Annotated in this window: 51 protein-coding genes and 1 pseudogene (1 of these 52 only partly in view); 44 read left to right on the top strand and 8 right to left on the bottom strand. The window is 39.0% G+C overall.

All coding sequences use genetic code 11. The annotated features are described in order from the left end of the window. From ACQKFG_RS22980 to ACQKFG_RS22970, 3 genes are all read right to left on the bottom strand, one after another. Positions 1 to 449, bottom strand: the 5' portion of a protein-coding gene (locus ACQKFG_RS22980; RefSeq protein WP_427563210.1) for a DMT family transporter. It extends 427 nt beyond the left edge of the window; only the first 449 of its 876 coding nucleotides appear in the window; the start codon lies at positions 447 to 449; its stop codon lies beyond the left edge, outside the window. Between the two features lie 260 nt (positions 450 to 709). Continuing rightward, on the bottom strand, positions 710 to 1,918 hold the full coding sequence (locus tag ACQKFG_RS22975; RefSeq protein WP_192204386.1) for a PLP-dependent aminotransferase family protein: 1,209 nt from the start codon (positions 1,916 to 1,918) through the stop codon (positions 710 to 712). Between the two features lie 159 nt (positions 1,919 to 2,077). After that, positions 2,078 to 3,460: a PLP-dependent aminotransferase family protein gene (locus tag ACQKFG_RS22970; protein ID WP_427563208.1), complete on the bottom strand. Its 1,383-nt coding sequence runs from the start codon at positions 3,458 to 3,460 to the stop codon at positions 2,078 to 2,080. A gap of 456 nt (positions 3,461 to 3,916) precedes the next feature. Here ACQKFG_RS22970 and ACQKFG_RS22965 point away from each other — a divergent pair, with 456 nt between their 5' ends. The 5 genes from ACQKFG_RS22965 to ACQKFG_RS22945 all read left to right on the top strand — a co-directional run bounded on the left by ACQKFG_RS22965 (position 3,917) and on the right by ACQKFG_RS22945 (position 10,590). Further along, on the top strand, positions 3,917 to 5,236 hold the full coding sequence (locus tag ACQKFG_RS22965) for a transcriptional regulator (RefSeq protein ID WP_342615540.1): 1,320 nt from the start codon (positions 3,917 to 3,919) through the stop codon (positions 5,234 to 5,236). 37 nt (positions 5,237 to 5,273) lie between these two features. Next, a complete protein-coding gene (locus ACQKFG_RS22960; protein ID WP_427563205.1) occupies positions 5,274 to 6,752 on the top strand; it encodes a M81 family metallopeptidase in 1,479 nt (492 codons plus the stop codon). A 24-nt stretch (positions 6,753 to 6,776) separates the two neighbouring features. Beyond that, positions 6,777 to 8,399, top strand: a complete 1,623-nt coding sequence (locus tag ACQKFG_RS22955) for an N-acyl-D-amino-acid deacylase family protein (RefSeq protein WP_427563203.1) — start codon at positions 6,777 to 6,779, stop codon at positions 8,397 to 8,399. A gap of 65 nt (positions 8,400 to 8,464) precedes the next feature. Further along, a complete protein-coding gene (locus tag ACQKFG_RS22950; protein WP_349729339.1) occupies positions 8,465 to 9,685 on the top strand; it encodes an MFS transporter in 1,221 nt (406 codons plus the stop codon). 332 nt (positions 9,686 to 10,017) lie between these two features. Beyond that, positions 10,018 to 10,590, top strand: coding sequence for a hypothetical protein (locus tag ACQKFG_RS22945; RefSeq protein WP_349729341.1), 573 nt, complete (start codon positions 10,018 to 10,020; stop codon positions 10,588 to 10,590). Between the two features lie 155 nt (positions 10,591 to 10,745). Here the strand turns inward: ACQKFG_RS22945 and ACQKFG_RS22940 are convergent, their stop codons facing one another. Continuing rightward, the gene (locus tag ACQKFG_RS22940) at positions 10,746 to 11,162 is read right to left on the bottom strand and encodes a PaaI family thioesterase (protein WP_192204393.1); all 417 of its coding nucleotides are present in this window, start codon (positions 11,160 to 11,162) and stop codon (positions 10,746 to 10,748) included. A 600-nt stretch (positions 11,163 to 11,762) separates the two neighbouring features. Between ACQKFG_RS22940 and ACQKFG_RS22935 the strand changes: the two genes are divergently transcribed. The 19 genes from ACQKFG_RS22935 (at position 11,763) to ACQKFG_RS22845 (ending at position 34,494) form a co-directional block, all read left to right on the top strand. Continuing rightward, positions 11,763 to 12,617 (top strand): MurR/RpiR family transcriptional regulator, encoded by an 855-nt coding sequence (locus ACQKFG_RS22935; protein WP_427563200.1) that lies wholly within the window; start codon positions 11,763 to 11,765, stop codon positions 12,615 to 12,617. 46 nt (positions 12,618 to 12,663) lie between these two features. After that, the gene (locus ACQKFG_RS22930; RefSeq protein WP_192204395.1) at positions 12,664 to 13,794 is read left to right on the top strand and encodes an amidohydrolase; all 1,131 of its coding nucleotides are present in this window, start codon (positions 12,664 to 12,666) and stop codon (positions 13,792 to 13,794) included. 36 nt (positions 13,795 to 13,830) lie between these two features. Next, on the top strand, positions 13,831 to 15,315 hold the full coding sequence (locus ACQKFG_RS22925) for an amino acid permease (RefSeq protein ID WP_427563197.1): 1,485 nt from the start codon (positions 13,831 to 13,833) through the stop codon (positions 15,313 to 15,315). 149 nt (positions 15,316 to 15,464) lie between these two features. Continuing rightward, positions 15,465 to 16,295, top strand: a complete 831-nt coding sequence (locus ACQKFG_RS22920) for a GNAT family N-acetyltransferase (protein ID WP_427563195.1) — start codon at positions 15,465 to 15,467, stop codon at positions 16,293 to 16,295. 107 nt (positions 16,296 to 16,402) lie between these two features. Beyond that, positions 16,403 to 17,518: an o-succinylbenzoate synthase gene (gene menC, locus ACQKFG_RS22915; protein ID WP_427563193.1), complete on the top strand. Its 1,116-nt coding sequence runs from the start codon at positions 16,403 to 16,405 to the stop codon at positions 17,516 to 17,518. A gap of 561 nt (positions 17,519 to 18,079) precedes the next feature. Continuing rightward, on the top strand, positions 18,080 to 18,349 hold the full coding sequence (locus ACQKFG_RS22910) for a MarR family winged helix-turn-helix transcriptional regulator (RefSeq protein ID WP_427563191.1): 270 nt from the start codon (positions 18,080 to 18,082) through the stop codon (positions 18,347 to 18,349). A 90-nt stretch (positions 18,350 to 18,439) separates the two neighbouring features. Further along, positions 18,440 to 18,838, top strand: coding sequence for a DoxX family protein (locus ACQKFG_RS22905; RefSeq protein WP_427563189.1), 399 nt, complete (start codon positions 18,440 to 18,442; stop codon positions 18,836 to 18,838). 266 nt (positions 18,839 to 19,104) lie between these two features. Next, positions 19,105 to 20,073, top strand: a complete 969-nt coding sequence (locus tag ACQKFG_RS22900; protein ID WP_427563187.1) for a ring-cleaving dioxygenase — start codon at positions 19,105 to 19,107, stop codon at positions 20,071 to 20,073. 18 nt (positions 20,074 to 20,091) lie between these two features. Next, the gene (locus tag ACQKFG_RS22895; RefSeq protein ID WP_427563185.1) at positions 20,092 to 21,069 is read left to right on the top strand and encodes a ring-cleaving dioxygenase; all 978 of its coding nucleotides are present in this window, start codon (positions 20,092 to 20,094) and stop codon (positions 21,067 to 21,069) included. A gap of 481 nt (positions 21,070 to 21,550) precedes the next feature. Continuing rightward, a complete protein-coding gene (gene wrbA / locus ACQKFG_RS22890; RefSeq protein ID WP_342615820.1) occupies positions 21,551 to 22,162 on the top strand; it encodes an NAD(P)H:quinone oxidoreductase in 612 nt (203 codons plus the stop codon). A 673-nt stretch (positions 22,163 to 22,835) separates the two neighbouring features. After that, positions 22,836 to 24,809 carry a transporter substrate-binding domain-containing protein gene (locus ACQKFG_RS22885; protein WP_427563183.1) on the top strand — a complete coding sequence of 658 codons (1,974 nt, stop codon included), beginning with the start codon at positions 22,836 to 22,838 and terminating at the stop codon, positions 24,807 to 24,809. 19 nt (positions 24,810 to 24,828) lie between these two features. Continuing rightward, positions 24,829 to 26,184 carry a sigma-54-dependent transcriptional regulator gene (locus ACQKFG_RS22880; protein ID WP_427563181.1) on the top strand — a complete coding sequence of 452 codons (1,356 nt, stop codon included), beginning with the start codon at positions 24,829 to 24,831 and terminating at the stop codon, positions 26,182 to 26,184. Positions 26,185 to 26,484: 300 nt separating this feature from the next. Continuing rightward, entirely contained in the window at positions 26,485 to 27,429 is a 945-nt protein-coding gene (gene hutG / locus ACQKFG_RS22875; RefSeq protein ID WP_427563180.1) for a formimidoylglutamase, read from the top strand. A gap of 5 nt (positions 27,430 to 27,434) precedes the next feature. Further along, positions 27,435 to 28,628: a sodium/glutamate symporter gene (gene gltS, locus ACQKFG_RS22870; RefSeq protein WP_342615551.1), complete on the top strand. Its 1,194-nt coding sequence runs from the start codon at positions 27,435 to 27,437 to the stop codon at positions 28,626 to 28,628. A gap of 410 nt (positions 28,629 to 29,038) precedes the next feature. Beyond that, positions 29,039 to 29,647: a HutD/Ves family protein gene (locus ACQKFG_RS22865; RefSeq protein ID WP_427563177.1), complete on the top strand. Its 609-nt coding sequence runs from the start codon at positions 29,039 to 29,041 to the stop codon at positions 29,645 to 29,647. A 382-nt stretch (positions 29,648 to 30,029) separates the two neighbouring features. Next, positions 30,030 to 31,217: a hypothetical protein gene (locus tag ACQKFG_RS22860; RefSeq protein WP_427563175.1), complete on the top strand. Its 1,188-nt coding sequence runs from the start codon at positions 30,030 to 30,032 to the stop codon at positions 31,215 to 31,217. 17 nt (positions 31,218 to 31,234) lie between these two features. Continuing rightward, on the top strand, positions 31,235 to 32,461 hold the full coding sequence (locus ACQKFG_RS22855; protein ID WP_427563173.1) for a Zn-dependent hydrolase: 1,227 nt from the start codon (positions 31,235 to 31,237) through the stop codon (positions 32,459 to 32,461). A 2-nt stretch (positions 32,462 to 32,463) separates the two neighbouring features. Continuing rightward, positions 32,464 to 33,639, top strand: a complete 1,176-nt coding sequence (locus ACQKFG_RS22850) for a M20 family metallopeptidase (protein WP_427563171.1) — start codon at positions 32,464 to 32,466, stop codon at positions 33,637 to 33,639. Between the two features lie 456 nt (positions 33,640 to 34,095). Then, the gene (locus tag ACQKFG_RS22845) at positions 34,096 to 34,494 is read left to right on the top strand and encodes a YybH family protein (protein WP_427563170.1); all 399 of its coding nucleotides are present in this window, start codon (positions 34,096 to 34,098) and stop codon (positions 34,492 to 34,494) included. 163 nt (positions 34,495 to 34,657) lie between these two features. On the opposite strand, the gene ACQKFG_RS22840 is transcribed toward ACQKFG_RS22845, so the two are convergent. Continuing rightward, complete coding sequence (locus tag ACQKFG_RS22840; protein ID WP_192204409.1) at positions 34,658 to 36,091, bottom strand: aldehyde dehydrogenase family protein; 1,434 nt, start codon at positions 36,089 to 36,091, stop codon at positions 34,658 to 34,660. Positions 36,092 to 36,118: 27 nt separating this feature from the next. After that, positions 36,119 to 37,753, bottom strand: a complete 1,635-nt coding sequence (locus ACQKFG_RS22835) for an acetolactate synthase large subunit (protein WP_427563167.1) — start codon at positions 37,751 to 37,753, stop codon at positions 36,119 to 36,121. Between the two features lie 352 nt (positions 37,754 to 38,105). On the opposite strand from ACQKFG_RS22835, the gene ACQKFG_RS22830 reads away from it, so the two are divergent. The 15 genes from ACQKFG_RS22830 to ACQKFG_RS22760 all read left to right on the top strand — a co-directional run bounded on the left by ACQKFG_RS22830 (position 38,106) and on the right by ACQKFG_RS22760 (position 50,342). Next, positions 38,106 to 38,591: a peptidoglycan-binding domain-containing protein gene (locus ACQKFG_RS22830; RefSeq protein WP_427563165.1), complete on the top strand. Its 486-nt coding sequence runs from the start codon at positions 38,106 to 38,108 to the stop codon at positions 38,589 to 38,591. 854 nt (positions 38,592 to 39,445) lie between these two features. Further along, positions 39,446 to 39,706: a metal-sensitive transcriptional regulator gene (locus ACQKFG_RS22825; protein WP_098373111.1), complete on the top strand. Its 261-nt coding sequence runs from the start codon at positions 39,446 to 39,448 to the stop codon at positions 39,704 to 39,706. Between the two features lie 39 nt (positions 39,707 to 39,745). Next, positions 39,746 to 40,051 carry a monooxygenase gene (locus ACQKFG_RS22820; RefSeq protein WP_192204412.1) on the top strand — a complete coding sequence of 102 codons (306 nt, stop codon included), beginning with the start codon at positions 39,746 to 39,748 and terminating at the stop codon, positions 40,049 to 40,051. Between the two features lie 119 nt (positions 40,052 to 40,170). Next, entirely contained in the window at positions 40,171 to 40,650 is a 480-nt protein-coding gene (locus ACQKFG_RS22815; RefSeq protein WP_353871877.1) for a DsrE/DsrF/DrsH-like family protein, read from the top strand. A 27-nt stretch (positions 40,651 to 40,677) separates the two neighbouring features. After that, positions 40,678 to 41,046: a rhodanese-like domain-containing protein gene (locus ACQKFG_RS22810; protein WP_427563162.1), complete on the top strand. Its 369-nt coding sequence runs from the start codon at positions 40,678 to 40,680 to the stop codon at positions 41,044 to 41,046. Between the two features lie 18 nt (positions 41,047 to 41,064). Next, entirely contained in the window at positions 41,065 to 41,361 is a 297-nt protein-coding gene (locus ACQKFG_RS22805) for a rhodanese-like domain-containing protein (RefSeq protein WP_427563160.1), read from the top strand. Between the two features lie 51 nt (positions 41,362 to 41,412). After that, on the top strand, positions 41,413 to 41,985 hold the full coding sequence (locus ACQKFG_RS22800; protein ID WP_427563158.1) for a sulfurtransferase TusA family protein: 573 nt from the start codon (positions 41,413 to 41,415) through the stop codon (positions 41,983 to 41,985). A gap of 28 nt (positions 41,986 to 42,013) precedes the next feature. Further along, complete coding sequence (locus ACQKFG_RS22795; RefSeq protein ID WP_387595584.1) at positions 42,014 to 42,409, top strand: DsrE/DsrF/DrsH-like family protein; 396 nt, start codon at positions 42,014 to 42,016, stop codon at positions 42,407 to 42,409. Between the two features lie 48 nt (positions 42,410 to 42,457). Continuing rightward, the gene (locus ACQKFG_RS22790; RefSeq protein WP_369619063.1) at positions 42,458 to 43,585 is read left to right on the top strand and encodes an MBL fold metallo-hydrolase; all 1,128 of its coding nucleotides are present in this window, start codon (positions 42,458 to 42,460) and stop codon (positions 43,583 to 43,585) included. 44 nt (positions 43,586 to 43,629) lie between these two features. Next, complete coding sequence (locus ACQKFG_RS22785; protein WP_192204419.1) at positions 43,630 to 43,857, top strand: sulfurtransferase TusA family protein; 228 nt, start codon at positions 43,630 to 43,632, stop codon at positions 43,855 to 43,857. Between the two features lie 51 nt (positions 43,858 to 43,908). Next, the gene (locus ACQKFG_RS22780; RefSeq protein ID WP_192204420.1) at positions 43,909 to 44,688 is read left to right on the top strand and encodes a sulfite exporter TauE/SafE family protein; all 780 of its coding nucleotides are present in this window, start codon (positions 43,909 to 43,911) and stop codon (positions 44,686 to 44,688) included. 1,106 nt (positions 44,689 to 45,794) lie between these two features. Further along, the gene (locus tag ACQKFG_RS22775; protein WP_192204421.1) at positions 45,795 to 46,694 is read left to right on the top strand and encodes an ABC transporter ATP-binding protein; all 900 of its coding nucleotides are present in this window, start codon (positions 45,795 to 45,797) and stop codon (positions 46,692 to 46,694) included. Beyond that, positions 46,687 to 47,937 (top strand): ABC transporter permease, encoded by a 1,251-nt coding sequence (locus tag ACQKFG_RS22770; protein WP_427563154.1) that lies wholly within the window; start codon positions 46,687 to 46,689, stop codon positions 47,935 to 47,937. The genes ACQKFG_RS22775 and ACQKFG_RS22770 overlap by 8 nt, the downstream gene beginning before the upstream one ends. 153 nt (positions 47,938 to 48,090) lie before the next feature. Next, positions 48,091 to 48,393: a hypothetical protein gene (locus ACQKFG_RS22765; RefSeq protein ID WP_427563152.1), complete on the top strand. Its 303-nt coding sequence runs from the start codon at positions 48,091 to 48,093 to the stop codon at positions 48,391 to 48,393. Positions 48,394 to 49,454: 1,061 nt separating this feature from the next. After that, positions 49,455 to 50,342, top strand: coding sequence for a S8 family peptidase (locus ACQKFG_RS22760; protein ID WP_427563150.1), 888 nt, complete (start codon positions 49,455 to 49,457; stop codon positions 50,340 to 50,342). 557 nt (positions 50,343 to 50,899) lie between these two features. Here the strand turns inward: ACQKFG_RS22760 and ACQKFG_RS22755 are convergent. After that, complete coding sequence (locus ACQKFG_RS22755; protein ID WP_342615557.1) at positions 50,900 to 51,028, bottom strand: hypothetical protein; 129 nt, start codon at positions 51,026 to 51,028, stop codon at positions 50,900 to 50,902. A gap of 7 nt (positions 51,029 to 51,035) precedes the next feature. On the opposite strand from ACQKFG_RS22755, the pseudogene ACQKFG_RS22750 reads away from it, so the two are divergent. The 4 genes and pseudogenes from ACQKFG_RS22750 to ACQKFG_RS22735 form a co-directional block, all read left to right on the top strand. Further along, positions 51,036 to 51,238 (top strand): annotated as a pseudogene (locus ACQKFG_RS22750) (nucleoside transporter C-terminal domain-containing protein); the annotation flags it as partial. A 276-nt stretch (positions 51,239 to 51,514) separates the two neighbouring features. After that, positions 51,515 to 51,856, top strand: coding sequence for a metal-sensitive transcriptional regulator (locus tag ACQKFG_RS22745; protein ID WP_192208237.1), 342 nt, complete (start codon positions 51,515 to 51,517; stop codon positions 51,854 to 51,856). Between the two features lie 16 nt (positions 51,857 to 51,872). Next, the gene (copZ, locus tag ACQKFG_RS22740) at positions 51,873 to 52,079 is read left to right on the top strand and encodes a copper chaperone CopZ (RefSeq protein WP_192204425.1); all 207 of its coding nucleotides are present in this window, start codon (positions 51,873 to 51,875) and stop codon (positions 52,077 to 52,079) included. Between the two features lie 74 nt (positions 52,080 to 52,153). Then, on the top strand, positions 52,154 to 54,568 hold the full coding sequence (locus ACQKFG_RS22735) for a heavy metal translocating P-type ATPase (protein ID WP_427563147.1): 2,415 nt from the start codon (positions 52,154 to 52,156) through the stop codon (positions 54,566 to 54,568). A 189-nt stretch (positions 54,569 to 54,757) separates the two neighbouring features. Here ACQKFG_RS22735 and ACQKFG_RS22730 read toward each other — a convergent pair whose 3' ends face one another. Continuing rightward, positions 54,758 to 55,261 (bottom strand): DinB family protein, encoded by a 504-nt coding sequence (locus ACQKFG_RS22730; protein WP_427563145.1) that lies wholly within the window; start codon positions 55,259 to 55,261, stop codon positions 54,758 to 54,760. Positions 55,262 to 56,008: 747 nt separating this feature from the next. Here ACQKFG_RS22730 and ACQKFG_RS22725 point away from each other — a divergent pair. Continuing rightward, entirely contained in the window at positions 56,009 to 56,929 is a 921-nt protein-coding gene (locus tag ACQKFG_RS22725) for a patatin-like phospholipase family protein (RefSeq protein WP_349729400.1), read from the top strand. The last annotated feature ends 742 nt before the right edge of the window (positions 56,930 to 57,671 follow it).

Here is a 57,671-nt window from a genome sequence, read left to right as displayed (position 1 = left end):
AAGATCCCAAGCAGATTACCTTTTCCAGATGCACTTATGCCATTTCCAACAATCAATAACATACCTAATATCGCAACACCAATACAAACAATCTTTTTGATAGGTAATTGTTCCTTAAGGATAATTGGTGAGAGAATCATGACAAACACAGGTGCAAAGTAATACCCTAATGTTGCGTTAGTGATTGTTGTATAATCGTAAGATTGATAGAGAAAAATCCAATTCCCTCCTAATGCAATACCAGAAAGAAATAGGGTGGAAGCATTAGTTTTCACTGATTTCCACGAAATGGATTTTTTCAACATAAAAAATACGAACATTAAAAATAGACATCCGATTGAACTACTTAGTAAAGCTGTCTCACTCGAAGATAAATCAATGTATCTTTGCACTAAACCGATCGTACCAAAGATTATCATTGATAATATAAACTGAATGTTAGATTTCATCGTCTACTCCTTCGAATCTGCGAAACAGCTTATATTTCACAGATTCTTAATCTGTTTTTAATATAAGCTTATTCAGTACTGTTTTAACAAATGGAGTAAACGGTGGTGGCGGTGATGTTGAAAATGGCTTCCAAGTGTTTAATTTTGTATTTGATAATGGCATCATAATTCCCCCTATTTTTTCTATTAATAGATTTTGAAAGTGACAAGATAAGCATTCCTTCATATAGAGCTGCAATGACAGAAGCTAGGTTGCCTTGTCATTGCTTAAGAAGATGTTGTTCTTGCTTTAATTCATGATGTAAGACCTCACCAATACGTTTTATACCTTCCCTAATTTGTTCTTTCGTTGTATTCGAGTAATTTAACCGTAATGTGTTCTTTTGTGTACCATTTGGAAAAAATGGAATACCAGGAACAATGGCCACATTATTTTTCAAGCACTCCACAAAGATTTTACTTGAATCAACTGAAGCAGGAAGCTCTACCCAAATAAATAATCCGCCTTCCGGCTTGCTGTAGGAGATGTTTTCAGGGAAAAATTGATCGATGCAGGAAATCATCGTTATGCACCTTTCTTTGTATACGGCTTTAATTTTCTCAATATGAGCCTCTATATCATAAAGTTCCATATATTTAGCCGTGATCCGCTGTGCAAAGCTGTCAGAGTGTAAGTCTGCTGTCTGTTTAAATGCCACGTATTTCTCAATAAATACTTCATCCGCACAAATCCAGCCAAGCCGAAGTCCCGGTGTGAAGATTTTCGAAAAGGTGCTCAGATAAATAACCCGGCCTTCTGTATCAAAATATTTTACTGGCGGAAGGGCAGTACCAGAAAACCGGATAGCTCCGTACGGATTATCTTCCAAAATCAAAACATCATACTGGCTGGCGAGCTCGATCATTCTTTTTCTTCTTTCAAGCTTGAGCGTTCGGCCTGTCGGGTTTTGAAAATCGGGAATGGTATAAATGAATTTTGTCTGGGGATTCTCCTGAAGCCGTTTCTCCAGTTCCTCCATCATCATGCCGTCTTCATCCATCTCTACTTCTACAAAGTTGGCATTGTATACTTTAAAGGCATTGACCGCAGCCAGGTATGTAGGGCTTTCGCAAATGATGGTATCCCCTTCGTCAAGAAAGAGCTTTCCTGTCAGATCAATAGCTTGCTGGGACCCTGATGTAATCACGATTTGCTGTAAATGGGCTTGAATACCGATCGCATCCATCCGCTTAATGATCGCGTTTCTAAGCGGGATATAACCTTCTGTTGTACTGTATTGAAGGGAAGCAGGGCCATCTTCTTTAAGAACGGCTTCACATGCCACATTCAGTTCCACCATTGGAAACAGTTCCGGAGCCGGGAGACCTCCTGCAAAAGAAATCACTTCTGGCCGTTCTGTGACCTTTAATATTTCACGCGTTTCAGAAGATTTAACCAAACTAGCTCTCTTTGCAAATTTGTTGTGCATTTCTAAATGCTCCTTTTAATCATATTGTTTAAAAATCATTAGCTGTTTCGTTTTCTTTACTGTATCGAGGCATGATATCCTCCCGCTAAATTTGAATTATCATAACACGTACATAAAAAACCATACAATATTATAATTGTATGGCAAACAATATTCCTTTCACGTTTCAATTATTTTTTTTAGTATATTAAGCGCTTTTTCAAGTTCCTCTTTCGTTTCTGGCGCACAAATCCCCAAACGCACGGCATTTGCCGGTGCGACATTACCTACCGCAAATCGCCCTCCACTATAAACTTGTACACCTTGTGCTGCAGCTATTTGTTCAAATTGGTCCCCTGTATAACGGTTCGGCAGATGTAACCAGCGAAAAATCCCTGTTTCTCCGCCTAAACAATTTTCCTTATCTAAATAATGATTGACCAATTGATTGCGAGCTTTAGTTTCCTCTTTATGAAGTGCAACAATGTTTTCAAGTTGACTCGAAACAATTGCTCGTGCTGTTAATTCCGCAAGTAGTGGCGATACGGAAATATTTAAGTTATAAAGAGCTTTTCGAGTAGGATCCAGGAATTTTAAAGGAACTGCCACATAAGCAAGACGGAGTCCAGGTGCCATCGATTTCGATAAACTCGCTATATAAATCGAATGTTCAGGTGCATATGTCGCTACGGCCGGCAATACTTTGTCTTGGGTTAAATGATACATTCCATCTTCAATGATAAATAAATTATACTTTATGGCAATCTCTGCAATAGCCTTTCGAGTACCGATGCTCATTTTATACGTCATCGGATTCTGGTAATCCGGAATAATATATAAGCCTTTAATGTTTTCGTTTTTGCATGCATAAAGAAGTGCTTCCGGACTCATTTCATCAGTTTCTGACCGAATCGGGACAAGCTGGATGCCCAGCATCGCGGCAGCTGTCTTTAACCCTGGATATGTATGGTGATCGACACCTATCCGGTCTCCATGCTGACAAAGACCTGCCAGTGTTGCGGTGATGGCATTTTGTCCGCCATTAGCCAGTAAGATATGCTCTCTAGTCGTTTCAACACCGGCATGTTTTAATAATTTGACGCCTGCATCTTTTTGCCAAATCGAATCACCTGGCCGGCTGTACCCAAACCATCTCGCACAATCGGATTCTTGTAACATGGATTGCAGTAGGTCATGTAAAGGTCCGTATGATACACGATCTGGTAGCATTGCGCCCATTTCAATTAAATGTTTTGGCTTTTCTTCTGAAAGCAAGTATGCGTTCGAAATCGCATCATATGAAACATACGTTCCACTGCCAATGGTTGCACTAATCAGTCCTTTTAATTCAGCTACTTTAAATGATTTTGAGATTGTACTTAGATTCACATCCAAATAGTCTGCTAACTCTCTTTGCGGTGGAAGTTTTGTGCCTGGAACTAAGCGTCCCTCTTTAATGTCAGATTCTAATTGCTTAGCTAATGCCTGATAAATCGGTCTATCTTCTCGATTTAACGTCGGCCTCCATGTCATTGGATATTCTTCAAACGAATTAATAGGCACAATCCTCATCCTTTTTTCATACAATTATAAAATTGTATGGCAACAAATTCAAATTCATAAATTACTTTAGACATTCTTCACAATCGAGTGCGATTTTTAAAGAATAAAGGACATAACCTATTTGATATAACAAATAGGTTATGTCCTTTAATTTATCTATATTTTTTTAATGTAGGTCTTGATAAACAATGATATGCGGCAAATAGACATTTTTTCTCCAATTCCGCCCATTAACGTATGATCTGGATAATATCAATAATCGACCAGGCACGACGATATAGTATTCTCTATTGCAATAGGAGTGGAGAAAGATCAAATAAATAACTGGCCGCTTAAAAAAATCGTATTTCGGTCCATTAACAGACATTTACTTTTATTATTTAGATAGTTAAAGTTATAAACAATAATAAAAACTTACTATTCAGTATTATTTGAAAAATAAAAGTGGAGGATCAAATGAATACAAAAGTATTAGTAATAGGTCCTATAGATTTAGTAGAACTAGTGCTTACCATCGGCCAATCGTACTCTGACATTACCATGTTACCTGCACCTTATAAACATGAACAGGAAACAATAGATGTGATTAGAAGAAGAGTCGACGAGGCGGATGTTTTATTCTTTTTAGGCACCATTCCTTATCAAATGGTAAAGAATCAAAATATTACAAAGCCAATGGTTTTTATCCCCTCAACAGGAACATCTTTGTATCGAACACTTTTTAAGATCATTACTGAAACTTCTTTCAATCCAATCAAGGAACCGTTAAGGATTAGTATTGACACATTGCCAAATAGAGAAGTAAAAGAGTGTTTTGAGGATTTAGAAATATATCCAGAAAAGATGTTTCTGAAAGCTGATCACAAAGCGGATGAATTGGTTCATTTTCATTATGAATTATGGAAAAATAATCAAACTCAGGTGGCCGTTACATGTGTTAAATCTGTATACGAATCGTTAAAAGGGCTAGGGGTGCTAGTATTCAGGGTCCTCCCTACAATGTCCGCCATTCGATCTAGTTTAAATAATGTTCTCTTGGAGGGGAAGGCCTTACTTCAAAGCGATACACAAATTGCCATTGGAATCCTGCATTTTAATAACTTGCTTTCTTCTTTAAAAAAGCCCATATCAGAATATGGAGAACAGCGAAAAAAAGCAGCACTTCAAAATCTTCTTATCGATTTTTGTGAAGAGGCCCAGGCTATTTTTGACTGGTCAGAACGAGATGAAGTCCGATTTATAACTACTCGGGGCGCCATTGAAAGGACTACCCACAAATATAAAAAAGCTCCGCTATTAGATGAGATAGCCATGAAAATCGATGTAGAGACCACCATCGGAATAGGATTTGGATATACAGCAAACGAAGCGGAAGTGAGTGCCCGTAAAGCACTTATGAAAGCGAGGCTTAATAAACCGAGTTGCTTTGTGGTTGACATGGATGGAACGGTTTTTGGGCCTGTCGGAAAAGATGGGAGATTGAAATATTCCTTGCGGAGTGATGACCCACATCTAATGAATTTAGCAAAAACAGCTGGGCTCAGTATTGCAACCATTAACAAATTACTTTCCTTTTGTGAGTGCTTTGGCAATAGATGCATCACAGCAAATGATCTTGCTAACGGACTCGGTTTGACCATTAGGAGCGCAAGGAGAATCCTGAATACCCTTGAAAATACGAATCTAGCCGTCATCGTGGGTGAGGAACAGCCCATAAACCGAGGAAGACCCCGACAGCTATATGAATTCCAATTTTCCAGGGAGTCAGTCAGATAAGGTTTTATTTATTAATAGTGAAGAAAGGGGAACTTTTATGAGAATAGCAATCGGTCAGTTGGCCCATGAAACGAATACGTTTTCTCGAGTAAGAACGACAGTCGACTTATTTAAAGTATGGGAATGGACCCAAGGAGAGGAACTTCTCGATAGGCATACTGGTGTATTGGATTATTTGGGTGGGATGATCGAACGGGGAGAAGAGCTGGGGATTGAAATTGTGCCAACCTTTGCAGCCATGGCCAATCCTTCAGGAACGATAACACAGGAAACGTTTCAAAAAGCAAAAAATCTATTAATATCAAGTATCATGAATGCTGGAGAATTGGATGGGATTTGTCTATTTCTTCATGGAGCAGGAGTAGCAGAAGGAGTTGACGATATTGAAGGAGAGATCCTATCGGAATTAAGAAGCGTTTTGGGTTCAAAAATACCAATAGTAGCTACTTTGGACCTCCATGGTAATATTACGGAAACCATGGTTGAAAAAGCAGATGTACTGCTCGGCAATATAGATTACCCTCATACGGATTCCTATGAAAGGGGGATAGAAGCGATTGATATAACCGCTCGCATGATTCAAGGGAAAGTTAACCCGGAAATGGCTCTATCTAAATTACCATTACTAATTCCTACTACAACCTCCTACTTTTCTCCAATTAAAGAAATCAATGAATGGTGCGAGGAATGGGAAAAGCATCCCGAGGTCCTTGATTGTACCTTATTCCATGGCTTTCCATATTCAGATATCCCTCACGCAGGAGTTTCGGTAATTACCATTACGAATAATGAACCCTCTTTAGCACAAAAAATATCAAATGATATAGCTGCTAGAATTTTTGAAAAGAAAGATGAATTTTATCCAATATTGCCGTCACCAAAGGAAGCCATTTCATATGCTTTCTCCCGAAATGGAACGCCCATCATCATTAATGAAGCTTCTGATAACCCTGGTGCTGGTACACCAGGTGATGGCACCTTTTTATTGAAGGAAATGATAGAAGCAAACATTCCAAATAGCTGCTTTGGGTTTATTTTTGATCCAGAAGTAGCAAAAGTGGCCCATAAAGAAGGTGTGGGGTCCCTAATTCATGTCGAATTAGGCGGTAAAACAGATCGTTTACATGGTAACCCTCTAAAAATATCAGCTTATGTAAAAAGCCTATCTGACGGCAAGTTTATTCAGTCCTCACCGATGTGGAATGGAAGCAAGGTGAACCTGGGGAGAAGCGCAAGATTATTGGTTGGTAATGTGAATATCATTGTATGCTCTGTTAATTCCCAGACCTTTGATGAACAAATTTTCCTTCTTCATGGAATAGATGTTGAGAAATCAAGTATTGTTGGTTTGAAATCATCTCACCATTTTCGCGCAGCCTTCATGCCTATTGCTAAAGAAATCATAACGGTTGACTCGCCTGGGTTAAGCAGTGCGAAGTTATCAACCTTTGATTACAAGAATATAAGCAGACCGATTTACCCTTTTGATTCTATTTTAAATCATCAATTAGTCTAACTAATATTTAGAGGATGTGGTCAAATGCTAGACGTGATTATAAAAAATGGAAGGGTTTATGATGGAACAGGGAACCCTTGGACGAAAACTGACATTGGAATCGAGGATGGAAGAATTACTTTAATGGGGAATTTAAGCAGCGAACAGGCTGGGCAAACTATAGATGCCAATGGGTTGGCAGTTTCACCAGGATTTATTGATCCTCATGTTCATTCCGATTTACTTTGCACTGTTCCAGAAGTTCATAAAATAAAAGCACTTCAGGGTGTGACCACAGAATTATTTGGCCAGGATGGTATTTCTGTTGCTCCTGTATCAGAAAAAACAAAGCCGTTATGGAAAAAACAATTAAGTGGACTGAATGGCGATATTGGGGAATGGCCATGGAATAGCATTGATGAATATTTTTCATTTCTAGAAAAGTCAAAAATGATAGGAAACGCAGCTTACCTGGTACCTCATGGCGCGGTTCGTTCCTTGGTCATGGGATTTGAAGATAGGGTGGCAACTAAACAAGAATTGGAAAAAATGCGTTTGCTGGTCGAGGAAGGAATGCGTATGGGAGCAGTAGGCTTGTCCTCAGGATTGGTATATCCCCCAAATGTTTTCTCCAATAAGGAAGAATTGATTGAAATATGCAAGGGTACCGCGAAATATGATGGCTGTTTCGTTGTCCATATCCGGAATGAAAGCATTCACTCTTTATCAGCTTTGGATGAAGTCATAGATGTTTCCAGACAATCCGGTGTAAGATTACATATTTCTCATTTTAAGATAATCGGCCAAGGAAACAGGGATAAATTTAAGAAAGCACTGGATAAGATGAGTGCCGCTAGACAGGAAGGTATTGAAATTACCTTTGATCAATATCCATATTCAGCAGCTTCAACCGTTTTTCATGCCATACTTCCACCTTGGATGCATGCAGGCGGAACGGAAGAAACGCTGAAACGATTGAGTATTCCAGAATTCAGAAAAAGAATCTCTGATGAATTTAAAACAAACACAGACTATGAAAATTGGGTTTTGAATTGTGGCTGGAAAAATATCATGATTACCTCCGTTCAAACGGGTTCTAATAAACGCTTAGAAGGTAAGGATATGATTGAAATTTCAGAAATCAGGCAGCAATCCCCTGAAGATGCCGCATTTGATATTCTTATTGAGGAAAAAGGGAATGTAGCAATGGTCATTCATTGGGGCTTTGAGGAGGATGTTTTGCAGAGTATGTGTCATCCGCTGCAAATGGTGGGATCTGATGGGATTTTTGGTGGTAAGCCGCATCCACGATTACACGGGACATTTCCGAGAGTATTAGGCAAATATGTTAGGGAAGAAGGAGCTTTGACGCTTGAACAAGCGATTCGTCGAATGACAGGTGCTCCTGCGCAGCTAATGAGATTAAAGGATAGGGGGTTAATTAAAGAGGGATATCAGGCAGATATTGTTATATTTGATCCCGGAAAAATTAAAGATCGAGCTACATTTGAAGAGCCGCTATTAGAGCCTGAAGGCATACATGTGGTTTATATAAATGGAAAATTAACCGTTTATCATGGGGAATACACAGGAGCACGATATGGGAAGGTAATTAGAAGGTTCCGAAGTTCAAAAATAAATAAAGTGGCAACATATCACGATCGATAGATAATACGCACTAATTTGCATATGGAAAGAAAAAAGAAGGATTAGTAGAAAAAGGGAGGAATAAGATGAAGCGTTACATTGGAGGGTCCCAAAATAAGCACTTTATATTATTTTTGCTGTTTGTTGGTTATCTGGTTGATTATTTGGATCGGATGGTCATGAGTGTGGCTGTTGTATCTATTAAGGAAGAATTTAATTTGGATGCTGCTGCTGTCGGGGCAATCTTGAGTAGCTTCTTCCTATCCTATGCCATCATGCAAATACCAGGAGGATGGCTAACAGATAAACTGGGTTCAAGAAAAGTCTTAATATGGTCCATCATTGTATGGTCTGTTTTTACCGTATTTACCGGTTTTGCCTGGTCCCTTATTTCGTTACTCGTCATACGTTTTCTTTTCGGGCTCGGTCAAGGAGGATATCCTTCCGCTTCCCAAAAAGGGATAGCGGATTATTTTCCCCGGGATGAAAGGCCAAAGGCTTCTGCTTACTTGATGTCATCCAATTACTTTGGTATGGCACTTGCCCCGCTAGTGGCTGCGCCGATGATTTTATTTATGGGCTGGAGAAACATGTTTTATGTAATCGGATTGCTAGGAATATTGTTAACGATAGCTTTCTGGGTATATTTTAAACCAAAAGAAAGCACTGCTCCATTAAAAGACAATAGTGTTCCAATGAAGGAATTGCTGATGAATTCCGGATTGTGGAAAATAACTGTCATGTGGTTTGCTGCCGGAATAGTAAATTGGGGACTTTCCTCCTGGATTCCATCTTATTTGATGGAAGCTAGAGGAATGGACCTATTGTCCATGGGTTTTTATGCAGCGTTACCGGGTATCTCAACGGGAGTTGCCATGTTGTTCAGTGGATGGCTTCTTGACAGGTTTTTTAATAATTTGGAAAAATATTATGCGGCATTTGGCATGCTTATGTCTGGGATGTTCCTATATTTGATGTTTACATCGACCTCCTTAGTAGCTGCAATGGTTTATTTGAATCTTTGTATGGTCTTTAAAAGCTTTGCCTTTACAGTTGCTTTTGCTTTGCCGCATAAAATCATGTCTAAAAAGGTTATCGGTTCCGCAATGGGAGTAATTAATATGGGGGCACAGGCCGCAGGTTTCATATCACCTCTTGTCATGGGCTTTATCATCACCCTTACAGGATCCTACAATGGGGCATTTTGGTTCTTGATCGCTTGTTCCGCCATTTCAATAATTGCTGCGCTATCCATTAAAAAGAATCATCATATGGAGCAACCAAAAGATGTTGACTTATTAGCATAGTAGATGAATAGGCGACGTATACCTGTCAAAAACGAAAACAATATGGAAAGGAAAAAACCCTGGGATTTGGCCTTGAAAACCAATCCCGGGGTTTTTTGCTTTATTTATGAAGATAAGCAGGTTTATCTCTTACCGCCCCTTCATTGAAAAATTTGTAATTTTTTCTAGTATCCTCAGCTACAGTACAAGCCGTTATATAGTAAAGGCATATCGTATAACGAGGGGGAAACCTTGAAAAACTGAGAACAAGCATTTATTCTCCTATTGTTTTTTTCATCCAAGTAAACCCATCTCTCTAGTAATAAATTTTTAAAAAAGGAGACGTTTAGGGAATGTGGCCAATTAAAAATGGTAAGGAAAGGATACATCAGCCGAATAAAAGTACAATATTGTCCAAGCAAGAGATGAAAGCCATTGAGTCCTGGATATCTCAAATAGGGATATTCCAAATTTATAAAACCGCTGGACAAATAGTAGCTACAGCCAGAAAAACGCTAAAGTTCAAGTATAAAATGATCGGGCATGGTTTTAACCGGGTCGTCTATGATTTAAATAATGGCTATATTTTAAAAATTGCATTGTCAGAAGTAGGATTAATAAGCAATGCAAATGAAGCTTATATATATAATAACTGTAATGAGGAAGTCAAAAAGTATTTATGTCCGGTTAAGGAGCATGGGACGGGCTGGATTATCATGAAAAAGGTGGACACGAAAGTGCCGCTTGCAATCAAGGAATATACGAAACTGATCAAGTTGGAATTAAAATTACTGAGGCACGGTATTATACCAATAGATTTGCGTTTAGAGAATGTCGGATATAACGAGAATGATGAAATGGTCGTCATTGATTACGGTCTATTCACCATGGATCTCAAAAGCCCTGTGCTGCGATGGTTTGTTTGATGATGGGGCATCTTAATAATATTCAAAATGGTAATTACAATGAGGTGATTTGGAGAAGCGGTGAATCTTGTGGACGTTCTTGATTTTATCGAATTGTCTAAATGAAAAAAGCATGTTACGAAGGACTTTTTGTGCAACATGCTTTTTTATCTAGTTTAAAGGATCATGACTGATGACACAACGCTTGCCACTTTTTTATCATTTTGAAATAAATCTGCGAGTACATAAGCAGTTTTTTTTCCGATTCGGTCTACTTTTGCTTCAACCTGTACGTCTCCTAGTCTCACTGGTCGATGAAAGGTAGTATGTAAATCAATGGATGCGAAGGATTGTCCGATACTTAATTTAGAGGATATCGCATAAGCCATCATAATATCTGCTGCAGAAGTGACAAATCCACCCATTGCTACACCAATTCCGTTAATAAACTTTTCATCTACTTTCCATACACCTCTCGCAATTCCATCCTGGGCATAATTTGCTTCAATCTGTAATGTTAGGTCACAATTCGGAGGTTGTTTCCCCTCTGTTAAAACTTGTAAAAGTTCATGCCCTTTAAGTGATTTCCCCATTAAATTGCCTCCCCTTGAATAAGTTGAAACTACAGAATATTCTAACATAAATCTTGATGCTAAATGTCAATGAAGTTGTTAAGTTTACAAATAAAGTAAAAAAATGAAGAAGAGAGCGGATATCTGAAATTAACTGGAAATGTTTTTTAGAAAAAAATGGCTTTTCTTCGAATTTGCCTACCTACTAATAGTTTTTTTGCTTAAGCTCTTTTCGTAAAGATTGTTGTTTTTAAAAACTAAACGATTTAAGGTTGATTGGAGCGCAAGTGCGAGACTCCTGCGGGAGCAGCGGGACAGGTGAAACCCCACAGGCGTTTACGCCGAGGCGGCTCACCGCCCGCCCCGCGGAAAGCGAGCATCTGGAGGGAAATCAACCACGCCGCTTTACTTGGTAAATAGCAACAAAGTATGAGAAAACAGCCTTTGCTTATTATCTCAACGGCCTATTATCTGATTGAAATTTAGAGTGATTAATTATCGGAAAAGTCAAAAATATTCTTCTTTTTCTAATTAAATTGTGATAGTGTATAAAGCAAAGAAGGATTACCTTCATTATTTTCATAGAAAGAAGTATTTAATTCGTCGGAAAGGGGTAATATTTTGGAACATCTTCCTTTTAAATTATTAGTAAAGGAAAAATTTGACCAATTATCGGCAGGTCAAAAAAAAGTTGCCGCTTACCTGATTGAAAATTTGGATGAAGCCGCCTTTAAAACGGCATTTCAAATTGGTCGGGAAGCGGAAGTTAGTGAAACGACGGTCATTCGGTTTTCCTATTCATTAGGATTTGAAGGGTTTAGTAAAATGCAGGCCAGAATTCAAAAACAGCTGCTGCACCAAAATCATATAGACATATCCAACAAGGATTCCATTCTCCGCTTTGATGACAAGCAAGACCCATTTACCAAAGTCATAGAAAACGAAGTTCATATTTTAAGACATCTATTAGATCATACGAACGTTCAGGATATATGGAAAGCAGTCGATGTCTTGATCCAGGCTGACCAAATATTAATTGCAGGGCATCGCATTTCCCATGCCGCCGCCTATTGGTTCTCCTATACGCTAAGTTCATTAAGGGAAAATGTAAGTTTATGTTCACCAACAGGTGACTTCTATGAAAAGTTTTGTAACCTCACTGACAAGTCTGTGATAGTCGTTTTTTCCTTTCCGAGGTATGCAAATGAAACATTAAAAGTTGCTGAGTGTGCCAAAGAACAAGGAGTTTGTTTAATTTCAGTTACAGACCGCCTTCTGTCACCTGTTGGCCGCATCGCTGATATTGCATTGACTACTGAAGAAAACGCAGAAACCGGAACCAATTCAATCGCTTCGGTCATTAGCTTATTGGACTTGGTTATTACAGGCATACATCAAAAAGACGAAAAACGGATCCATACCCATCAGCAAAAATTAGAAAGGCTATATTCAAGTTATGAAGTGTTTAATGAATGAGTCTTTTATAAAGTTAAAATTCATGTAAAGGAGGGGGTGCATCATTATGAACCCGATTCAATATATTGATCAGCATCAAGAATCATTGATAAAGTCCTACCATGACCTGCATTCTTTGGCTGAGCCAAGCTGGCAGGAGGAAAGAACGTCTTGCTATATATTAAATTCTCTTAGGAAAGCGGGAATGACCACAAAAACATTTCAGAGCCATCATGGAATCATTGCCGAGATTCCAGGCATCTCAAAAAAGGTTGTGGCATTAAGGGCTGATATGGATGCGCTTGTTCAGGAAGTAGATGGAGTTGTAAAGGCCAATCATTCATGTGGACATGACGCACATAGCACAATGGTTTTATATACAGCATTGGCCATTGCTTCCAGTGGAATCCGGCCTAAACACACTCTCCGATTCATATTTCAGCCTGCGGAAGAAAAAGGAGAAGGCGCTCTTCAAATGATCAATGATGGAGCATTGGAGGATGTTACATATTTATTCGGGGTACATGTAAGACCCAGTACGGAGGTTCCTTATATGAAAGCTTCCCCCGTCATTGTCCATGGCTCTGCCGAAACGATAAGGGGAACCATCAAAGGTTTACAAGCCCATGCATCCCGACCGCAAGATGGAATAAATGTCATCGAGGCAGCAGCTTTGCTTATCCAAAAATTACAGCAGATTAATCTAGTTACCGAAACTCCTTATTCCATCAAAATGACTCAATTTCAAACAAACAACAATGCATCAAACGTTATCCCGGAAACAGCTGTCTTTGCAATTGATGCCAGAGCTCAATCAAATGATGTAATGAATGAACTAAACCGCTTATCAGAGGAAGCTTTTGACCAGACAATGCAACAAACTGAAACATCCATCTCCTGGTCTGCGGAAGAATTCGTCCCAGCTGCGAGTTTGCATGAAAAAGCCATAAAGCTGGCTGAGGCCGCCATTGGAGATATCCTTGGGAGGGAAAATGTCGCTCCAGTCTGCATTTCTCAAGGAGGAGAGGATTTTCATTTTTATACAGCCAAAAATCCTGATATAACAGCAACCATGATAGGGTTAGGCTGCGATTTAACGCCTGGTCTGCACCATCCGGATATGAAGTTTAATTTGCAAGCACTAATTTATGGAACGAAAATTTTAATTAACACAGTAATGTTGGCGGCAGGAGAATAAAATTTTTTACTAAAAAAATTAATGAAGGGGTGTTTTATGGAAAATACCGCACAAACATCACAAACCGGGGACCAAACAGCTACTGATGGAAAACAACTGGAGCGCAAACTCAAACCAAGGCATCTTTCCATGATTGCAATTGGCGGAACCATTGGAACGGGGCTATTTTTAGCAAGCGGTTCCATTATACATACTGCGGGTCCCGGAGGAGCTGTAGCTGCCTATCTAATTGCCGGAATTATGGTTTATTTCCTGATGACAAGCCTAGCCGAAATGGCTGCCCTGATTCCTATTACAGGCTCTTTTAGTACCTATACATCAAGGTTTGTCGATCCAGCTTTAGGATTTGCGATCGGATGGAACTATTGGTATAACAACGCAATCGTAGTCGCGTTGGAATTGGCGGCTTCCTCCCTGATCATGAAATATTGGCTGCCTTCTGTTCCGGGCATCATTTGGAGCGCATTATTTCTTGCCCTCATATTTGGCCTGAATATTTTATCGGTAAAAGGATATGGAGAATCCGAATTCTGGTTTGCCATTATAAAGGTTTTGACGATTATCATTTTTATAGTAGTGGGGTTATTAATGATTGTAGGAATCATGGGAGGGGATGCCGTAGGTTTTGAAAATATCACCAAAGGAGAGGCACCGTTTAAAGGAGGCTTTTTATCCGTTATAAGTGTCTTTATGGTGGTTGGATTTGCCTTCCAAGGCACCGAGCTAGTAGGAATTGCGGCCGGCGAGAGTGAAAATCCGAGAAAAAATATACCCAAGGCCATTAAGCAAATCTTCTGGAGACTGCTCTTGTTCTATGTATTGGCGATCATCGTGATTGGATTTTTAATCAGCTATAATGATCCGCGCTTGTTAAGCTCGGATATAGAAGATATTGCGGTAAGTCCCTTCACTTTAGTTTTTCAAAACGCAGGACTTGCGATCGCTGCATCGGTTATGAATGTGGTCATTCTTACTTCCGTTCTTTCTGCAGGCAATTCCGCCATGTATGGGGCTTCTCGCGTCCTTTGGGTGCTGGCGAAAGAAGGCAAAGCCCCTTCGTTTCTAAAAAAAGTGAATTCAGGTGGCATTCCAGTTAACGCTGTGTACTTTTCTACCATCGTTGGGATGGCAGCTTTCCTGACCTCTTTTTTCGGAGAAGGCACGATTTATACTTGGTTATTGAATGCTGCAGGATTATCCGGCTTTTTATCCTGGTTAGGAATTTCGATTACACATTATCGATTCCGAAAGGCATACATTGCACAAGGAAGAGATTTGAAAGATTTGCCTTATGTATCAAAATGGTACCCATTCGGTCCAATATTAGCGACAATTTTATGTGTTACGGCTATCCTGGGACAAAATTACTCTGCTTTTTTCGGCCTTGAGATCGACTGGTATGGAATTTTAATTTCTTATATCGGGCTTCCTTTATTTTTCCTGGCTTTTCTAGGTTATAAAATCGTAAAGCGAACAAAAATGATTCCAATGCAAGAGGCTGATTTCAGCAAAGTGGAATAATTTCTTTTGTAAAAAAAGTAGAAATATATTTTTACAACATAAATGATAGCTCCAGTGCCTTGTAACGACAAGCCGTCGGCTGTGGAATTTATTTGTTCATCTTATGTTGCGGTGATCAAGGCGCTTGAGCTTTTCCTAGGAGGTTGGACATGACGAAAACACAGGAAATTGCAATTCGCTCTCTTCATCGAATTGAAGAGCTAGAGGACGTAAGAAAGCTAGAATCCGACATTTGGGGAGAAAACGACTCAATCCCCACACACCAAACCATCACAGCTGTAAAAAACGGTGGTTTGGTTCTAGGAGCATATTGCGAGGAGAAGCTTATTGGATTTCAGTATAGCTTTCCGGGATTCAATGGGCAAACAGCCTATCTTTGTTCACATATTCTAGGAATAGATGAGCAATTTCGCAACAAAGGAATAGGGGAGAAGTTAAAGTTAGCCCAACGTGAAGAAGCATTAAAGCTCGGCTTTTCCATTATTACCTGGACTTACGATCCTTTGGAAAGTATTAATGGGTATTTGAATATAGCCAAGCTTGGTGGGGTCTGTTCCACATATATCGCAAACTGCTATGGTGAAATGGAAGATCTTTTAAACAGCGGAATTCCATCTGACCGCTTTCTTGTCGAATGGCATATTGGTAAAAAGGAGACAACGGATTCTAGTGGACGGGGAATTCCGCTGGACTTTGCGATAGAAAAGTCGCTTATTCAATCGGAGACCAATGAAAAGGGATTGCCTGTTCCAACCTTCACTCTTCCGCTGCCTGAACAAAATTGGGATACAGCTTTTGTGGCCATTCCAAAGGACTTCAGGACAATAAGGGTCACAAATAGTCAAGCAGCCACTGAATGGCGGATGAGAACCAGGGACACATTTACCGAATTATTTCAGCAAGGATGGGAGGTAACAGATTTTATAAAGAATTCCATGACGGAAATTCCCGTTCAGTTTTATGTGCTGACAAGGAAATAAGCAGGTGGATTTTAATAGCGTAACTTCAGGCTGCTGTCAGCCTATTTAATAAAAAATTGGTAAGACTGTGTCTTTTAATAGTTTTATCACAAAAGGAGAATTTCCAAGTGAAAATTAAACAAGTTATTCTAAGGCATCTTAAACTGGACTTGCTTGAACCTTTTACAACTAGCTTTGGGACTGAATACAATAGGGATTTCATCCTTGTAGAAGCAAAAAGCGATGATGGCATTTCCGGTTGGGCAGAATCGGTTGCGATGCTCGACCCTCTGTATAATGAAGAGACCCTAAAAACAAACTGGCATATACTCGAGGATTATCTAATTCCAATTATCCTTAAAAATGAAATCAAGCATCCGGATGAACTCTCTGAAAAATATTTCTCCCATATACGCGGTAATTATATGGCAAAAGCCGCTTTAGAGGGTGCTGTTTGGGATCTGTATGCGAAAAAGCAAGGTGCTTCCCTCTCAAGTGTGTTAGGTGGAACAAAAAAGAATATTGAAGTGGGGGTAAGCATCGGAATAAAGGACTCGATCGATTCGACCCTGGATATGATTGAAGCACGTCTCGGTGAAGGCTATAAACGCTTTAAACTAAAAATCAAACCGGGCTGGGATGTTGAATTAATAGACAAGGTCCGAAAAGTATATCCGGAAATCCCGCTCATGGCAGATGCAAATTCAGCTTATACCTTACAAGATATAGACCGGCTATCCGCCTTGGATGACTATAAATTAATGATGATTGAACAGCCGCTTGCCTATAACGATATCATTGACCATGCAGATTTACAGTCAAGGTTAAAAACACCTATTTGCCTGGACGAAAGCATTCACTCCTTAGAGGATGCAAGGAAAGCTATTAAATTGGGCAGCTGTAAAATCATTAATATTAAGATTGGCCGTGTCGGAGGTTTGACTGAATCCAAGAAAATCCATGATTTATGTCTTGAACATGAAATTCCGCTATGGTGTGGGGGTATGCTGGAATCAGGCATTGGAAGAGCGCATAATATTGCCATCACTTCACTGCCAAACTTTACTCTTCCGGGAGATACCGCTGCTTCCTCCCTCTACTGGGCAGAAGATATCATTGACCCTGAAGTTGCAGTGGAAAAAGGAATAATCAAAGTTCCGGAATTGCCAGGAATCGGCTATGAACCAAGCATTGAAAAAATCAATAAGTATACTATACACAGTCAAACATATCATTTAAGTTAGAAAAATGTGCTGACAGGCAAGAATCCAGCACATGCAGAATGGGTGATGACCACCGCAACTTCAGCGACAAATCATCAAGGTCAAAAACATGGTGTTCAAGTTTTGTATGCAGCGGATAATATCTTACACTGCTTTGGCCATTAAACTGGTAGATCATATTGTCTGCCAGTTTAATTGAAGATTGAACGAATAAATGTTGACGTATTCATAAATATCGTCGCACGAAACTCTCTTATAGATAAAGAACAAGGAAGGGTTTGCACCTTCCTTTTATACTTTTTTGTGAAAAAATCATCAAATGGGTCCATTGGAATTGGCCGATTTAGTTGGCAGGGATTGTTGTCGCTTTAAACAGTTTTCTGAAGGAATTACCTTGAGAAGACCGGAACCAGGAAGTTTAATTCAATAAAGTAAAAAGGTTATTGACAAAAAAAAATATAAGTATTATTATTATCTCATATTCAAGATAATTTAATTCGAGATTTTATAGGGGGAAGTAAATGGAGAGGAAATGCAACAATTTGCACTTTCTGATATTAATGCAAACATCTAAAGCAATTCATGATCGAAAAAAGCAAGAAATGGAAAAAAACAATTCAGCAAATTGGAAACTGCATACTGATTTCAAGTGGTTCGATGACCTATGTTATAGATAAGCTAGAACAAAGAGGTGTTTTAAGCAGAAATGCCTGTCCAGATGACCGCCGTATGATACATGTTAGATTAACTGATGATGGAAATGAACAGATGAATGAAAGCATGCCGAAATATAATGAGTTAGTTGATGATATGTTTGATTCATTAAATTCTGGTGAGGCAGAGACATTGTGAACCTTTTGAAAAAAGTAAGGAATGAAGTTTAAAGTGTTTTTTTGTAATGATATCTCGAATTCGAGATAAAATATTAAGGGGGATTTTACTATGATAAATATAGGTTTATTAATAATTCGTTTGGTAATTGGTTTATTGTTCATTGGGCACGGTGCTCAAAAGTTGTTTGGTTGGTTCGGTGGCCATGGATTGAAAGGAACAGGTGGATGGTTTGAATCCATTGGCATGAAGCCAGGAGTAACCATGGCTCTTTTCGCAGGGGTAGCAGAACTTATTGGGGGACTTTTGTTTGCTTTAGGTCTATTAACGCCACTTGCAGGAATTATGATTGCGGGAACAATGATAATGGCTATCGTAAAAGTGCATGCTCCAAATGGATTATGGGCAACAGCTAATGGATATGAATACAACTTAACGTTGCTTGCAGTTGCTATCGGTATAGCTTTGGTCGGTCCGGGTCAATATGCTTTAGATTCATTTTTATTCTAAAATACCTCAAATTAAAGATTATTTAAATTTAAAATAAAATATTCGACATGTGTTAGCCATTTTAAATGGGCAAAATAAGGTAGTTAGGTTAACTGGAACAAACGATCCATTAATATCACCATTGAAATCAGTTGAACGCAACGTTATTGGAAAATTATAGGGTGGATTTTGAGATTCATTGGGAAAATAGGGAACATCAATTGACCATTGAAGGATTGAAACCGCAGCTGAGTGGTATACAAATATTGTGACAGGAGTGAAATGAGATGGAACTCTTAGGACTACATCATGTATCGATATTAACAGGAAAAGCGGAAAAAAATTATGAATTTTATACAAAAATTTTAGGAATGAGATTGGTAAAGAAAACGGTTAACCAAGATAATACAGAATCCTATCACCTATTCTATGCTGACGCGGAAGGAACCCCAGGAACTGAAGTTACGTTCTTTGACATTCCTCATCTTGGGCAAACATACAGGGGAACTTCAGATATTTCTACCGTATCACTAAGGGTTAGGAATTCAGATTCATTGTTATTTTGGAAAGAACGTTTTAAACAATTTGGGGTTGAACATGATGATATTCAAAAAAGAGCAAATCGTGAAACATTGGCTTTCAGAGATTTCGAGGGGACTCGCTTAATACTGGTAGCCGATAACGGTGAAAAAGGTGTGAGAGCGGGTATTCCTTGGAAAAAGGATGACATTCCACTGGAACACGCCATTATTGGTTTAGGACCTGTTACCCTTACAGTCGCAATTGCAGAACCAACGATTGGTGTTTTAACAGGAGTTATGGGTTTTCGATTTACCAGTTCTTATCCTTCACTTGAAGGGGAGTATCCAGATATATTGATTTATGCAACGGGTGAAGGCGGCAGCGGTACGGAAGTTCATATTGAAACAAGACCAGATTTGCCAAGAGTCCGCTTAGGTCGTGGAGGTGTTCACCATGTTGCCTTCCGTGTTCCGAATGAGGAAGAATATGATCAATGGGCAGAGCGTTTGAAAGAATACAGCTTATCGAATTCAGGGAAAGTGGAACGGTATTACTTCAAGGCATTATATTTCAGGGAACCTAATGGTATATTATTTGAATTATCAACGGATACACCAGGATTTGCGACAGATGAACCAATGGAAACAATGGGGGAAAAACTATCACTTCCACCATTTTTGGAGCCAAATCGCAAAGAGATCGAAGAAAAATTGCGACCTTTAATCTTAAATTAAATCTTGGAGGAATATATAATGAACGGTCTAAAAGGAATACACCATGTAACAGCTATTACAAGTAGTGCAGAAAAGAACTATGAATTTTTCACTTTTGTTTTAGGTATGCGTTTAGTTAAAAAAACGGTAAATCAAGATGATATTCAAACCTATCATTTATTCTTTGCTGATGATAAAGGCAGCGCAGGCACAGACATGACTTTCTTTGATTTCCCCGGCATTCCTAAAGGCGTACATGGTACAAACGAGATTTCAAAGACATCTTTCCGTGTACCGAGTGATGAATCATTAAACTATTGGGTAAAACGTTTTGATCGTTTAGAAGTCAAACATACTGGCATCAAAGAGCAATTTGGCAAGAAAACCCTCTCTTTCATTGATTTTGATGATCAGCAATATCAATTGATTTCAGATGAATTCAACAAAGGGGTGGAATCTGGAACACCATGGCAAAAAGGTCCAATTCCACTGGAATATGCAATTACTGGTTTAGGACCGATTTTTGTCCGTATTTCGAACTTTGATTACTTTAAAGAAATGATGGAAAAAGTTCTATTATTTAAAGAGACAGATAAAGAAGGATCAATTCATTTATTTGAAGTGGGGGAAGGCGGGAATGGTGCCTCGGTCATTGTAGAATATAATGCCATTCTTCCTGAAGCCCGGCAAGGTTTTGGTACGGTTCACCATGCGGCATTACGTGTAGAAGATCGCTCTGTATTAGAAGAATGGATTGAACGGATGAATAGTTTTGGGTTCCATACATCCGGTTATGTAAACCGTCACTTTTTTGAGTCATTATACGTAAGAGTTGCACCGCAAATTTTATTTGAGTTTGCTACAGATGGTCCCGGTTTCATGGGAGATGAACCTTATGAAACCCTTGGTGAAAAATTATCTTTACCTCCATTCTTAGAGCCTAAACGTACAGAAATAGAAAAATTAGTTCGCCCAATTGAAACAGTGAGAAGTACAAAGGAATTCATCAAAGAATAAAAGGGAAAATATTAAACGAAACAGATATTTACGAAGAAAAGTGGAAAACTTTCGCTTTGCAACTTGATTGTGATGCAATGTACTTAAATTAAAGCAGGTCAGTTTAAGGGGATATTTGAATGATCTATCTTTTGGTTAAAAAAACATAATTTTCCAGATGTGCATATTCATGAAGATTTCAACAAGGCTAATCAAAAACAGTTGTAACACTTAAATATATCTTAAGAATTGCTAAATAACAAACAAAATCAAATATAGCTTTAAATAAAGTGTATACAAAATTACCGGATAAACTCAGGTTTATGGTAAGAATCCATTTTGAAAAAAAGATTAATCAAAATGGATTTTATCTAGCAAATAATATTTATGCCTTTGCTGAGGGATACTATCAGAAATAAAGAAGATATCTTCATTAAAAAAGAAGGTGTAATTTATGGGATTTTTAAACAAATTATTCGGTAAATCAAAGGAGATGGAAAATATGTCAAACGTTAAATTAGCAGTGGTATTTTACAGTATGGGTGGAACAAATTTTCAATTAGCAAAATGGGCTGAAGAAGGAGCAAAAGAAGCAGGTGCTGAAGTGAAAGTATTAAAAGTACAAGAATTAGCTCCTGAATCTGTTATTGAAGGAAATGAAGTATGGAAAGCAACTGTCGAAGCAACAAAAGACGTTCCAGTCGCAACATCAGCTGACCTAGAATGGGCAGATGCTATTATCTTCAGTGTCCCAACACGTTTTGGGAATATGCCATCACAAATGAAACAATTCCTCGATATCCAAGGTGGGCTTTGGGCAAGCGGTAAGACAGTGAATAAAGTAGTAAGTGCGATGACTTCTGCACAAAACCCACATGGTGGTCAAGAAGCTACATTGTTATCCTTATACACTTCTATGATGCACTGGGGTGCTATCATTGCTACTCCTGGTTATTCGGATCCGGTACTATTTGGTGCAGGCGGAAATCCATATGGAACAAGTGTAACAGTCGGACAAGATGGTAAGATGATTGAGGATGTTAAAGATGCTGTAAAACATCAAGCTAAACGTACAGTTACAGTTGCGGAATGGGTTAAAAAAGGTAATCAATAAATATATTCCAAATATATAAAGAGTCAATTGGTTATTGATTGGCTCTTTAATTTGGATAAAAGATCATGTTAAATATAATAAAATTCAAATAGGATTAGCATCAAGGGTTACACTTTAAAAATATCCTTTTTTAGGGGCTCGTGGTTTTTTCCCGAAGCCATGTTTGCTAAAAGGGTGATATTACTCGTCCCATGAGAGCTTCAAAAAGTAAGAATATTCATTGAAGTTTAAATGCCCTTTACACCCCAATGGATATTTTGGGGATTTCCCTTTAAATCGAAGGGCATAGGGGAAATACTCGCACCGTTCGTAAAAGTACGCTTAAACGAACGGTGCGATTTCTTTGTAAAAAAGTCAGATTCAACGTTTGTTTTAGCTAGAAAATAGTTTGCGAACGGCGAAAACACAATTGCTTTTACGCAAGTTTTGAACGGAATAAAATTCTTGAAATCAAAAATTCCCTTTATTCCCCAAATAAATGAACATTATCTACATACCATTTGCTATTCAAAAAAATATATTGTAATTCGACTTTCTGCCATGTATGGTGTTATGAAATGCACTTTAGCTTTTCTTATATACATTAAAAAGTTATCATGATAGAGTCTTTGTACATTGTAAATATACACATTAATGATACAAAACTGTATATATGGAAAAAAGGGGTGAGGCGATGAGAAAGTTACATATTATCTGTGCCGTTATAACCGTCTTCCTTTTCTTCTTTGGCTGTTTCTTTCCTTTTGCGGTGCATTCGGAAGCCCAGAAAGTGATACGGGTTGCAGGGGATAATAACTTTCCACCATTCGAATACTTGAGCGATTCGGGCGTTTATACCGGTTTTAATGTAGATATAATGAACGCCATTTCCATCGAGACTGGAATTAGGTTCGAATACTATCCTATGCCGTGGAACGAGGCGGTACAAGCTATGCGCTCTGGTAGAGTGGATGCGATTCAAGGCATGAAGTACAATCAGGAACGTGAAGAGATTTATGATTTTTCAGCTCCGTATTTCACAAGTTCACAAGGGATTTTTGTGTTGAAAGATAACATGTATATCCGAAAAATAGAAGATCTCAAAGGCCGGAAGGTAGCTGTACAAAAAGGTGATGTTGCAAGCGGTCTATTAAGTAAAGTAGATCGATTGCAATTGGTGGAAACTAATAATCAGCAAGAAGCCGTTCAGTCGTTGATCGACGGAAAAGTGGATGCTTTCATTGGAAATCGGATTACGGGTCAATATTTTCTACAGAAAAATGAGCAGCAATCACTCATTAAGATTGTCGGTGAATCACTTGACACTACAAATTATGCTGTAGCCGTGATGCCAAAAAATAAAGAGTTGCTGACACTATTCAATCAGGCAATTTCCCAAATCAAGAAAGATGGGACGTATGAAAAGATAGAGAAAAAGTGGTTCGGGGAATATATCCTGCCGAATACTCAACGACTACGCAAAACGATGTTGTATTTGGAAATTGGTCTTTTCATTACCTTCATTGTAATTTCTCTCATCTTATGGTGGAATCTCAGCCTTAAACGAGAAGTAGCTAAGCGAACCGAGCAAATTGAGCACGTAAATAAAGACTTGGAAGAGAAGATGCTGTTACTTGAGGAAAACATCCATTTTCAGCAGCAAGTATTAAACAGTGACTACAGTTCGCTTATTACATTGAATCAGCAAGGTCTTGTGTCAATGATCAATGTCAGGGCAATGGATTATTTGGAGTTGGACGGCAATGTTGTTAGAAAACCTTTTCAGGATCTGCCCATAACCAGTTTCATCCCGGAAAAGGAGATTAAGGCTGCGTTAGAGAGAAAGAGAGTTTTCTTACAAAAGGAAACGCTGTGGTCTCAGAATGCGAGCGAAAAAAGGTATATTACTTACAGCGTGTACCCAATTCAGACTATTGGGGGAGAAAATGTAGGTGCGGTGCTGAATTTTTTCGATATTACGGAACAAAAACAGCTGGAGAGAAAAGTGGCTCAGGATGATCGCTTACGTTCATTGGGACAACTTGTGGCGGGTATCGCACATGAGATAAGAAACCCGTTAACATCGATCCTTACCTATACACAATTACTGCCGAAAAAATTTGCAAGCGCAGATTTCCGTACATTCTTTTCCGAACAGGTCACTAGTGAAATTACAAGACTTAATACATTAATTAACGATTTGCTCGATTATTCCCGCCCTAAAAAATCAGAACCTGTCACGTTTTCGCTGAATGAGACCATGGAAGGGATTGAGCTATTGCTTAAGCCGAAAGTCAAAGAAAAAAACCTGCGTATTGTTCGTGAGTTCGCTAGGGACATACGGGCAACTGCAGATACACAGCAGATCAAACAAGTGCTGGTGAACGTCATTCTCAATGCCATTCAGGCGTCCAATTTAGGGGGAACCCTTATTTTTAGGGCATATTATCGGGATATGTTCACTGTCGTTGAAATCGAGGATGAAGGCATCGGCATTTCGGAAAAAGACATTGATAAGATCTTTGAACCGTTTTACACCAGGAAACCGAACGGGGTCGGGCTTGGTCTTTCTATTTCATATCAGCTTGTCAAAGAAAACGATGGTACTATTGAGACAAGAAGTGAAGTAGGAAAGGGTACAGTAGTTACCATTTGTTTACGGCATTAATACAGAAAGGGTGAAGACGATGTACGATATCATGATTATTGATGATGAGCCAACCATTTGTCAGTCACTAACGTTTGCATTGGAAGACCAGTATCATGTTTATTCGTTTACAGACCCACGTGAAGCGCTTCCACTTCTCGAAAGAGCGGAAATCGCCATCGTTTTGCTGGATTTGAAAATCGGGGAATACAATGGGATGGAAGTGTTAGAAGAAATCAAGCGCCTCTCCACCTCGACAGTCGTCATCATGATGACGGCCTATGGCACCATTCCATCTTCCGTGGAAGCAATGCGTAAGGGGGCGTTTTCATATGCAACAAAGCCTCTTCATATTGCTGAATTGGAAGTGCTGATGCAAAAAGCGGAAGAAGTGTATACGCTTCAGTCCAAAGTGAAATGGCTGAGTGAAGAATTGGATAAGGTGGCAGGAGTGAACGGCCTTATCGGTGAAAGTTTGTCAATGCGTAAAATATTCTCCCTAATCGAAAAAGTGAAGGATATCGATTCTAACATTCTCATAGAAGGGGAAAGTGGAACCGGCAAAGAAGTCGTCGCCAGAACAATCCATAATCAAAGCAAGCGCAGAAACAAAAAGTTTCAGGCTATTAATTGTGCCGCCATCCCGACTCACCTGTTGGAATCAGAATTATTTGGATACGAAAAGGGAGCATTTACAGGGGCGACACAGCGGAAATATGGACTTTTTGTGTTGGCGGAAGGAGGAACAATCTTTCTTGACGAAATTGGTGAGATGGATTTGGCGCTGCAAGGGAAAATTTTGCGCGTTCTACAGGAGAGAAAGGTAATGCCCGTTGGAGGGATGGAAGAAGTCAGCATCGATGTCCGTATCATTGCTGCGACAAACAGAGACTTGGTCAAAGAAGTAAAAGAAAATCGATTTCGTGAAGATTTATATTACAGATTAAATGTGATTCCGATTCACCTTCCTGCTTTACGTGAACGAAAAGAAGACATACCGTTGTTGTTGGAATTTTTCATTGCCAAAATCGGTGATAGAATGGGAAAACCTGTAGAAGGAATTTCCCATGAAGCGCTGCAGCTTTTACAGCAATATGACTTCCCAGGAAATATTCGGGAACTCCAGAACCTGATTGAAAGGGCCATTGCGCTTACGAATGAATCTTATATACAGAAAGCTGATTTACCTTCCGATATCCAAAAAAGCTCGCGCGCATTTTTCGGCAACACTTTAATCCCTGTCTATGTCGGCGAACCGCTTGAAGAAATCGAAAAAAGAGTGATTCTTCATAACCTTGCCGCTTTTAACGGTCATCAAAGGAGGACGGCGCAAACAATTGGCATCGGGGAGAGGACATTGCGAGATAAGTTGAAGAAATATCGGGAAGAAAAGTAGGCGGAAATTGCCGAGCGGCAATTTCCGCCTACTTTTTATTTTGAATATATCTTAATTATCCACTGTTTTTAAGGCGATGAACCTGGCATGAAACTTGCTTAATTAATATTGCAGTACAACCATTAAGCAGAATGGAGGGAATATAGATATTACACCATAATGGTTTACAGTACTGGACTGGGAATTACAGTGCAGCGGAAGCGGGGATGTGCAAAATGCTTCAGGTCTTTTATGATTGTACAACCCGAATGATTGGCGATTGCCATATGAAGTATTTTTATTAATGGGGAGGAAAAATAAATGTATGCGTTACCAAATATGGATTTATGGAAAGGCAGAACAGATAGTCTAGTAGATAAAGATGAATATAGAATTCATCAAATAGTTAAAGATAATCAATTCACTTCAATAAATCATGCATGTGGAATAATAGGGTTTTCTTGTGATGAGGGCGTACGCAGGAATAAAGGAAGACTTGGAAGCAAAGAAGCTCCAAATGAAATACGTAAATCCTTATCTTCTTTGTCTTGGCACGGCCAAGCAGAGGATAGTCTAGTTGATTTCGGAAATATTATTTGTGAAAATCAACAGTTAGAAGCAGCACAAGCTGAATTAGGAAGTCACGTAGAGAAAATAGTAACTAAAAATATGTTTCCTGTTATATTGGGGGGCGGACATGAAACCTTTTATGGTCATTATCTAGGGATCAGGTCGAGTGTAGGACTCAAAGCTAAGATAGGCATCCTTAACATTGATGCTCATTTTGACTTACGCTCATATGAAGAAATAACTTCTTCAGGAACGATGTTTAAACAAATATTAGATCATGATCATCAAGCAAGTTATTTGCCCATTGGTATTCAACGTTATGGAAATACAAAAAAATTATTTGACACTGCAACTTCTCTTGGGTGTTCCTGGATATTGGAAGAAGAATTGGCAGATGGGATTTCCGAGAAAAATGAAAGTGAAATTCTGAATTTTATGAATCAACATGATCATATTATTTTAACGCTTTGTATGGATGTTATTAACGCTTCTGAAGCACCAGGTGTAAGTGCACCTTCCTCATTTGGTCTTTCTGGAAAAATGGTTAGGCAGTTAATTCGTAAAATTACTTCACATCCGAAAACCATTTCATTTGATATCTGTGAAGTAAATCCATCATTGGATAATGATAATCGCACTGTAAAACTAGCTGCAAACCTAATAAATGAAGTATTTTTGTGTGTGGAGAGGAGATAGGAAATATGAGCATCGAGATCAATCAAACGATCACTATTTTTTTAGCGGTACTGCTTTTAGCACTAGGCGGGCTTATCGTTAAGAATGTCAAAATATTTAAACACTTTTGTATCCCTGCACCTGTTGTAGGGGGATTACTGTTTGCAATAGTCGCGACAAGTCTTAAAACCTTTCTAAACGTAACCATTTCATTAGATACGACACTCCAGGGATTATTCATGTTAACGTTTTTTACGACTGTTGGATTGGGTGCCAGTTTTCAATTAGTAAAAGTCGGCGGAAAATTTTTATTAATATATTGGTTGTTATGTGGTTTTCTGGCATTTGCTCAAAATTTAATTGGCATTTCTTTAGCACCGGTTTTTGGGATTGATCCATTGATTGGTATGATGGCAGGAGCGATATCCATGGAAGGGGGCATAGGTGCAGCTACAGCATTTGGTGGTACCATTGAATCGCTGGGAATTCAATCTGCCCAAGCAATTGGAATAGCGGCAGCTACATTAGGTTTAGTATTTGGTGGATTAGTTGGAGGTCCAACTGTAAAATATCTAATTAATAAACACAAATTAACACCAAGTAAAAAGGATATTGAAATTCAGGAAAAGAAAGAAATGGAAGACAAAATAGAATTGAATGCAGCTTCATTTATGAAACAAGTATTAATACTGACATTTTGTATGGCCTTAGGTTCATACTTAGGAGAGTTATTTTCGGCGAAGACAGGTTATGTTTTACCGAATTATGTTGGAGCAATGATAGTGGCTGTAATAGTCCGGAATATTTTGGATAAAATAAATGGAAAAATTATCGAAATGCCTAGTATAAATTTTATTGGAGATATTACTTTAGGTATTTTCTTATCAATGGCATTAATGAGTATAAAACTATGGGAAGTTGCTGACCTTGCATTACCTATCATTTTAATTGTGGTGATACAAGTAATCTTCATTATACTTTTAAGTATATTCATCATGTTTCGCTTTCTTGGCAAAAACTACGATGCGGCAGTTATGGTTGGAGGGTTTATCGGACATGGTATAGGGGCTACACCAAATGCTATGGCCAATATGTCGACGATCACTGCTAAATATGGACCTTCAAGTAAAGCGTATTTAATCGTTCCGATAGTGGGTGCATTTCTTATTGACGTTTTTGCCATGCCAATTATCATTGTAAGTATTAATCTATTAAAATGATAATGCTGGAATGAATTTCAAAATTAATAGTTTTTATGCAAAGCATGATATGGTCAAAGTATAGTTAGATATAGTGTTGATACCGAATGTTTTTAGTTGTATCAAAAACATTCGGTATTGTCTTTTTTTCTAAATTACCCATGTTGTAGTTAATACACATTGGTTTTTCTGTATGGTTATTAATTCACCGAAACCCCATCAATTTCAAGTAGGTATGAACGACCTTGTGTGTATAGCACGATCAAGTAAGAATGAAATTATGCTACGGTGATCAGAGTCCAGTATACCTAAGCCAGTTATGTCTCTCTTTTTACCGTATCCGCCCTAATGGAAATGAACAATTTTTTTGAACTGCACTCTGGTCGAAATTGTTTTCAACTTAAAGTAATAATAAAAAGGGGAGAAAATAGTTGTCATATTCACAAAAGATAATAAGAAAAAGTGAACAAATAACCAGTCTTTGGTCAGGTGGTAAAACAACTCAACTTGCCATTTATCCTGAAGATGGAGATTATTCGAAACGTGATTTCAAATGGCGGATTAGCACCGCAGATGTCGAGGTGGACGAATCCTCATTTACTCACCTTCCAGGCATTCAGAGAATCATCATGATCCTTGATGGTGAAATGCTGCTGGAACATAAGGGAAAGCACCGTGTGCATTTACAGCCATTTGAACAGGATCGGTTTGATGGAGGCTGGACAACCCGAAGTATTGGGAGGGTTACGGACTTTAATTTGATGTTAGCAGATGGATGCGAAGGAGACCTTAGCACGATTCATTTGACTGATGGAATCCATTCTGAAGTGTTGGATAATGGGGAATCTACGACAAGAACCGACGCCTATTATTGTTTCAAAGGAAAAAGTAGAATGAGTATCGATGAAAAAGAGTCTATTGTTTTAGGGCAAGGTGACTTGGTAATCTTGAACATGGATCATTTCTGCAATAATATAAAGTTATCCAATTACGAAGATCACGTATCTTCAACAATTATTAAGGTAAGTATTTTTTATTGATGGAAGTTTTGGTTCAAGTGCAAAAAACATTCAATTATGAAAGTAGAAAGAGTTTACTTTTTTCAGATTATATACAGTAAAAAGTAAACAGGATATTGAATAATCATTAATCAGAGCTGTCCTTAGACGGCTTTTTCTTTTTAAAATAAATGGAGATAATTCAGCGACTTAAGGAGATAAAGACTCTATAAAATGATTAAAATTATTTTGATATATCCAAATTTCAGATAATTTGGTATGTGGAATCTGAATTAAAACACTTACATTTCCTATTATCTGTGCATAATTACCTGAAAATATTGAATTGTCTTTAAATTAAAATGATTTAGTGTTATTATTTTAGAATATTCAAACTAGTAAATTGGAAGGTGAGGGAACTCATATGTCACAGATGTTGGCTTTAGTTATTGTTATTCTGATTTTATTTGTGGGAGACATTGTGGCGGTTCGGACAAAAGCCTGGGTACCTTCCGTTTTCGTTTCCGCAATCCTATTTCTATGTGGTTATTGGACATTCTTCCCGCAAGACATCGTTTCAATAGCAGGTGTTCCACCGGTAGTGGCAACCATGATGATGTACCTATTGATCACGAATATGGGAACATTGCTTTCAATAAGAGAATTGGTGAATCAATGGAAAACGATTGTCATCTCCTTATCTGGTATTCTTGGTATTGTTGCACTTATATTCGGAATTGGCATATTCATATTTGATCTGCAAACTGTCCTTGTGGCGATTCCACCTTTAGTGGGCGGTATGGTATCTTCAATAATCATGTCAGAAGGAGCGGCGGACGCAGGACTAACGAGTTTGTCCGTTTTTGCCATTGTTATTTATGTAATGCAGGGCTTTGCTGGATATCCTTTAACTTCAATTGTGTTGAAGAAAGAAGGGAAGAAGCTATTGGGGCAATATCGCAATGGGCAATTAACGGTAAAAAAGAGTGATACTGCAGCCACTTCAGAAGGTATGACGGAACTTAAGCTGTTTAAAAAACTTCCTGAAAAATATAATACGGAATATTTTAAATTTTTCAGACTTGCGGTTGTTGCTTTTCTCGCTTACCTTGTTTCGACTGGATTAGAGCCGATTATATCAATAAATGCATTTGTTCTCTGCTTACTATTCGGGGTTGTCGGAAAAAGTATAGGTTTCTTGGAAAAGCAGACTCTGCAAAAAGCAAATGGATTTGGATTTGCCATCATGGCCCTTATGCTTTTCGTCTTTGACGGATTAAAAAATGCAACACCAAGTATGATGGTGGATATCCTTTACCCACTTATTGTTTGCATTTTCTTAGCTGTTATTGGCATGTATATATTCTCATTCATTGCAGGGAAATTGTTAAATGTCAGCAAAGAATTGGCCTTTGCTGTATCTTTAACAGCTTTATACGGATTTCCAGCCGATTACATTATCACCAATGAAGTCGTCAATTCATTAACAAAAGATGAAAATGAAAAAGAAGCATTGCTAAGCCATATGCTGCCGCCGATGCTTGTTGGTGGATTTATATCGGTTACAATCGTGTCGGTTATTTTGGCAGGAATATTTGTACAATTCTTGTAAAAAAGGAGGAATTCCAAGTGAGTCTTATCGAACATATAAAAAAGCAAATAAATGATTTGAGCGAATTTACATCAACACCCGGAAAAGGGACAACCCGGCTTACGTATAGCAAGGAAGACTTACTTACACGCAATTATATTAAAAATAAAATGATGGAAACCGGTCTAACAGTAAAGGAAGATGGACTTGGAAATATTTTTGGAAAGCTTGAAGGTACTTTAAAGGATGCACCAAGCGTTTTGATCGGTTCACACTTTGATTCCGTACCAAACGGTGGTGCGTATGACGGACCAGCCGGTGTAATTGTCGCTCTTGAAGTGGCTGCCCTATTTGCAGAAAATCAATTAACACCTAAATATCCATTGGAAATCGTTGCCCTGATTGAAGAAGAGGGCGCTCGTTTTGGCGGGGGACTAATGGGGTCGAGAGGAATAATGGGAACGCTTAGTGAGGAAAGTTTTAAAAATTTAAAGGATAAAGATGGTATCACAACAATTGAAGCGATGTCAAAAATTGGACTGGATTTCTCTCTTCCGAAAAGAAGAAATCCCAATAGCATTAAAGCATTTCTCGAATTGCATATAGAACAAGGTCCAATCCTTGAAGAGAAGAATATCCCCATTGGTATTGTAGAAGCGATTGTTGGTTTAACTCAATTTGAAGTGACCATTGAAGGAAAGGCAGGACATGCAGGCACAACCCCGATGGATCGCCGTACGGATGCATTGGTTGCAGCCGCTCAGATTATTTCTCAATTACCGAGCCTTGCAATTGAGGAAGGTGAAGGAACGGTTATCACGACAGGACGACTACATGTTTTACCAAATGGAGCTAACGTCATCCCAAATAAAGTCGAATTTTCGATAGATATCCGATCTAGCAAGGAAGAACATATTAACAATGTTATCAAGCGGATGAAAGAATTAATCGAATCCTATCATGAACAGGGAATCCATACAACTGCGGAACAGGTGTTATATATGCCGCCAAAGGTATTGAGTGATGAAATAAAAGCTTTATTAAAAGATAAAAGTTCTGATTTGGAAATTCCATACTGTTCCATTAATAGTGGAGCAGGTCATGATGCGATGGTTTTTTCCGATGTGACTGATGTTGGCATGCTCTTTGTTCCAAGTAAATCAGGACTAAGTCATTGTCCAGAAGAATGGTCTGATGCACGTCATATAGCAAATGGAGTGCAAATATTTTACGAAGTGGCTAAATGTTTAACGGAGGTAGAATGAGGATGATTAATCAAACGATAAAAGAAGCGATTCAAAATAATAGTGATGAATTAATAGAAATACGTAGAAAACTTCATAGCGAACCTGAGTTATCATGGGAAGAAGAAAATACAACGGCCTTTATTTGTGAATACCTTGAAGAATTAGGAATACCTTATCGCAAAGCAGAACCAACAGGTGTCATTGCACAAATTAAAGGCGGTAAGGCAGGAAAGACAGTAGCATTAAGAGCGGATATGGACGCCCTTTCTGTTGAAGAATTAACTAAAGACTTGCCGTATGCTTCAAAAGAAGAAGGAAAAATGCATGCATGTGGTCATGATGCACATACATCCATGTTATTAATTGCAGCGAAGGCACTAAACGAAATAAAAGAAGAATTACCTGGGAATGTGCGATTAATCTTTCAACCAGCTGAAGAAGTAGCAACAGGTGCAAAGGAAATGGTTAAACAAGGGGCTGTCAAAGGTGTTGATAATGTTTTTGGCATACATATTTGGTCGCAAATGCCAACAAACAAGGTTGCTTGTTCTCAAGGTCCTTCATTCGCTTCAGCAGATATCTTTACAGTAACGTTTAAAGGAAGAGGGGGACATGGTGCCATGCCACAGGATTGTATCGATGCTACTATTGTGGCCTCTTCATTCGTAATGAATGTACAATCTGTCGTATCAAGAACGGTCGACCCACAAAATCCCGCAGTTTTGACAGTTGGAAAAATGGTCGTGGGCACACGATTTAATGTCATTGCAGAAAATGCCGTTATTGAAGGGACTGTCCGTTGTTTTGATCCTAAAACACGTGACCATATTGAAAGACAGCTCCAGATTTATGCTGAAAATGTTGCCAATATGTACGGTGCGACCGCACAGGTTGAGTATTACCGTGGAACGCAAGCTGTCATTAATGATGAATACAGTGCAAAATTAGTGCAAAAAGTTGCTTCAAATGCGTTTGGCGAAGACGCAGTATATAATGAAAAGCCAACAATGGGTGGAGAAGATTTTAGTTTCTATTTGGATGAAGTACCTGGAAGCTTCGCTTTAGTTGGATCTGGAAACCCTGAAAAGGATACGGAATGGGCCCATCATCACGGGAAATTCAACATCGACGAAGATGCGCTTGCTACCGGTGCAGAACTTTACGCTCAATATGCCTGGGCATATTTGCACGAATAACGGACTGATAAAAGAGGGAATACGGAAATTGTTAAAAGGTAGAAGGCCGCCGATTGGCGGCCTTTTGGCGTTTAGGGTTAAATTTAACTAAAAGGGCTTTGCGCACAGTCAAAAGGGAATGGATTTTACCATTCCCTTTTTATAATGTCGTTCTTATTTAACTTTTGTAAAGGTGAGAAGCTGTGTACTCCACATTGCTGATAAATGCAAATAAACCTTTTGTTGGCATTTACGTTCTGCATTCATTTCACTTTGCATCAAGTTGAAAGTTGCATGAAACAATTTGTAATGATAATGAACCGTAGTAATTCATTATCTAGAACCCTTATGTGCATTCACCTTAATTTAATTAAGCATTCTCTTTTTTATTATTGAGCAGGAATCCCCATCACGGCAGTCGAACATCAATTAGTAACAGAGCGGTCTAATTAAGAGAAGCTGAATAGGAGTGTGAATATGCAGAATCATGAGCTGGAACAAGTCATAAAAAATGCAGACAGTGCAATAAACAATGAGGATTTCGATCATTTAATGGAGTTCTATTCAGAGGAAGCGACTTTAGTTGTCAAACCTGGAACATTCGCAAAAGGGAAAGAGGAAATTCGTCGTGCATTCATTGCTATCGCTGAATACTTTAATCACAGTTTAATCGTCAATCAAGAAAAGATGGCAATAATTGAAACGGGTGATACGGCATTGGTTGTGGCAAAAGCCCAGCTTAGTGCCAATCAAAAGGATGATTCCGAATTCTCTATGGAAAGAACTGCGACATATGTATTTAAAAAGGATTCCACGGGTACATGGCGCTGTATAATCGACAACTCTTATGGTGCTGAAATAATTGAAGAATTGTAGTAATTGGTGAAAGCCGCCTTATATGGTGGCTTTTTATATTTTTTTTAGCAAATAAATATCTTCTAAGGTTGCAACAAAAAAAAAAAAATTTACGACAAAATATGACGGCGATATCTTTAAGATTTCGCCGTCTCTTTTACTATGGTTTATAATTTCCCTATGTTCAGTCGTCGCTTATTTTAAAGCTGATAAACTTCTGCTCCATCATTTCTTGCATCGCATATTTGATGCCTTCCCGGCCAACACCGCTGTCCTTCCAGCCGCCATAAGGCATATTATCAATTCGGTAAGTTGGAATATCATTGATTACGACCCCGCCTGTTTCCAAGCGTTCCGCCGCATAAAAAGCTCGTTCTATACTCGGTGTCATCACTCCTGAGTTCAATCCATAACGCGAATCATTAGCATCATTGATCGCATCATCAAGCGTGTCGAATGGGAAAATGCAGACAATTGGACCAAATACTTCGAAACGAAATACCTTTGAGTCACGATTTACATTGGTTAAGACGGTAGGCAATAGGACATTGCCTTCCACTGTTCCGCCGCACTCAATTTTTGCTCCTTCTTGTACTGCTTCGTCAATCCAACTTTGTAACCGTTCCATTGATTTTTTTGAAATAACCGCTGTAATATTTGTATTTTCCTCCAGGGGGGAACCGATGACAAGCTGTTTTGTTGCACTGACGAATCGATCTAAAAATTGTTGGTATAGTGATTTGTGGACATAAATTCGTTGAATCGAGATGCACACCTGCCCATTATTCGTAAATGAACCCATCACACTTCGTTGAATAATTTTATCGATGTCGACACCTTCATCAATGATGAAAGGCGAATTGGATCCGAGTTCAAGTGTAAGCTTACGGAAGCCTGCCTGCTGTTGGATAAGGTGTCCGACCTCTACACTGCCTGTGAAAGTCACTTTTTTTACATGTGGATGGGTCGTCAACGCTTCGCTTAAAACATCCCCTTTGCCGGGTATGATGTTCAATACTCCATCAGGCAACCCTGCTTCTTTAAAAATATCGGCCAGAACCAGTGCACTCAACGGGGTTTGTTCGGCAGGTTTTAACACAATCGAATTTCCAGCCGCAATAGCTGGACCAACTTTATGGGCGACCAAGTTAAATGGAAAGTTAAATGGTGTAATCGCGGTAACGACGCCAATCGGGGTGCGAACGGTGAATCCAAAACGGTTTACCCCACCCACTGCAGCATCCATCGGGATTTGTTCTCCATAGTTATTCTTTGACGCTTCTGCAGCAAAACGATAGGTCTGAACCGTACGATTCATTTCTTCACGAGCATTTCGAATCGTTTTCGCAGCCTCTAGAGAAATGATTTTTGCAAGTTCTTCACTGCGTTCTTCCATGATCGCGGCAGCTTTAAATAAAATTTCTGCTCGTGCATGAGCCGGGTAGGTTCGGTATTTCTGAAAAGCTGCATTTGCCTCGACAATCGCTTCAACGGCATCCGCTGGTTCAGCCTGTCCGATTTGTGCAATTTCTTCGTTTGAATGGGGATTATATAATGGCTCATATGATTTAGCCTCCCGCCATTTACCACCAATCCACAATTGCCACTTTTTCTTCATCTGAAATCCCTCCAATAATATCTGCCTTTATAATTTACAAATATAATCACCTAGTGTTTTCGAGAGCTTTACATTTTCCGAATAATCGACATCCACATCAATCAAGACAATTTCCTGACTCGAAATCGCTTCTTCCAATGCATGAAGCAATTCATCGGAGTGGGTTACTTTCACTCCTTTGACCCCAAAACTTTTTGCGAAGCCTAAAAAGTCTGGGTCTGTAAATTCAATCGCATTCGTACGATCAAATTTATTCAATTGCTTCCACTCAATTAGGCCGTATTTTGAATCATGGAAAATGACTATCACGAAGGCAAGCCCTAAACGTTTTGCAGTTGCCAATTCAACCCCATTCATCAGAAATCCGCCATCCCCTGTAACCGCAATGACAGGTTTATCAGGTTTAGCCAGTTTGGCTGCAATTGCGCCGGGAATAGCAATTCCCATCGATGCAAAGCCATTAGAAATGATAGTGTGATTTGGCATTTCCGGCTGATACATCCGGGCCATCCATAATTTATGGGCTCCCACATCCGAAATGACAATGGCATTGCCCTTTTCCGCCCTTTTCAAATCGGCGATAATTCGCTGAGGGATGATAGGGCTTCCTGATACATCATCCGAAGAATGAAATTTTTCTATGATTTGAGACCTTAGCTTTTTCACTTCAGGCCAAAGCTCTTTTTCTACTACACCAGTGGACAAGGCTTCAAGTCCCTCCGTAACGTTCCCGACCAATTCGGCTTGAACGGGGTAATAAGCATCAATCTCAGCCGGTCGAGCATCAATATGAATAATCGGATTCATTGCCTCATCGTTCCAATACTTTGGCAAATACTCGACGAAGTCATAGCCTACGGTGATAATAAGATCGGCCAAATCAAACCCGCAAAGAACATAATCCCTTGCTTGCATCCCTACTGTAAAAAGGGTCAATGGATGGTTGGAAGGTAAAACTCCTTTGGCCATGAACGAATTCACAACGGGAATTTGCTTCTCTTCTGCAAATTTCCGTAATGACTCAGCAGCTCCATCGCGGATTACGCCATTACCAGCTAGAATAATAGGCTTTTTTGCGCGATTTATTAATTCGACGGCTTTTTTGATTTCTTCCTCTGCAGGGCGGGATCTAGGCATTGGTGTAACCGGAAGAGGTTCACCCTCAGTATCCATCATCGCCACATCTTCGGGGAGTTCGATATGAACAGCTCCCGGCTTTTCAATGACTGCAGTTTTAAATGCTTTACGGATAATTTCCGGAATCGTATGCGGCACCTTGATTTGTTGATTCCATTTCGTTACTTCCTTAAAAACCCCAATAATGTCCACATATTGATGCGACTCCTTATGAATTCGATCAAGGCCCGCCTGACCTGTAATCGCGATAACAGGGGAATAATCCAGATAAGCGCTTCCTATCCCTGTCAATAAATTGGTTGCACCAGGTCCCAATGTACCTAAGCAGACGCCAGGCTTTCCAGTTAGCCGGCCATAGATGTCTGCCATGAAAGCTGCAGCTTGTTCGTGATGAACCAAGATGAATTTAATATTAGAGCTAATTAGAGAATCGATAAGATCCGTATTTTCCTCTCCAGGTATCCCAAAAATATACTGAACCCCTTCATTCTCCAAACATCTTATAAACAAATCAGATGCCTTCAATTTATTCCCTCCTAAGACCATTTCGATTTCTTCATTTCTTTCCCTATATGTTGGCTTTGTCTATTAGAAATTATGTACTTGCGTATTGTTAAAAACCATTTGGAGCATATAAAGAAATTCAGGTTTTAGTAAATTAACCTCAAAAGTCATAACTGGGAGAAGTAAAATGGAAATCGCAAGTCGTTTATTTTTAAACTTATTTATTATTGTTGCACTTGTTGTAATGGCACTTATCCTTTTTATATTCTATTTATAATATTCAAAACAGGAAATTGGTCGGAAGGGAAATTTAAAATCGGAAGGGAAATGGTAAGGTAGTTCGGATGCACAAAAAAAAGAGGGAGATGGAGCTATGAATAAATTACTTACTGGTTTGGTAGTATTAGCAATGGCCCTTGGGATATCTTTTTCCACTGCTTCAGCGTCAGCTGGAGGATTTCACCATCCCGAAAGCTGGGATAAAAACTCTATTTTGCGGAAGGACTCTCATGGGGTGGAAATCAGGAATATGCAGTATATCCTGAATGTCATGGGTTTTTATACGGATTCAGCAGTGGTTGACGTAGATGGAATTTTTGGACCAAAAACCGAAGCGGGTGTAAAGAAATATCAAAAAGAAAACAACTTGAAAGTGGATGGTGTGGTTGGCCCCCGGACGTGGGATAGCTTCTCACAATATATTAAGAAGTATGGCAATGAAACCTATGGAGCAGGCGGAAACATGGGACTAAGAATTAAATGGAAGTACGACAATTCTTCCTATACATCCGACTCTAAAGCCTATATTTACGGTAATGGGGATACATTAAGCGACCAATATCGCTTGTATGCGAATTAAGATACAGGAAGGACCAATGAATTTTCCCTTCATATGAAAAACGTGCCATATATAGGCACGTTTTTATTTTTGGCTTTCACGAGTTGATTTTTATGTTCTACCTTTGCGGAAACTTTAGCTCAAGCGGGTATTTCAATTGCCTCTACTGTACCTATCGATATTTCCACAATTCCAATCCCATTGCTTCATGAAAAGGTATAGATGTCTCGCTTGTAAATGACAGCATAACGGATCATTGGGACACATTTGGCACAGGGGACGTGCTTTACAAAGCTAGTCTGATGGCTGAACGTTTCGCTTGGATTGATTGTGCAGTGGTCTTTAAGACGGGACTTTGGTTTTATTAATAGAGGTAAATACCTCTTAATTCAGAGGGGGAACGAGTTTGGCAGACCATTGGGGATATAGCGGATGCTGTTTTTGCGGAAGCTAGCTGTTCAGCGAAAGCAGTCGAAAGACGTTCAAGGCGCTTTGCGGTTATGCATAAAGGGGAAATTGTTTCAGCAACTTTCAATCGAATCTTGGCAAAAAATTAAAATAAAAACGCAAAAGCTGCCGGATATGGTGGATTTTATTTTTTAATAATAGTTTGAATGAAACGGCTTGACAATATACCCCTATAGGTATAATATGAACTCACAAGTTAAGAATGCATGATGCTCGAACTTACGAGTAAAATACGCAAATTCACGAGTAAAGCACGCAGGCTCATTAGGGTGAGAATATTGATTAAGAGGTTTTGCATATTCAGTATGTCTAATTGAACTTAGGCCTTTGCTTCATAATCGGAAAAGGAAATAAGATAATCAGTTGAGGTTTGTAATTGCATTTGTAAATAGATGGGTGGGCAGAGTATGGAGTATGATAAAAGTGTCATTAATCGCTTAAAGCGGATTGAAGGACAAATCAAGGGTGTACTTGGAATGATGGAGCAAGGAAAGGATTGCAGGGAAATCGTCACTCAGTTGTCGGCTGCACGTAATGCTATCGATAGGACAATGGGTGTTATTGTAAGTGAAAATCTCGAACAATGCGTTCGGGAAAACGTTGTGAAAGGCGAAGGCACAGATCATCTAGTCAAGGAAGCGGTTAATTTACTGATAAAAAGCAGGTAATAGAATTTGACCTGACCTTTAGAAAAAGGAGTGTTATTCATGACTTATATTTTACAAGTGGATTTTAAAATGGAGGGACCATTTGGCCACGAAATGGTAAAAGAATTTACTGATTTAGCAAAAAGCATTAATGATGAAGAAGGATTGATCTGGAAGATTTGGACCGAAGACAATGAGGCAAAGCAAGCTGGTGGCATTTATCTGTTTGAATCGAAGTCATCCGCAAGTAAGTACTTGACTATGCATACAGCTCGGTTAAAAGGGTTTGGTATCGAGAAGGTTAATGGAAAAATATTCGAAGTGAATGAAGGTTTGACTTCCATCAATCATGGACCAATTAAATAAAGAAAAACCTATTCCATTCATTTTTTTTAGTGAAGTAGGTTGACGAACTATATTTTTTAGCATAATATATACCCCGTAGGGTATAAAGGAATGGAAATATCGATCAGGGGGAAAACATAATGACTGAAAAGAAAAGAACGACGATCGTTTTATTTAGTGGTGATTATGATAAGGCAATGGCTGCTTATATCATTGCAAATGGGGCGGCGGCTTACGATCATGAAGTGACCATCTTCCATACATTCTGGGGATTGAATGCCTTAAGGAAGGATGAGCCGGTTTCATTAAAAAAAGGATTCCTGGAGAAAATGTTTGCAAAAATGATGCCCCGTGGTTCAGATAAAATGGGACTGTCAAACATGAACTTTGCTGGAATGGGTCCGAAAATGATCAAGCACGTGATGAAAAAGCATAACGCCATGTCACTCCCGAATTTAATTGAGTTGGCCCAAGAACAAGATGTGAAACTGATTGCCTGTACGATGACGATGGATTTATTGGGCTTACAGCAAGAGGAATTAATGGATGGAATAGAATATGCAGGTGTAGCGGCATATTTAGCCGAAGCAGAAGATGGAAATGTAAACTTATTTATCTAAATTGGGGTACTGGAGGGATGAGTTCAAATGGGAACTATATTTAATCTCATCATATTGGGTCTCATCGTTTGGTTTTTATATCAGCGATTTGTCCCGGCAAAGGGGATAAAAAATATAAATGCGGCTGAGTTAAAAGCTGAGCTGAATAACAAAGGAAATAAGCAATTCATTGATGTCCGTACTCCTAATGAATTTAGGGGCAATCATATAAAGGTCTTTAAAAATATCCCTTTAAACGACCTAGGCAAAAGGGCACAAGAACTTTCAAAAGATAAAGAGGTTGTTGTGATTTGCCAAAGCGGGATGCGGAGCAGTAATGCATGTAAAGCTTTGAAAAAACTGGGATTTAATGAAGTCACCAACGTAAAAGGCGGCATGAGTTCTTGGCGCGAATAAAAGGGGGATCTTATAAAGATGAAAGAAATTTTACCGAATGAAGTGAGTGCATTGTTGAAGGGAAACTCGCCAGTCCACATCATTGATGTGCGGGAGGTGGAGGAAGTAAAGGCAGGGAAAATACCAAATGCTTTGAATATCCCGTTGGGTCTAGTGGAATTTAGAATGCAGGATCTAGATAAATCAAAAGAGTATATCATGGTCTGCCGGTCAGGGGGCAGAAGTTCAAGGGCCGCACAGATACTTGAGGGTCATGGATATAAAGTGTTGAACATGGTGGGGGGTATGAATGAATGGGAAGGTCCCACAGAATAATTTTAAATTCGAATATACCCCTACCCCTATAAAAAACAAGGAGGAAATAAAATGATTAAAACAAATTCCGTATTAGATGCAAAAGGGTTAGCATGTCCAATGCCGATTGTAAAAACGAAAAAAGCCATGAATGGCCTGGAAGCAGGGGAAGTACTGGAAGTTCAAGCGACTGATAAAGGGTCAACTGCCGATATGAAAGCCTGGGCGGAAAGTACAGGTCATCAATATTTAGGTACAGTTGAAGAAGGAACCACACTTAAACATTATCTTCGGAAAGCAAGCGGAGAAGAAACAGAAGTGAAGAAGCATGAAAAAATCATTTCAAATGAAGAACTTCTTCAAATGATGGAAGAAAATCGAAATATGATTCTTCTGGATGTACGAGAATCAGCAGAGTATGCTTTTCATCATATTCCAGCAGCGAAATCCCTTCCAATGGGTGAATTGGAACACCGTATGGGTGAACTTGATAAAGAGTCAGAGATTTTCGTGATTTGCCGTTCTGGCAGCCGAAGTGATCTTGCTGCACAAAAGCTGACGGCGGCTGGATTTGAACAGGTATTCAATGTTGTACCAGGCATGAGCCAATGGAACGGACCTACACAAAAATCCGTTGATGAATAAAGGTGACCCTAGAATGGAGGAAAATATCATGACTAACAAAGTAGCAATAATCGCAAGTAATGGTGGAGTATTTGACGCGTATAAAGTGTTTAACATCGCAACGGCAGCTGCTGCAACAGATCAAGAAGTGGCCATTTTCTTTACTTTTGAAGGCTTGAATTTAATTCATAAAGAAGCGAATGGACAACTACCATTGCCTGAAGGTAAGGAGCATTTTGCCGAAGGCTTTAAAAAGGCTAATGTTCCTTCAATTCCGGAATTAGTTACAATGGCACAGGAAATGGATGTCAGGTTTATTGGGTGTCAAATGACCATGGACGTTTTAGGCATGGAAAAGGAAGCTTTCGTTGACGGTATCGAAGTAGGTGGGGCGATCACATTTTTAGAGTTCGCTAAAGATGCTGATGTTACATTAACCTTTTAATGAAGGTAAAAATTTTTGTGAACTTTAATACTATGGGGGGTATACAGAATGGCGTTTAAGCAAATGACAGCCGCTGAGGTTTCAAAGAAAGTAATTAATAAAGCGGACTTATTTATTTTGGATGTTCGAAATGAAAGTGACTTTAATGATTGGAAAATTGAAGGGCAGAACTTTAAATTCCTTAATATCCCTTACTTTGATCTACTGGATGGCGTGGAAGAAATCCTCGATCAAATCCCGGCCAATAAAGAAATCCTGGTAGTATGTGCAAAGGAAGGCTCATCTGTCATGGTAGCTGAAATGCTATCTGAAGCTGGATTGGATGTTTCTTATTTGAAGGGCGGAATGAAAGCATGGAGTGAACACTTAGAACCAGTGAAAATTGGGGATTTGAATAATGGCGGAGAAATCTATCAATTTGTACGTCTTGGTAAAGGTTGTTTATCTTACATGGTCGTTTCTAATGGTGAAGCAGCAGTTATTGATTCCACAAGAATGACTGATATCTACCTTGATTTTGCCGATAGTATTGGAGCGAAGATCACTCACGTATTGGATACACACTTACATGCAGATCATATTTCAGGTGGAAGACAAATAGCAGAAAGTTCAAATGCAACTTACTGGCTGCCACCAAAAGATGCAACAGAAGTGACCTTTGAATATCAGCCATTAGAAGGCGGAAATGTGGTTACGATTGGTCATACAGCTATCAATATTCATGCTCTATACTCACCGGGCCACACGATTGGTTCCACCTCATTTGTAGTCGATGAAAAATACTTGCTTTCAGGAGATATTCTATTCATCGATTCCATTGGTAGACCAGACTTAGCAGGATTGGCTGAGGATTGGGTAGGAGACTTGAGAGAAACACTTTATACTCGCTATAGAGAATTGTCAAACGAGTTAATTGTACTGCCATCTCACTTTATGATCATTGAAGAATTAAATGAAGACGGAAGTGTTGCGAAGGAATTAGGAACGTTATTTGCAGAAAATCATGGTTTGAACATTGCTGACGAAACAGAATTCAGAGAGTTGGTTACAGGAAACTTACCTCCTCAGCCAAACGCGTATCAAGAAATCCGCAAAACGAATATGGGGAAAATCACCCCTGATGAGGAACAACAGCGCGAAATGGAAATTGGACCAAACCGCTGTGCGGTTCGTTGAACATAAAAAAAGATTATATACTAAGAAAACAGGAGAGATGTATGATGAATTCAGATAAAATGTTAGATGCAAAGGGACTTGCTTGTCCAATGCCGATTGTTAGAACAAAGAAGGCTATGAATGATTTACAATCTGGTCAAGTATTAGAAATACATGTGACAGATAAAGGCGCCAAAGCAGATTTAGCTGCATGGTCAAAATCTGGTGGTCATGAGCTAGTGAAAACTGCAGAAGAAAATGAAGTTCTAAAATTTTGGATTAAAAAAGGCTGATAATGATAAGGGAACCTTATAGGTTCCCTTCTTTTCGAGGAGGCAATAAAAATGGAAATTACGTTTATCATTACTATCTTTTTGATAGGATTTATTGGTTCATATATTTCAGGAATGCTAGGTATAGGCGGATCCATCATTAAATACCCAATGCTTTTGTATATACCACCACTTTTCGGTTTAGCGGCTTTTAGTGCTCATGAAGTCTCAGGAATAAGTGCCGTCCAAGTATTATTTGCATCCATAGGCGGTGTCTGGGCTTATCGTAAAGGTGGCTATCTAAATAAGACGCTCATCATCTATATGGGTGTCAGTGTACTCATAGGTAGTGTAATTGGGAGTTTTGGATCGCAATCCATGTCTGAAGACGGGATAAATATTGTGTATGGCCTACTTGCTCTAATAGCAGCTGTCATGATGTTTATACCTAAAAAAGGAATAGATGATGTTCCAATGGATCAAGTAACCTTCAACAAATGGCTCGCAGCAACTCTAGCCTTGATTGTCGGTTTGGGTTCAGGGATTGTAGGTGCTGCCGGTGGATTCTTATTAGTTCCAATTATGTTGGTTGTCTTAAAAGTCCCAACTAGGGTAACGATCGCCTCTTCCTTAGCGATTACATTCATTTCATCGATTGGCGCAACGGTAGGGAAAGTTTCAACAGGGCAAGTTGACTTCTACCCTGCCTTGATCATGGTTATAGCAAGCTTAATAGCGTCTCCTCTAGGAGCGATGGCTGGTAAAAAAATGAATACAAAAATACTTCAAGTCATCTTAGCTCTATTAATTCTAGCAACGGCTGTGAAAATTTGGATGGGTATTTTATCTTAAGATTTTTGGGAATATTGGACCCTTCCGACCTTGACAGGGAAGGGGGCGTGGATTCCAATCCCTCACAGGTCATCAACTATCAAAGGCTCAAATCCTTGATATCACAAGGGTTTGGGTCTTTTTTGTTTATAAACAGTCCACCTATCATCTATACCTGGTTAGACCCTTTAGGAATCGGGGGGCGTTCTCTTCTTACAAACAATCCAAACAAAGATGGTTGTTTTCAATGCCTATTTACAGACCCGGAGGATAGCAGTATCTTAGTCTCCAACAGGGCATCTTTTGCCGCCCTGACCAGTTCTTTGGGAAGAACCTGACAGGTTGTTAATCAGTTTTCACGCCATATGGTTCGCTTGATGCGCTACAAACGGCTATTCTAACAAGCAGATTAGCCATCAAAACATTACAAGGAGAAGAACCTGGCAATCCCTTGCTTTCATGGAAGGGAGAAGATGATGAGATGGTTTCTCAAGGAAAAGGGTCAGTAATAGATAAGAATTAAGCAGCGAGCAGATTTTGCAAACGAAATATTTGATAAGGTTCACAACTGTCCAGTTTGTGGGAATGGGTGAGATAGATGAATTTTAACATTGATACGAAGAGAGTCATTAAAATAAGCGATAAAGTAAATGCCTTATTTCGTGAATACCGGCAAATCGGAAATAAGGATATGGAAGCTGGGGCGTGTTGTTAGGTAGGTTTATTCAGTCTTCATTAGATGTTGTGGTCGACCGGGGAATAGCCCCGATGAAAAGGGATATTCGAAAGCGATATTTTTTTAAAAAACACCGGGATGACCACCAAGAAATCGTCCAAAGAAACCGATCATATAGCTGTCCTTTTTTATATTTTTATTAGCGGTAGCCTCAATACCCGTAACTGCCCTCGTATCCACCCTATACAACTACTTCAACAACGATTAAGAGAAGACCCATAGTGTTAAAAGTGTTTGGAATTCTTTACCGGTGGCTAGGTAATGGAAATTTGTTTCTAGAACTTTGCATATAATGATGGGGGAGAAGAGTTCTTTAGATCTTTTCGGTAGTTGAAATTGGAAAACCTTTCCGGTAACATATATTAAGAATCATATAATAGGAGGTTGTCCATTGGCTTTACAAATTAAAGAAGTTACGAAAAAATTCGGGGAATTCACAGCTGTCAACCAGCTTGATTTAACTATTCCCGAGAAAGAAATGTTCGGTTTTTTAGGTGGGAACGGAGCGGGGAAAACGACAACGTTCCGAATGATACTCGGCCTGCTTGACCCGACTGAAGGGGAAGTGACCTGGGATGGTAACAAAATCGATTATAAGACCAGTTCATTGATTGGCTATCTTCCTGAGGAACGCGGACTATATCCAAAACTGAAGGTCCGTGATCAAATTGTGTATTTGGCTAGATTAAGAGGAATGAACAAAAGGGATGCTATGAAAGAACTGGAGTATTGGCTAGACCGCTTTATGGTTCCCGAGTATATTGATAAGCGAGTTGAAGAGCTTTCAAAGGGAAATCAGCAAAAAATCCAGCTAATCGCATCCATGATTCATAAACCTGAATTACTTATCCTTGACGAACCCTTCAGTGGACTGGATCCCGTGAATGTGGAAATACTGAAGAAAGCCGTCATCGACTTAAGGGACAGCGGTACGACAATCGTTTTTTCGAGCCATCGCATGGAGCATGTTGAGGAGATGTGTGAGCATCTTTGCATCATGCATAAAGGTTCCCCTGTTGTGGCTGGAAAATTAAAAGAAATCAAGCGTTCTTTTGGTAAAAAGAATGTGTCAATTAAAGCTGATTTTGATTTATCCTTTTTGGATAATTATTCAGGTGTAACAAAAGTAAAGAACACGATGGAAGGAAAAATTCTTCAAGTCACTGGAGAAGATGTGGCCGAGAACATGATTCGTGATCTTGTTCCAAGAGGCTTCGTGCGTAAATTCGAATTGGAAGAACCATCGCTAACGGATATTTTCATTGAAAAAGTGGGTGCCGTCTATGAATAACTTTTGGATTGTCCTTTCCCATACATATCTATCAAAATTAAAAACGAAATCCTTTATCATTTCTACAATCATTATGATGGCCCTGATTCTTGTCCTTACGAATATTTCGAATCTTATTGATAAATTCGACAGTGATGATCAGGAAAAGGTTGCCGTCATCGATAAGACTGAAGGTAGCTTATTTGATTCTTACAAAAAAGCGGTAGCAGGTGTGAACGATGACTTATCGATAATATCCGCCAAGGATGAAAAGGAAGCGGAGGAAATGGTCAGCGCGGATGACATCGTTGGCTATTTGTTAATCGAAAAGGATGAAACCGTAGGCTTCAAGGGAACGTATAAAGCGAATCAAATTTCAGATTCTGCGGTAAGTAATGATTTGCTTTTAGCGCTTACCCAATTGAAGGGTCAAATAACTGCGAAGGAATTGAATTTGACAGAGCAGCAAATCGCTCAATTGAATACGCCGCCAGCATTTGATACGATTGCGCTTGCGAAAAATGCAAAAACGGAAGAGGATCTCAATCAAGCACGCGGTCTCGTGTATGTGCTCCTATTCGTCATTTACTTCGGTGTATTGATGTATGCAACGATGATTGCAATGGAAGTGGCTACTGAGAAAACATCACGGGTCATGGAAATCCTGATATCAAGTGTCCCCCCAGTCACACAGATGTTTGCCAAAATAATGGGGGTAGCCTTGCTTAGTCTTACGCAAATGATTTTATTTTTTGGAGTGGGCTATTTCTCGATTAAACAAAACTTGACTGGTATGGATGAAGGATTCTTTTCATTTTTCGGTTTCGGAAGCACCGATATCTCAACAATCATTTATGCGATCGTTTTCGCTTTGCTTGGTTATTTTCTGTACGCGACTCTTGCGGCATGTCTTGGGTCCGTTGTCAGCAAAATTGAAGATGTCCAGCAAATGATTTCACCGATGACCATGTTGGTCGTCATTGCCTTCATGATTGCGATGTTTGGATTGGGGAATCCGTCAGCGAGTTATATTACGATTACATCATTCATTCCATTTTTCACGCCAATGATCATGTTCTTGCGCGTAGGGATGCTTGAAGTTCCATTCTGGGAAATCGCCATCAGCATTGCTGTGTTGATCTTAACCATTGTTTTACTTGGAATTATCGGAGCAAAAATCTATCGTGGTGGAGTCTTGATGTACGGAAGCTCAAAATCATTGAAAAGCATCAAGAATGCCTTGCAATTATCAAAGAAAAATTAACATGTAACCTGGATCCTTCATTTCTCTTGGAGGAATTCAGGTTTTTTACTAAGATAATAATATCAATTTATCAAAAAGGAACGAAAAGCGATATAGATATAAGGGAACATAAATATATTCCATTTAGGCAACCATGATTAGGAGTGATATATTATGAGCAATCTGGTAACGTTGACGATAGCTTCAGAAGCGTTTCTCTTGCTATCTTTCATCATTATTATTTTATCAAGCAGAAGTCTGAAAATGAATGTTCTCTGGGTCATCCTGCTCATAATTGGAGGGGCACCGCTTCTATATTTAGCTATTGATCATGTGAAAAACGATTATATGGATGCAAATATCGGATTGGGCCTCGCCTTTATCTTTACCTGGATATATAGTGCAGTAGCCTTTATCATTGCCATCATTCTTTTAGTGAAGAAGAAAAGGAATAATAATATTTCAAAAGAACAGTAATATTCCCATTATCCAATCAAGTTCCGGTTTTTAATTAGTTTTTTTAGCTTTGAGGATATATGGGTTCCACATTCACGTTCTTAAGAGTGGAGCCCAACTTCTCGATCATGGTAATGACTTAAAGATATGGCGGTACCACTTAAAGAAGTATCACCAAGCCAATACGAAATGGGGTTGCCCTAAAAGTTATTTTACTGACTTTTGGGACAGCCCCTTTTTTGTTTTTAAATCCTCTTCAACTCATGGAAATAAATGTGAAGAATATTGTTCGTAACAGATTTATACTATGAAGCAAAAGGAAGAAATTATTATGAGGAGGATTTGTACCTTACTTCGAAGCCTAGAGAAGATTTCCATTTTCATTTGAGCCTTGGAAGACAAACAAAAAGAGAAATAAGTGATTAAGTACGAACCTATCAAGAAAATAGGAGCAAAATCAGATATACAAACTTGTTTCATTAGATGCTTTTTCGGCAGAGGGATCCGGAGATGCTAAGTTTACTATTCCGTTTGAGGTCTCAATATCTATGAAATGAATGCGGCATTGTTAAAAATCATAGTTCTTTTAAAAGGAGTTCGTTCAGTCATCAATTAATCATCCTTTACCTATATTTGAATTAATGCAGATATAGGTAATCATGATGGTTTTTATAATGGAAGTGTAAAAGCTGCCGATGAGGGAGCTTTTTTTTTTTGATAAGGTCGTTCATGTAATTAATATTTATACTAAGGTTCTGACTGAATGTGAATTTTCTCACCTTTATATAATACAATTTTTTGCCTAAGTAAACTAAAATATCAAATTAGACTAAGGTTTATAGCAAAAGCTTGTCTCCATTCATAGGATAAAGAAAGGCTGAAATCAATGTTATTGGATTCAGCTTTCCCAAACGGGTTTTAAGTGTGGTTTCCCTTATTTGTCATGATAAAAAAAGGCGATGCTTATGCCCGTTTTAGGGGTAATATGAAGGGAGAGGCTAAAATTGCCAAATGTTCAATTAGTACCCTTCCAAGTAGAAGGAATAACAGAAACCACTTCGGAAGTTCCAAGAGGTATTAAAATGATTCGTGCACGCTCTATTTGGAGAGAAGGGTTTAAGGGTGAGAACATTGTAGTAGCCGTAATCGATTCAGGATGCCAATCAGATCACCCTGATTTAATTGGTCAAATTATTGGAGGATATAATTTCACGGAAGATTATTATGGTGATCCCTTCAATTTTGCCGATAATAACGGACATGGGACTCATGTCAGCGGAACCATTGCAGCAGCAGAAAATGGTTTTGGAGTTGTAGGTGCAGCACCTAAAGCGAAGTTGCTGGTACTTAAGGTTTTAAATGGATCAGGAGAAGGAACAACAGAAAGCATTACTTCCGCTATAAATTACGCTGTCAATTGGACAGGCCCTAAAGGTGAAAAAGTACGGGTTATCTCTATGTCATTAGGGGGACCGGATGATGACCCGGCCTTACATTCGTCGATTATAAACGCCGTTCAATCCAATATAATGGTCGTGTGTGCCGCGGGTAATGAAGGTGATGGAAATGCCGAAACAAACGAGTACAGTTATCCAGCTGCATACGAGGAAGTTGTGGCAGTAGGCTCAGTTAACCTGCGTGAACGTATATCAAGATTTAGTAATTCTAATGGTGAAGTGGATTTAGTGGCACCAGGGGAGAAAATTGTATCAACCTTTCCTGGTAACCAATTTGCCGTCTTATCAGGTACATCCATGGCTGTACCACATGTGTCAGGGGCTGTTGCGCTTTTGATAAATAAATTTGAAACAAAACTTGGCCGTAAGTTAACAGAGGTAGAAGAATTTAATGAACTCTTAAATAATACAGTTTCACTGGGTAAACCAAAGACTCAAGAAGGGCATGGAATGCTGAAACTAAATCACCAGAAATTAGAAAATATTAAAAAGGTTTTAAGGGAGTTTACTTAACCTTACAGATAGAGAAAAGGTAAGTATATGATCCTAATTTCATGTATATGGGGTTAGAAACTCAAATAAAAAGAGATACAGACCAACCCTCTGAGAGTAACTAAGGGTTTTTTTTTATGTAAATTTTTTGCTTGTTGAACTACAATGAAAATAAAACTCTAGATGTTGCAAGTAGCTTCTACTTTATAACTTTCTATATTTCTCTGGCACTCTGGAATCGAATAAAGGAACTTCTTTTCTTATTTGCCGTACTTGCTCTAAATATAAAGTTGCCTTTAATTCACCAACTTCTTGATCAAATTCTGAACAACGTCTCCCCAGGGATCTACAATTTGTGAGGAACCTGCGAATTCCACTCCTATCTAACTGTGTGCCCGAACAATTTCACCCATTCCATTACAATAACGCACGATTAAAGATATCTTTACCGTCTAATACGGCAATCGAGCCACCTACCAAGTTTACATTAAACCTCTTACCCAGTGATTGTAAAAATTCAATTGATTACCATCCACTTTGCAGATTTCTTTTAATTCTTTTAACGCATAACCCGTAGATCACATTTCAGGAAGTACTACAACATCCAAATCATCACAGTAGTTAGCTTCTAACCGGCGTTCAATGATTTTCCTATTCTCTTCTGGATTCCCAACTTCTAAATCCATTTGAAATACTAAATATTTCATATTAGTCCTGGCTCCGCATACAGTAGCAGTTACGTACCTCACCTCATTTGCCAATTTCAGTACAGTTGGCATGATTTGATTTATGGTACGTTCAGTTCTATCTCCGATGATGAAAAATCGCACATTATCGGAAGGAATGTTTGGAAGCTGTTGCTTAGCGGCATGGCTGTCTCCTTGTTAAGTGCTATGATTGTTGGATTATTTGTTTGATAACCAATAAAAAATATATTACTTTTTTGTGTATTCAACTAAAAGGTGTGGAGTAAGAACATCCTTTATTTGCATCCCTAGCAGACTCATATAGCTCATCCTTTTTTGGTTAGCTTCGCATGGGGTATTTTGTGTGTAGTTTTGTTAAACAGACTAAGGAATAGATTTGCTTAAAAAGCAAAGAATAAAGAAATATTGACACAATAGCTTTTCTCTTTGCATAGGGTAGTAGGGTATGGTATATTTATTTTCGAGGAGGGATGGGAAATGGATGAAATGTTGAATGGTAGTAAAGATTCTGTAAATGAAGAAGAATGCTGTACGACCTCTTCCCACGGCCGAAAGAGTCATCACTCAGAAGCAGTAAAAAAGAATTTAACAACCCGGTTAAATCGAATTGAAGGTCAAATTCGCGGTATAAAGGGTCTTATTGAAAAAGATACGTATTGTGATGATGTGATTACCCAAATAGCAGCTACACAAAGCGCAATGAATAGTGTAGCCAAGATATTATTGGAAGGCCATCTAAGGAATTGTGTGGTCGAACGCCTGAATGAAGGGGATACAGAGGTTATAGATGAAGTGCTTGTAACGATACAAAAATTAATGAAAAAATAAAGGAGTAGATATTGAAATGGAAAATGTAACATTGAGTGTAAGTGGAATGTCTTGTGGTCATTGTGTAAATGCAGTTGAAGGGAATGTAGGAAAACTTGCAGGTGTTGAAAGCGTAAAAGTGCATTTGGAAGCAGGAAAAGTAGATGTAGCGTTTGATAAGGAAAAAGTATCACTTGAGAAAATAAAAGAAACAATTGATGATCAAGGCTACGATGTCGAATAAGTTATGGGAGTGCTGTTAAGCACTTTTTTTTACAAAAAATATACCCCATAGCGGTATAGGAAGGCGGGGATGATATGAGCGGCCAAATAAAAGAAACAACCATGCAGATTACAGGTATGACTTGCGCTGCCTGTGCTAACCGGATTGAAAAAGGGTTAAACCGAATGGAAGGCGTTGAGGAAGCCACCGTTAATTTGGCTCTTGAGAAATCGGTCATTAAATATGATACGGAAAAATTAAGTAACAAGGATTTTGAAAAGAAAATTCAAGATCTTGGCTATGATGTAGTAAAAGAGAAAAAAGAATTTACGATTACAGGCATGACTTGCGCTGCTTGCGCTAACAGGATTGAAAAAGGGTTAAATAAGCTGGATGGAGTAAGCATGGCCAATGTGAACCTTGCGCTTGATAATGCGACAGTCGAATATGATCCTTCCGAAGCCTCCCCAGTGGATATCATTAAACGGGTGGAGAAATTAGGGTATGGGGCAATCATCAAGGAAGATAACCCGGAATCAGTGGATTTCCGTCAAAAAGAAATTCAAAAACAAAAGAATACATTCATTTTTTCTGTCATATTATCATTTCCATTGTTATGGGCGATGGTAAGCCATTTTAGTTTTACATCTTTTATTTATATGCCTGATTTCCTCATGAATCCTTGGGTGCAAATGGCATTCGCCACCCCCGTGCAATTTCTGATTGGAAAGCAGTTTTATGTTGGGGCTTATAAAGCCTTGAAAAATAAAAGTGCCAATATGGATGTATTAGTCGCAATGGGAACATCCGCTGCTTATTTTTACAGTGTTTATCAGGCGATCATCTCGATGGGATCCCATCACAATACGGCACAACTTTATTTCGAAACTAGTTCGATTCTTATCACCCTCATTCTTTTAGGGAAGCTTTTTGAAGCAAAAGCAAAAGGACGTTCTTCCGAAGCCATCAAAAAATTGATGGGGCTTCAGGCCAAAACGGCACTGGTGTTAAGGAACGGGGAAGAACGTGAAATACCACTTGAGGAAGTCATCGTGGGAGATACGATTTTGGTGAAGCCGGGTGAAAAGATTCCTGTCGATGGTGAAGTAGTCGAAGGGAACTCTGCCGTTGATGAATCCATGTTAACGGGTGAGAGCATTCCGGTGGATAAAACAAACGGGGATACTGTGATCGGTTCAACATTGAATAAGAATGGTTTTCTCAAAATGAAAGCGACAAAGATCGGCAGGGATACAGCTCTATCTCAAATCATAAAAGTGGTCGAAGATGCTCAAGGGTCCAAAGCTCCGATCCAACGTCTTGCTGACCAAATTTCCGGTGTCTTCGTTCCCATTGTTGTCGGAATCGCCCTTTTAACTTTTCTGGTTTGGATGATATGGGTTAACCCTGGAGAATTCACACCAGCTTTTGAGGCGATGATTGCAGTGCTAGTCATAGCCTGTCCATGTGCTTTAGGTCTGGCCACTCCCACATCCATCATGGCAGGATCAGGTCGGGCCGCTGAATTCGGTATTTTATTTAAAGGCGGGGAACACTTGGAGTCCACACACCATATAGATACAGTCATTTTGGATAAAACGGGAACAGTGACAAATGGTGCCCCTGTGCTGACCGATGTCCTCATCGAGAACGGTATGGAAGAAGAACAGTTTTTATCTCTAATCGGCGCAGCTGAAAAACAATCTGAACACCCTCTTGCGCAATCGATCGTTCAAGGAATTCAGGCAAGACAGATATCACTAGCTGCGATTGAGGAATTTGAAGCGATTCCAGGATACGGTGTGAGAGCTGTAGTGGATCAAAAAGTGTTGTACGTCGGAACGCGTAAATTGATGAAGCAAAATAACGTGGATATTACTAAGGCCCTAACAGCGATGGAAGCATTTGAAGAGCAAGGGAAGACAGCAATGCTCGCTAGCATTGAAGGTGAATATGCAGGACTCATTGCCGTTGCCGATACGATAAAAGATACCTCGCAAACGGCGATTGAAAGGTTGAAAGCAATGGATATCCAGGTCATCATGATAACCGGGGATAATCAAAGGACAGCAAATGCCATCGGCCATCAAGTGGGCATTGACCAAGTGATTGCAGAAGTCCTTCCTGAAGGGAAAGCGAAAGAAGTGAAGAAACTGCAGGCCGCCGGTAAAAGGGTGGCAATGGTCGGGGATGGGATAAATGATGCTCCCGCGCTGGCACTAGCCGATATAGGAATGGCTATAGGAACCGGAACGGACGTAGCCATGGAAGCTGCCGATATCACTTTGATCCGGGGTGATTTGAACAGTATTGCAGATGCAATCCTCATGAGCCGGAAAACGATGCGGAATATCAAACAAAACCTATTCTGGGCTTTTGCCTATAACGTGATCGGGATACCAATTGCGGCAATCGGACTGCTTGCCCCCTGGTTAGCTGGTGCTGCCATGGCTTTCAGTTCTGTATCAGTCGTATTGAATGCACTTCGCCTTCAACGGGTAAAGCTCTAAAGATATAATGAAGATATTTGTACTGACTGAATATACCCATGCCACGAGCGTTTGGATTTTCATTCCAGATAAAAGCCGATGATTCCTTGGCAAGTGAATCATCGGCTTTCAATTGGAATAGCCGTGCTTTTTTTATATTTATAGCGACTCCTAAATGATGTTCCTTCATACTTTCGGTTGCCAAACCGCTTATTTTAAACAATAAAATACATAATCGGTTGGTGCGCCACGCTCGCCTTGTTGATGGAGCATCGCTGATACATTACCGCGATGGTAGGTCCCATGATTCACTACATGATGGATGAGGTCGGCAAGTATAAACTCACATGCCCCCATTTTGGGATGTTCGGTTACAATGGTCCGTTCAAGATCAGGCTGGGAAGCAAGAAAATCATAATAATCCTTTGCAAGTTCATCAAAGCGGGATTCCAGTTCATGTATTGAGACTCCGTCCACTTCTTTTCGCCGTTGTTCAACTTTCATAAAAGTATCTTGAACGGTGCTTCCTTTCATTATCTCCAGCCAGGTAATATCTGTTGCGTAAAGGTGAACAAGGACTTCCTTTATGGACGGAAAGACACTTTTTATCGTGTCGCCAAAGACTGTGTCAGGTAATTGTTTTAGGTTTTGGAACACTTGCTGATTAGCCCACACGTGGTAATCATACATTTTCCTTGCACGATTCATTTCCATTTTTTCACTCCTTCAATTGTTACATATCCTTTTCGACATAATTAAAAAAATACCTCTATAAAAAATAACGGTCATCCTTTAAAGAAAAGTACTTTTTTAATAAGTGAATAAATTGGTTTTTCACCAAAAAGTACTTGTTTATAGAAAGTTTTTCATATAGGCAGCCTTTTACTGACTTGCCTTCTTTAATGAATCAGTCTATTAAGTATAGTAAGGCAAGCAATAAAATAAAATTTAGTACTAAAAAAGAAGTAATGGGGTAGACACTTTACTATTTTGTTACCCATTTTGAGATTAGATGAAGGGTATCAGATAATTTGTCCATGCCAATGCCTCGTTTTAAACATAGCATGATAGAAGATGCCATCCTATTACTTTTATTAAGTTGATTACCATCAATGTTGCGTTCACCACTGTTAGAACGTCTATCCACTCTTTATATAGTAGTAGAGCCAGAGAAAATGATTAAGGGTTTCCCAAGTAAGGAATCCACAGACATGCAGTAATGATAAAGGTGTTAAAAAACAAAAATGAATGGATATGCAACCAATGGTCAATCAGGGATGGAACATAACTAGCGAATTTGTTAGAAAAATAGAACCGTCATTAATTTCAACCATCGATGTCAAGCGGTTTTATACTCCAACTGAGGGGGCTGATTTTTGGAATCTAAGAATGTGAAAGTTCGCTTTATATGAAAATATTGTTAATAATTATAATAACTCTTATCGAGAGAGGTGGATAAAAATGAAAGCAGATGCCGTTTTTGAAGGTGGGGGTGTCAGGGGAATTGCTTTTATTGGAGCGATACAAGCAATGGAAGAGGAAAAAGTAGAATGGGAGAGACTTGCTGGGACATCAGCAGGAGCATTAATCGCAGCTCTTTTGGCTAGTGGCTATAAAAGCCATGAAATTAGAGAGCGGTATAGTGAAATCAACTATTCGAAGATGCGAGGCAGGACATTACTGAATCGTATTCCCATTTTGGGCGTATTTTTGGAACTTAATGTTCATCTTGGGATTTTTAAAAATGACTATTTGGAAACATGGGTGGATTCTCTTCTTTCAGAAAAAGGGATTAAGACATTCGCGGATCTTCCAGATGGAAAGTTGAAGATAATTGCGTCTGATGTTTCGAATGGTCAGATGCTTATTTTGCCAGATGATTTGGAACGCTATGGGATGTCTCCTGCTGATTTAAAAGTTTCAACTGCCGTAATGATGAGTGCCTCCCTACCATTTTTCTTCCGTCCGGTTATTTGGAAATCAAAAGACCGGAAAAAATCCTACATTTTAGATGGTGGTTTACTTAGTAACTTCCCAATATGGATTTTCGATACAGACAATCCTCGCTTTCCAACATTCGGATTCCATTTTGTGAAAGATAAAGTTAACATAGATCCGGTTATACCAACGCCAATCCACCTTTTCAAAAATATATTTAAAACGATGCTTCAAGCCCATGATTTACGACATATGAACGAAGAAACGATTGAACGAACGATTCAAATTCCTACTGGCGGCATCAACGCAACGGACTTTGAACTGAGTGAGGAAGAAATCGACTTTCTCTATCAGTCAGGCTATACTTCTGCAAAAGAATTTTTGTCTGAGTGGGATTTTGAACAATATAAGCACAAACGGATGCAAAGAGTAAAAAATAAGTAGGAGAAACAATACGCTATCTTTCCAAATAGGTGTAAGAGGGGGGACAAGGAGCTGTTACAACAGCTCTTTTTTTATTGAACTAACGATCACTAGTTTAATAGGAGGCATAGTTGTCCTGTGCTTAAAAGCAATAATTTGAAATGCGAAATCATAAAAAATCAACCTGAGATATTATTTTAGAATTTTTAAAATGAATAAACGGAAATAAAAGAATAAAAATAGAAAACAACGTTGGAGATTAAGATATACCATATATGAACTTTACTTACCAGATTCATGAGGTGAATAATCGAACAAATCCTTTACACTATAAATTATGAAATTCAATGAAAAGATCCTAAAAGGAGTGGAGATAGGAGTAACTCAATGTCACTGTGTGGAACGGATGATGAGCCAGACTTTCATTCCTCTGTTAAAAATGCTGTTAAAAAATATAGTTGGAGAAAATGTGCGAAGGGATGGAATCTTCACTATAAATGAAAACAGTATTCCGGGGGCTTATCAGGAAGTGTAGAAACTTCATTAACCATCCCAGCTTCCATTAAGATTTAATGATACCAATAGAAAAGTGGCTTCAGCAGCGCTTGCTTATTCTATAGAAAAATAATAAAAAGCGTCACTAAACCTTTCTTCCCCACATGACATGAAACGTATACTAGGAATATTGTCCCGAAAATAAGAATAAAGATTGACAATCACACATCCTCATAATACGATACTTTACAGAATAAAAAGAATTTTC

This window comes from Peribacillus sp. NPDC076916, assembly GCF_050269675.1.
GTDB classification, from domain to species: Bacteria; Bacillota; Bacilli; order Bacillales; family DSM-1321; genus Peribacillus; species Peribacillus aracenensis.
This window is presented reverse-complemented; position numbering and strand designations above follow the sequence as displayed.

Coding starts and splice junctions, on each gene's coding strand:
- copZ (WP_192204425.1), top strand. CDS start 51,873: ATGGAAAATGTAACATTGAGTGTAAGTGGAATGTCTTGTGGTCATTGT.
- ACQKFG_RS22845 (WP_427563170.1), top strand. CDS start 34,096: ATGCAGAATCATGAGCTGGAACAAGTCATAAAAAATGCAGACAGTGCA.
- ACQKFG_RS22930 (WP_192204395.1), top strand. CDS start 12,664: ATGAACCCGATTCAATATATTGATCAGCATCAAGAATCATTGATAAAG.
- ACQKFG_RS22960 (WP_427563205.1), top strand. CDS start 5,274: ATGAGAATAGCAATCGGTCAGTTGGCCCATGAAACGAATACGTTTTCT.
- ACQKFG_RS22955 (WP_427563203.1), top strand. CDS start 6,777: ATGCTAGACGTGATTATAAAAAATGGAAGGGTTTATGATGGAACAGGG.
- ACQKFG_RS22820 (WP_192204412.1), top strand. CDS start 39,746: ATGACTTATATTTTACAAGTGGATTTTAAAATGGAGGGACCATTTGGC.
- ACQKFG_RS22760 (WP_427563150.1), top strand. CDS start 49,455: ATGATTCGTGCACGCTCTATTTGGAGAGAAGGGTTTAAGGGTGAGAAC.
- ACQKFG_RS22790 (WP_369619063.1), top strand. CDS start 42,458: ATGGCGTTTAAGCAAATGACAGCCGCTGAGGTTTCAAAGAAAGTAATT.
- ACQKFG_RS22785 (WP_192204419.1), top strand. CDS start 43,630: ATGAATTCAGATAAAATGTTAGATGCAAAGGGACTTGCTTGTCCAATG.
- ACQKFG_RS22725 (WP_349729400.1), top strand. CDS start 56,009: ATGAAAGCAGATGCCGTTTTTGAAGGTGGGGGTGTCAGGGGAATTGCT.
- ACQKFG_RS22965 (WP_342615540.1), top strand. CDS start 3,917: ATGAATACAAAAGTATTAGTAATAGGTCCTATAGATTTAGTAGAACTA.
- ACQKFG_RS22765 (WP_427563152.1), top strand. CDS start 48,091: ATGAGCAATCTGGTAACGTTGACGATAGCTTCAGAAGCGTTTCTCTTG.
- wrbA (WP_342615820.1), top strand. CDS start 21,551: ATGTCAAACGTTAAATTAGCAGTGGTATTTTACAGTATGGGTGGAACA.
- ACQKFG_RS22945 (WP_349729341.1), top strand. CDS start 10,018: ATGTGGCCAATTAAAAATGGTAAGGAAAGGATACATCAGCCGAATAAA.
- ACQKFG_RS22795 (WP_387595584.1), top strand. CDS start 42,014: ATGACTAACAAAGTAGCAATAATCGCAAGTAATGGTGGAGTATTTGAC.
- ACQKFG_RS22850 (WP_427563171.1), top strand. CDS start 32,464: ATGATTAATCAAACGATAAAAGAAGCGATTCAAAATAATAGTGATGAA.
- ACQKFG_RS22920 (WP_427563195.1), top strand. CDS start 15,465: ATGACGAAAACACAGGAAATTGCAATTCGCTCTCTTCATCGAATTGAA.
- ACQKFG_RS22825 (WP_098373111.1), top strand. CDS start 39,446: ATGGAGTATGATAAAAGTGTCATTAATCGCTTAAAGCGGATTGAAGGA.
- ACQKFG_RS22780 (WP_192204420.1), top strand. CDS start 43,909: ATGGAAATTACGTTTATCATTACTATCTTTTTGATAGGATTTATTGGT.
- ACQKFG_RS22840 (WP_192204409.1), bottom strand. CDS start 36,091: ATGAAGAAAAAGTGGCAATTGTGGATTGGTGGTAAATGGCGGGAGGCT.
- ACQKFG_RS22900 (WP_427563187.1), top strand. CDS start 19,105: ATGGAACTCTTAGGACTACATCATGTATCGATATTAACAGGAAAAGCG.
- ACQKFG_RS22905 (WP_427563189.1), top strand. CDS start 18,440: ATGATAAATATAGGTTTATTAATAATTCGTTTGGTAATTGGTTTATTG.
- ACQKFG_RS22950 (WP_349729339.1), top strand. CDS start 8,465: ATGAAGCGTTACATTGGAGGGTCCCAAAATAAGCACTTTATATTATTT.
- ACQKFG_RS22880 (WP_427563181.1), top strand. CDS start 24,829: ATGTACGATATCATGATTATTGATGATGAGCCAACCATTTGTCAGTCA.
- ACQKFG_RS22745 (WP_192208237.1), top strand. CDS start 51,515: ATGTTGAATGGTAGTAAAGATTCTGTAAATGAAGAAGAATGCTGTACG.
- ACQKFG_RS22925 (WP_427563197.1), top strand. CDS start 13,831: ATGGAAAATACCGCACAAACATCACAAACCGGGGACCAAACAGCTACT.
- gltS (WP_342615551.1), top strand. CDS start 27,435: ATGAGCATCGAGATCAATCAAACGATCACTATTTTTTTAGCGGTACTG.
- ACQKFG_RS22910 (WP_427563191.1), top strand. CDS start 18,080: ATGATCGAAAAAAGCAAGAAATGGAAAAAAACAATTCAGCAAATTGGA.
- ACQKFG_RS22860 (WP_427563175.1), top strand. CDS start 30,030: ATGTCACAGATGTTGGCTTTAGTTATTGTTATTCTGATTTTATTTGTG.
- ACQKFG_RS22805 (WP_427563160.1), top strand. CDS start 41,065: ATGAAAGAAATTTTACCGAATGAAGTGAGTGCATTGTTGAAGGGAAAC.
- ACQKFG_RS22895 (WP_427563185.1), top strand. CDS start 20,092: ATGAACGGTCTAAAAGGAATACACCATGTAACAGCTATTACAAGTAGT.
- ACQKFG_RS22885 (WP_427563183.1), top strand. CDS start 22,836: ATGAGAAAGTTACATATTATCTGTGCCGTTATAACCGTCTTCCTTTTC.
- ACQKFG_RS22815 (WP_353871877.1), top strand. CDS start 40,171: ATGACTGAAAAGAAAAGAACGACGATCGTTTTATTTAGTGGTGATTAT.
- ACQKFG_RS22810 (WP_427563162.1), top strand. CDS start 40,678: ATGGGAACTATATTTAATCTCATCATATTGGGTCTCATCGTTTGGTTT.
- ACQKFG_RS22755 (WP_342615557.1), bottom strand. CDS start 51,028: ATGAAATATTTAGTATTTCAAATGGATTTAGAAGTTGGGAATCCAGAA.
- ACQKFG_RS22730 (WP_427563145.1), bottom strand. CDS start 55,261: ATGGAAATGAATCGTGCAAGGAAAATGTATGATTACCACGTGTGGGCT.
- ACQKFG_RS22770 (WP_427563154.1), top strand. CDS start 46,687: ATGAATAACTTTTGGATTGTCCTTTCCCATACATATCTATCAAAATTA.
- ACQKFG_RS22975 (WP_192204386.1), bottom strand. CDS start 1,918: ATGCACAACAAATTTGCAAAGAGAGCTAGTTTGGTTAAATCTTCTGAA.
- hutG (WP_427563180.1), top strand. CDS start 26,485: ATGTATGCGTTACCAAATATGGATTTATGGAAAGGCAGAACAGATAGT.
- ACQKFG_RS22940 (WP_192204393.1), bottom strand. CDS start 11,162: ATGGGGAAATCACTTAAAGGGCATGAACTTTTACAAGTTTTAACAGAG.
- ACQKFG_RS22800 (WP_427563158.1), top strand. CDS start 41,413: ATGATTAAAACAAATTCCGTATTAGATGCAAAAGGGTTAGCATGTCCA.
- ACQKFG_RS22735 (WP_427563147.1), top strand. CDS start 52,154: ATGAGCGGCCAAATAAAAGAAACAACCATGCAGATTACAGGTATGACT.
- ACQKFG_RS22830 (WP_427563165.1), top strand. CDS start 38,106: ATGAATAAATTACTTACTGGTTTGGTAGTATTAGCAATGGCCCTTGGG.